The 54,750-nt window shown below is 59.6% G+C and carries 67 protein-coding genes (1 of these 67 only partly in view); 29 read left to right on the top strand and 38 right to left on the bottom strand.

Going from position 1 to position 54,750, the window contains the following annotated elements:
- The coding region (locus GS612_RS20450) for a hypothetical protein (protein WP_216597966.1) at positions 1 to 190 on the top strand (190 nt) is incomplete at its 5' end.
- Here GS612_RS20450 and GS612_RS18050 read toward each other — a convergent pair.
- A complete protein-coding gene (locus tag GS612_RS18050) occupies positions 171 to 761 on the bottom strand; it encodes a hypothetical protein (protein WP_171642218.1) in 591 nt (196 codons plus the stop codon). The two genes, GS612_RS20450 and GS612_RS18050, sit on opposite strands and share 20 nt — an antisense overlap.
- 96 nt (positions 762 to 857) lie before the next feature.
- The gene (gene parC, locus GS612_RS18055) at positions 858 to 3,206 is read right to left on the bottom strand and encodes a DNA topoisomerase IV subunit A (RefSeq protein ID WP_171642220.1); all 2,349 of its coding nucleotides are present in this window, start codon (positions 3,204 to 3,206) and stop codon (positions 858 to 860) included.
- A 203-nt stretch (positions 3,207 to 3,409) separates the two neighbouring features.
- Between parC and GS612_RS18060 the strand changes: the two genes are divergently transcribed.
- The 6 genes from GS612_RS18060 (at position 3,410) to GS612_RS18085 (ending at position 7,670) form a co-directional block, all read left to right on the top strand.
- Entirely contained in the window at positions 3,410 to 4,039 is a 630-nt protein-coding gene (locus GS612_RS18060; RefSeq protein ID WP_253285116.1) for an SH3 domain-containing protein, read from the top strand.
- Positions 4,040 to 4,108: 69 nt separating this feature from the next.
- Positions 4,109 to 4,936, top strand: coding sequence for an SDR family NAD(P)-dependent oxidoreductase (locus tag GS612_RS18065; protein WP_171642222.1), 828 nt, complete (start codon positions 4,109 to 4,111; stop codon positions 4,934 to 4,936).
- A 78-nt stretch (positions 4,937 to 5,014) separates the two neighbouring features.
- Positions 5,015 to 5,218: a twin transmembrane helix small protein gene (locus tag GS612_RS18070; RefSeq protein ID WP_152457110.1), complete on the top strand. Its 204-nt coding sequence runs from the start codon at positions 5,015 to 5,017 to the stop codon at positions 5,216 to 5,218.
- Positions 5,219 to 5,791, top strand: a complete 573-nt coding sequence (locus GS612_RS18075) for a cob(I)yrinic acid a,c-diamide adenosyltransferase (protein ID WP_171120232.1) — start codon at positions 5,219 to 5,221, stop codon at positions 5,789 to 5,791.
- A 191-nt stretch (positions 5,792 to 5,982) separates the two neighbouring features.
- Complete coding sequence (locus GS612_RS18080; protein ID WP_152457108.1) at positions 5,983 to 6,741, top strand: electron transfer flavoprotein subunit beta/FixA family protein; 759 nt, start codon at positions 5,983 to 5,985, stop codon at positions 6,739 to 6,741.
- Entirely contained in the window at positions 6,741 to 7,670 is a 930-nt protein-coding gene (locus GS612_RS18085) for an electron transfer flavoprotein subunit alpha/FixB family protein (RefSeq protein ID WP_171329992.1), read from the top strand. Before GS612_RS18080 ends, GS612_RS18085 begins: the two co-directional genes overlap by 1 nt.
- Before the next feature lie 50 nt (positions 7,671 to 7,720).
- On the opposite strand, the gene GS612_RS18090 is transcribed toward GS612_RS18085, so the two are convergent.
- On the bottom strand, positions 7,721 to 8,524 hold the full coding sequence (locus GS612_RS18090; RefSeq protein WP_253286218.1) for a DUF6473 family protein: 804 nt from the start codon (positions 8,522 to 8,524) through the stop codon (positions 7,721 to 7,723).
- A gap of 162 nt (positions 8,525 to 8,686) precedes the next feature.
- On the opposite strand from GS612_RS18090, the gene GS612_RS18095 reads away from it, so the two are divergent.
- Positions 8,687 to 9,562 carry a 3-hydroxybutyryl-CoA dehydrogenase gene (locus GS612_RS18095; protein WP_171642224.1) on the top strand — a complete coding sequence of 292 codons (876 nt, stop codon included), beginning with the start codon at positions 8,687 to 8,689 and terminating at the stop codon, positions 9,560 to 9,562.
- A gap of 74 nt (positions 9,563 to 9,636) precedes the next feature.
- On the opposite strand, the gene GS612_RS18100 is transcribed toward GS612_RS18095, so the two are convergent.
- Genes GS612_RS18100 through GS612_RS18135 form a run of 8 tightly spaced genes read right to left on the bottom strand, consistent with a single transcriptional unit; the run spans position 9,637 to position 15,347 of the window.
- Positions 9,637 to 10,536, bottom strand: a complete 900-nt coding sequence (locus GS612_RS18100) for a lysophospholipid acyltransferase family protein (RefSeq protein WP_171642226.1) — start codon at positions 10,534 to 10,536, stop codon at positions 9,637 to 9,639.
- 39 nt (positions 10,537 to 10,575) lie between these two features.
- On the bottom strand, positions 10,576 to 10,845 hold the full coding sequence (locus tag GS612_RS18105) for an HPr family phosphocarrier protein (protein WP_152457104.1): 270 nt from the start codon (positions 10,843 to 10,845) through the stop codon (positions 10,576 to 10,578).
- Positions 10,846 to 10,861: 16 nt separating this feature from the next.
- Positions 10,862 to 11,254, bottom strand: coding sequence for a PTS sugar transporter subunit IIA (locus tag GS612_RS18110; RefSeq protein ID WP_152457103.1), 393 nt, complete (start codon positions 11,252 to 11,254; stop codon positions 10,862 to 10,864).
- A complete protein-coding gene (gene rapZ / locus GS612_RS18115; RefSeq protein ID WP_171120239.1) occupies positions 11,251 to 12,132 on the bottom strand; it encodes an RNase adapter RapZ in 882 nt (293 codons plus the stop codon). The genes GS612_RS18110 and rapZ overlap by 4 nt, the downstream gene beginning before the upstream one ends.
- Positions 12,129 to 12,599, bottom strand: coding sequence for an HPr kinase/phosphorylase (locus tag GS612_RS18120; RefSeq protein WP_171642228.1), 471 nt, complete (start codon positions 12,597 to 12,599; stop codon positions 12,129 to 12,131). Before GS612_RS18120 ends, rapZ begins: the two co-directional genes overlap by 4 nt.
- A gap of 4 nt (positions 12,600 to 12,603) precedes the next feature.
- Complete coding sequence (locus GS612_RS18125) at positions 12,604 to 14,322, bottom strand: ATP-binding protein (RefSeq protein WP_171642231.1); 1,719 nt, start codon at positions 14,320 to 14,322, stop codon at positions 12,604 to 12,606.
- Positions 14,323 to 14,354: 32 nt separating this feature from the next.
- The gene (locus GS612_RS18130) at positions 14,355 to 15,059 is read right to left on the bottom strand and encodes a response regulator transcription factor (RefSeq protein WP_171642233.1); all 705 of its coding nucleotides are present in this window, start codon (positions 15,057 to 15,059) and stop codon (positions 14,355 to 14,357) included.
- Positions 15,060 to 15,080: 21 nt separating this feature from the next.
- Entirely contained in the window at positions 15,081 to 15,347 is a 267-nt protein-coding gene (locus GS612_RS18135; protein WP_216603643.1) for a hypothetical protein, read from the bottom strand.
- Positions 15,348 to 15,402: 55 nt separating this feature from the next.
- Here GS612_RS18135 and GS612_RS18140 point away from each other — a divergent pair, with 55 nt between their 5' ends.
- The 3 genes from GS612_RS18140 to GS612_RS18150 all read left to right on the top strand — a co-directional run bounded on the left by GS612_RS18140 (position 15,403) and on the right by GS612_RS18150 (position 18,229).
- Complete coding sequence (locus tag GS612_RS18140; RefSeq protein WP_171642237.1) at positions 15,403 to 17,001, top strand: phosphoenolpyruvate carboxykinase; 1,599 nt, start codon at positions 15,403 to 15,405, stop codon at positions 16,999 to 17,001.
- A 358-nt stretch (positions 17,002 to 17,359) separates the two neighbouring features.
- Positions 17,360 to 17,650, top strand: coding sequence for a hypothetical protein (locus GS612_RS18145; protein ID WP_152457096.1), 291 nt, complete (start codon positions 17,360 to 17,362; stop codon positions 17,648 to 17,650).
- Positions 17,651 to 17,674: 24 nt separating this feature from the next.
- Complete coding sequence (locus tag GS612_RS18150) at positions 17,675 to 18,229, top strand: hypothetical protein (RefSeq protein WP_254705346.1); 555 nt, start codon at positions 17,675 to 17,677, stop codon at positions 18,227 to 18,229.
- Between the two features lie 4 nt (positions 18,230 to 18,233).
- On the opposite strand, the gene GS612_RS18155 is transcribed toward GS612_RS18150, so the two are convergent.
- Positions 18,234 to 18,998, bottom strand: coding sequence for a sulfite exporter TauE/SafE family protein (locus GS612_RS18155; protein WP_171120243.1), 765 nt, complete (start codon positions 18,996 to 18,998; stop codon positions 18,234 to 18,236).
- A 144-nt stretch (positions 18,999 to 19,142) separates the two neighbouring features.
- On the opposite strand from GS612_RS18155, the gene GS612_RS18160 reads away from it, so the two are divergent.
- The 3 genes from GS612_RS18160 to GS612_RS18170 all read left to right on the top strand — a co-directional run bounded on the left by GS612_RS18160 (position 19,143) and on the right by GS612_RS18170 (position 22,073).
- Positions 19,143 to 20,834, top strand: coding sequence for an acyl-CoA dehydrogenase family protein (locus GS612_RS18160; RefSeq protein ID WP_171642239.1), 1,692 nt, complete (start codon positions 19,143 to 19,145; stop codon positions 20,832 to 20,834).
- Between the two features lie 251 nt (positions 20,835 to 21,085).
- A complete protein-coding gene (locus GS612_RS18165; protein WP_171642241.1) occupies positions 21,086 to 21,640 on the top strand; it encodes a hypothetical protein in 555 nt (184 codons plus the stop codon).
- Positions 21,641 to 21,680: 40 nt separating this feature from the next.
- A complete protein-coding gene (locus GS612_RS18170) occupies positions 21,681 to 22,073 on the top strand; it encodes an META domain-containing protein (protein WP_171642243.1) in 393 nt (130 codons plus the stop codon).
- Here GS612_RS18170 and recO read toward each other — a convergent pair.
- On the bottom strand, positions 22,057 to 22,782 hold the full coding sequence (recO, locus tag GS612_RS18175; protein WP_171642356.1) for a DNA repair protein RecO: 726 nt from the start codon (positions 22,780 to 22,782) through the stop codon (positions 22,057 to 22,059). The two genes, GS612_RS18170 and recO, sit on opposite strands and share 17 nt — an antisense overlap.
- Positions 22,783 to 22,976: 194 nt before the next feature.
- On the opposite strand from recO, the gene GS612_RS18180 reads away from it, so the two are divergent.
- Complete coding sequence (locus tag GS612_RS18180; protein ID WP_152457090.1) at positions 22,977 to 23,228, top strand: hypothetical protein; 252 nt, start codon at positions 22,977 to 22,979, stop codon at positions 23,226 to 23,228.
- A 290-nt stretch (positions 23,229 to 23,518) separates the two neighbouring features.
- Positions 23,519 to 23,908 (top strand): VOC family protein, encoded by a 390-nt coding sequence (locus tag GS612_RS18185; RefSeq protein WP_152457089.1) that lies wholly within the window; start codon positions 23,519 to 23,521, stop codon positions 23,906 to 23,908.
- Positions 23,909 to 23,964: 56 nt separating this feature from the next.
- Here the strand turns inward: GS612_RS18185 and GS612_RS18190 are convergent, their stop codons facing one another.
- The 3 genes from GS612_RS18190 to era all read right to left on the bottom strand — a co-directional run bounded on the left by GS612_RS18190 (position 23,965) and on the right by era (position 25,633).
- Positions 23,965 to 24,288, bottom strand: a complete 324-nt coding sequence (locus tag GS612_RS18190) for a SemiSWEET transporter (RefSeq protein ID WP_152457088.1) — start codon at positions 24,286 to 24,288, stop codon at positions 23,965 to 23,967.
- Between the two features lie 110 nt (positions 24,289 to 24,398).
- Positions 24,399 to 24,728, bottom strand: coding sequence for a DUF1491 family protein (locus tag GS612_RS18195; protein ID WP_152457087.1), 330 nt, complete (start codon positions 24,726 to 24,728; stop codon positions 24,399 to 24,401).
- Positions 24,725 to 25,633 carry a GTPase Era gene (era, locus tag GS612_RS18200; protein WP_171642245.1) on the bottom strand — a complete coding sequence of 303 codons (909 nt, stop codon included), beginning with the start codon at positions 25,631 to 25,633 and terminating at the stop codon, positions 24,725 to 24,727. Before era ends, GS612_RS18195 begins: the two co-directional genes overlap by 4 nt.
- Positions 25,634 to 25,792: 159 nt before the next feature.
- Between era and GS612_RS18205 the strand changes: the two genes are divergently transcribed.
- Positions 25,793 to 27,175: a multicopper oxidase family protein gene (locus GS612_RS18205; protein ID WP_171642247.1), complete on the top strand. Its 1,383-nt coding sequence runs from the start codon at positions 25,793 to 25,795 to the stop codon at positions 27,173 to 27,175.
- 2 nt (positions 27,176 to 27,177) lie between these two features.
- Here the strand turns inward: GS612_RS18205 and GS612_RS18210 are convergent, their stop codons facing one another.
- The 10 genes from GS612_RS18210 to folK form a co-directional block, all read right to left on the bottom strand.
- Positions 27,178 to 27,696, bottom strand: coding sequence for a GNAT family N-acetyltransferase (locus tag GS612_RS18210; protein WP_171232680.1), 519 nt, complete (start codon positions 27,694 to 27,696; stop codon positions 27,178 to 27,180).
- A gap of 4 nt (positions 27,697 to 27,700) precedes the next feature.
- Positions 27,701 to 28,393, bottom strand: coding sequence for a ribonuclease III (rnc, locus tag GS612_RS18215; RefSeq protein ID WP_152457083.1), 693 nt, complete (start codon positions 28,391 to 28,393; stop codon positions 27,701 to 27,703).
- A complete protein-coding gene (gene lepB, locus GS612_RS18220; RefSeq protein WP_152457082.1) occupies positions 28,390 to 29,229 on the bottom strand; it encodes a signal peptidase I in 840 nt (279 codons plus the stop codon). The genes rnc and lepB overlap by 4 nt, the downstream gene beginning before the upstream one ends.
- A gap of 60 nt (positions 29,230 to 29,289) precedes the next feature.
- On the bottom strand, positions 29,290 to 29,709 hold the full coding sequence (gene acpS, locus GS612_RS18225) for a holo-ACP synthase (RefSeq protein WP_171642249.1): 420 nt from the start codon (positions 29,707 to 29,709) through the stop codon (positions 29,290 to 29,292).
- Entirely contained in the window at positions 29,706 to 30,329 is a 624-nt protein-coding gene (locus GS612_RS18230; RefSeq protein WP_171642251.1) for a LysE family transporter, read from the bottom strand. The genes acpS and GS612_RS18230 overlap by 4 nt, the downstream gene beginning before the upstream one ends.
- Positions 30,326 to 31,072, bottom strand: coding sequence for a pyridoxine 5'-phosphate synthase (locus GS612_RS18235; RefSeq protein ID WP_171120263.1), 747 nt, complete (start codon positions 31,070 to 31,072; stop codon positions 30,326 to 30,328). Before GS612_RS18235 ends, GS612_RS18230 begins: the two co-directional genes overlap by 4 nt.
- Positions 31,065 to 31,763 carry a DUF2062 domain-containing protein gene (locus GS612_RS18240; RefSeq protein ID WP_171205740.1) on the bottom strand — a complete coding sequence of 233 codons (699 nt, stop codon included), beginning with the start codon at positions 31,761 to 31,763 and terminating at the stop codon, positions 31,065 to 31,067. Before GS612_RS18240 ends, GS612_RS18235 begins: the two co-directional genes overlap by 8 nt.
- 16 nt (positions 31,764 to 31,779) lie before the next feature.
- A complete protein-coding gene (locus GS612_RS18245; protein ID WP_170344831.1) occupies positions 31,780 to 33,912 on the bottom strand; it encodes a bifunctional (p)ppGpp synthetase/guanosine-3',5'-bis(diphosphate) 3'-pyrophosphohydrolase in 2,133 nt (710 codons plus the stop codon).
- A gap of 26 nt (positions 33,913 to 33,938) precedes the next feature.
- Complete coding sequence (gene rpoZ, locus GS612_RS18250; RefSeq protein ID WP_117869873.1) at positions 33,939 to 34,292, bottom strand: DNA-directed RNA polymerase subunit omega; 354 nt, start codon at positions 34,290 to 34,292, stop codon at positions 33,939 to 33,941.
- 94 nt (positions 34,293 to 34,386) lie between these two features.
- Positions 34,387 to 34,956, bottom strand: coding sequence for a 2-amino-4-hydroxy-6-hydroxymethyldihydropteridine diphosphokinase (folK, locus tag GS612_RS18255; protein WP_171642253.1), 570 nt, complete (start codon positions 34,954 to 34,956; stop codon positions 34,387 to 34,389).
- Positions 34,957 to 35,097: 141 nt separating this feature from the next.
- Here folK and GS612_RS18260 point away from each other — a divergent pair, with 141 nt between their 5' ends.
- The 7 genes from GS612_RS18260 (at position 35,098) to GS612_RS18290 (ending at position 39,595) form a co-directional block, all read left to right on the top strand.
- On the top strand, positions 35,098 to 35,673 hold the full coding sequence (locus GS612_RS18260; RefSeq protein WP_117869875.1) for an NYN domain-containing protein: 576 nt from the start codon (positions 35,098 to 35,100) through the stop codon (positions 35,671 to 35,673).
- Between the two features lie 190 nt (positions 35,674 to 35,863).
- Positions 35,864 to 36,814: a 4-hydroxy-3-methylbut-2-enyl diphosphate reductase gene (ispH, locus tag GS612_RS18265; RefSeq protein WP_171642255.1), complete on the top strand. Its 951-nt coding sequence runs from the start codon at positions 35,864 to 35,866 to the stop codon at positions 36,812 to 36,814.
- Positions 36,811 to 37,263: a DUF3429 domain-containing protein gene (locus GS612_RS18270; RefSeq protein WP_171642257.1), complete on the top strand. Its 453-nt coding sequence runs from the start codon at positions 36,811 to 36,813 to the stop codon at positions 37,261 to 37,263. The genes ispH and GS612_RS18270 overlap by 4 nt, the downstream gene beginning before the upstream one ends.
- Positions 37,260 to 37,847, top strand: a complete 588-nt coding sequence (locus GS612_RS18275; protein WP_171642259.1) for a methyltransferase domain-containing protein — start codon at positions 37,260 to 37,262, stop codon at positions 37,845 to 37,847. Before GS612_RS18270 ends, GS612_RS18275 begins: the two co-directional genes overlap by 4 nt.
- On the top strand, positions 37,840 to 38,307 hold the full coding sequence (gene rnhA / locus GS612_RS18280) for a ribonuclease HI (RefSeq protein ID WP_171232686.1): 468 nt from the start codon (positions 37,840 to 37,842) through the stop codon (positions 38,305 to 38,307). The genes GS612_RS18275 and rnhA overlap by 8 nt, the downstream gene beginning before the upstream one ends.
- A complete protein-coding gene (locus tag GS612_RS18285; protein ID WP_171642261.1) occupies positions 38,304 to 38,927 on the top strand; it encodes a TRIC cation channel family protein in 624 nt (207 codons plus the stop codon). Before rnhA ends, GS612_RS18285 begins: the two co-directional genes overlap by 4 nt.
- Positions 38,928 to 38,992: 65 nt before the next feature.
- Positions 38,993 to 39,595, top strand: a complete 603-nt coding sequence (locus tag GS612_RS18290) for an alpha/beta hydrolase (protein WP_171642263.1) — start codon at positions 38,993 to 38,995, stop codon at positions 39,593 to 39,595.
- A 1-nt stretch (position 39,596) separates the two neighbouring features.
- On the opposite strand, the gene speB is transcribed toward GS612_RS18290, so the two are convergent.
- From speB to def (GS612_RS18320), 6 genes are read right to left on the bottom strand one after another with little or no spacing between them, the layout of a single operon-like run.
- Positions 39,597 to 40,418, bottom strand: coding sequence for an agmatinase (gene speB / locus GS612_RS18295; protein WP_152457068.1), 822 nt, complete (start codon positions 40,416 to 40,418; stop codon positions 39,597 to 39,599).
- Between the two features lie 60 nt (positions 40,419 to 40,478).
- The gene (locus GS612_RS18300) at positions 40,479 to 40,715 is read right to left on the bottom strand and encodes a GlsB/YeaQ/YmgE family stress response membrane protein (RefSeq protein ID WP_171120279.1); all 237 of its coding nucleotides are present in this window, start codon (positions 40,713 to 40,715) and stop codon (positions 40,479 to 40,481) included.
- A 1-nt stretch (position 40,716) separates the two neighbouring features.
- Positions 40,717 to 40,953: a hypothetical protein gene (locus tag GS612_RS18305; RefSeq protein ID WP_170344822.1), complete on the bottom strand. Its 237-nt coding sequence runs from the start codon at positions 40,951 to 40,953 to the stop codon at positions 40,717 to 40,719.
- Positions 40,954 to 40,959: 6 nt separating this feature from the next.
- Positions 40,960 to 41,874, bottom strand: a complete 915-nt coding sequence (gene fmt / locus GS612_RS18310; protein ID WP_171642265.1) for a methionyl-tRNA formyltransferase — start codon at positions 41,872 to 41,874, stop codon at positions 40,960 to 40,962.
- 2 nt (positions 41,875 to 41,876) lie between these two features.
- Positions 41,877 to 42,371, bottom strand: coding sequence for a peptide deformylase (gene def / locus GS612_RS18315; RefSeq protein WP_171120283.1), 495 nt, complete (start codon positions 42,369 to 42,371; stop codon positions 41,877 to 41,879).
- A complete protein-coding gene (def, locus tag GS612_RS18320) occupies positions 42,368 to 42,886 on the bottom strand; it encodes a peptide deformylase (protein ID WP_171120285.1) in 519 nt (172 codons plus the stop codon). Before def (GS612_RS18320) ends, def (GS612_RS18315) begins: the two co-directional genes overlap by 4 nt.
- A gap of 94 nt (positions 42,887 to 42,980) precedes the next feature.
- Here def (GS612_RS18320) and GS612_RS18325 point away from each other — a divergent pair, with 94 nt between their 5' ends.
- Entirely contained in the window at positions 42,981 to 44,153 is a 1,173-nt protein-coding gene (locus GS612_RS18325; protein WP_171120287.1) for a MalY/PatB family protein, read from the top strand.
- A 165-nt stretch (positions 44,154 to 44,318) separates the two neighbouring features.
- On the opposite strand, the gene GS612_RS18330 is transcribed toward GS612_RS18325, so the two are convergent.
- The gene (locus GS612_RS18330) at positions 44,319 to 44,672 is read right to left on the bottom strand and encodes a hypothetical protein (RefSeq protein WP_170344817.1); all 354 of its coding nucleotides are present in this window, start codon (positions 44,670 to 44,672) and stop codon (positions 44,319 to 44,321) included.
- A gap of 213 nt (positions 44,673 to 44,885) precedes the next feature.
- Between GS612_RS18330 and GS612_RS18335 the strand changes: the two genes are divergently transcribed.
- Positions 44,886 to 45,875 (top strand): glutathione S-transferase family protein, encoded by a 990-nt coding sequence (locus tag GS612_RS18335; protein WP_171642267.1) that lies wholly within the window; start codon positions 44,886 to 44,888, stop codon positions 45,873 to 45,875.
- Here the strand turns inward: GS612_RS18335 and GS612_RS18340 are convergent.
- Positions 45,857 to 46,219, bottom strand: coding sequence for a response regulator transcription factor (locus GS612_RS18340; RefSeq protein WP_171205733.1), 363 nt, complete (start codon positions 46,217 to 46,219; stop codon positions 45,857 to 45,859). The genes GS612_RS18335 and GS612_RS18340 overlap by 19 nt on opposite strands.
- Positions 46,220 to 46,404: 185 nt before the next feature.
- Here GS612_RS18340 and cobD point away from each other — a divergent pair, with 185 nt between their 5' ends.
- From cobD to GS612_RS18355, 3 genes are read left to right on the top strand one after another with little or no spacing between them, the layout of a single operon-like run.
- Entirely contained in the window at positions 46,405 to 47,370 is a 966-nt protein-coding gene (gene cobD, locus GS612_RS18345; RefSeq protein WP_171642269.1) for a threonine-phosphate decarboxylase CobD, read from the top strand.
- Positions 47,367 to 48,287 (top strand): adenosylcobinamide-phosphate synthase CbiB, encoded by a 921-nt coding sequence (gene cbiB / locus GS612_RS18350; RefSeq protein WP_171642271.1) that lies wholly within the window; start codon positions 47,367 to 47,369, stop codon positions 48,285 to 48,287. The genes cobD and cbiB overlap by 4 nt, the downstream gene beginning before the upstream one ends.
- A 12-nt stretch (positions 48,288 to 48,299) precedes the next feature.
- Positions 48,300 to 49,463, top strand: a complete 1,164-nt coding sequence (locus tag GS612_RS18355; protein ID WP_171642273.1) for a lytic murein transglycosylase — start codon at positions 48,300 to 48,302, stop codon at positions 49,461 to 49,463.
- 13 nt (positions 49,464 to 49,476) lie between these two features.
- Here GS612_RS18355 and GS612_RS18360 read toward each other — a convergent pair whose 3' ends face one another.
- From GS612_RS18360 to GS612_RS18375, 4 genes are all read right to left on the bottom strand, one after another.
- On the bottom strand, positions 49,477 to 50,274 hold the full coding sequence (locus GS612_RS18360) for a class II glutamine amidotransferase (protein ID WP_171642275.1): 798 nt from the start codon (positions 50,272 to 50,274) through the stop codon (positions 49,477 to 49,479).
- Positions 50,275 to 50,409: 135 nt separating this feature from the next.
- Complete coding sequence (locus tag GS612_RS18365) at positions 50,410 to 50,760, bottom strand: hypothetical protein (RefSeq protein WP_152457055.1); 351 nt, start codon at positions 50,758 to 50,760, stop codon at positions 50,410 to 50,412.
- Positions 50,761 to 50,813: 53 nt separating this feature from the next.
- Complete coding sequence (locus tag GS612_RS18370; RefSeq protein ID WP_171642277.1) at positions 50,814 to 54,269, bottom strand: chromosome segregation SMC family protein; 3,456 nt, start codon at positions 54,267 to 54,269, stop codon at positions 50,814 to 50,816.
- Between the two features lie 140 nt (positions 54,270 to 54,409).
- On the bottom strand, positions 54,410 to 54,750 hold the 3' portion of the coding sequence (locus tag GS612_RS18375; RefSeq protein ID WP_171642279.1) for a hypothetical protein. Its footprint extends 67 nt past the window's final position; the window shows 341 of its 408 coding nt (coding positions 68-408); its start codon lies beyond the right edge, outside the window; the stop codon is at positions 54,410 to 54,412.

Here is a 54,750-nt window from a genome sequence, read left to right on the forward strand (position 1 = left end):
CAATCGTGCCGATGTTGACGTGCGGTTTTGTACGCTCAAACTTTTCCTTTGCCATTCCTCAGGCGCCCTTTTGCGATTTGGGGGACCCTTGGTCCCGTGGTTACATCTGCGCGCGCGAGATATTTGGTTCAAAGGGGAAAATCAAGCACATCCTGAGGGAAATGCGCCGATCACGTTGGATTTTGCGTGACCTCGACGGATTCCAGAGGCTGGATCAGGTCCGGCCTTTTGTCGAACCAGCCGTTTTCCTTGTGCTCTTCAGCCAGCCATTCCTCGACCCGGTCGGCTATTTTGAGGGCCAGACCGCTCATCTGTTCCTCTTTTGTGCGCTCATGCCCCGATCCTTTGAGGGCACTTCCGCCGGTGGTGTCTTCCAGCACCTGGAATTGCTTACCCTTGGCCAGAAACTCTTTTTTCTTCACGTCATAGACGTTGACCAACACAATCGCAGTGCTTTTGGGGTTGTAGATCACAGGGATCCCCGGCGGGGCCAGCATGTAACCTTCGAGGCTGATGCCAAGGTCATATTCCTGTGTACCTTCGTAACGCCCCAGACGAATATCAACCGCGTTCTGGATCGCCTTCGTCCATTCGTTAGGTGTGGCGTCCCGCGATACAGGTCCCTGAACGGCCTTGTCCGCAAAGGCATAATTCACACGAAGCTTGAATTCTCCTAGGGATTCAGGCGGCTCATACACCTGTGTCTGTGTGCAAGCGGCCATAAGGGCCAGTCCGGTGATCAGCGTCAGAATGCGCAACATGTCTCGTCTCGATAGGCCTGTTTTTTGTTGATCTAGCGCACCGATACAGGTTGTGCAAAGCCGTATCGGCGGAAATTCACCCGCGCAGCAACGCGATCACGAAAACTTATAGTCGCGCGGGAAGCCATAGGGCGGTTTTTTCCCGACACTGGCCCGTTTTGCCAGCCATTGCGTCATATCCGCCTCATGTCGGGTCTTGTCGCCGCCCATGGACCATTTCAGGCCCTCTTCCCAGTTGAAGGTCGTTACATCCGACAATCCGCCATCCAGCTCGAGCGTTCCCTGCCGGCCGCGTGCCATATTGTACTTTTGCAAACGCACGCCTTTTCCGCGCGTCATCTCGGGCAGTTCCTGGGTTGGGAAAACCAGGAACTTGCCGTTTTGCGACACCACGGCGACGTGGTCTCCGTCAACCGGCTTGCAGATCATCGCGGTCTCGTCACCCTTGACGTTCAGCACCTGTTTGCCGTTGCGCGTCTGCGCAAGCACGTCATCTTCCGGCACCACAAAGCCGTTGCCCGCGTCTGACGCCACCAGCAGCTTGCGCCCCGGCTTGTGGATCAGAATGTCGATGATCTGCGCCTCGTTGGGCAGATCCATCATCAGGCGCAAAGGCTCGCCCATGCCGCGCCCGCCGGGCAGGTTGGCTGCGCTGACGGTATAGAATCGGCCATTCGAGGCAAAGACCAGCAACCGGTCGGTCGTTTCCGCGTGAAAGATGAAACGCGGGCCGTCGCCGTCCTTGAACTTCAACTCGCGCTTCAGGTCGATATGGCCGGTCATGGCGCGAATCCAGCCCATCTGCGAGCAGACAACCGTGATCGGTTCCTTGTCGATCATCGCCTCAAGCGGCACTTCTTCGACCTGCCCCGCTTCGGCAAACCGGGTGCGGCGTGCACCACCTTCGTAGTCTTTGCCAAAGGTCTTCTTCGTCTCTTTCAACTGCTCGGCAATCTTGGCCCATTGCAGGGCAGGATCAGCCAGCAGATCTTCGAGATTGGCGCGCTCTTCCATCAGCGCGTCACGTTCGCGAACCAGCTCCATCTCTTCCAGACGACGCAAGGAGCGCAGGCGCATATTGAGGATGGCGTCGACCTGAACTTCTGACAGCTCGCCCTCGCCCGGCTTGGGTGTGACGTAGTCAGATTCATCGGTGGCGCGAACGTGGTCGATGCCCCAGTCCTCGCGCATCAGCGCGGCCTTGGGGTCGTCGTCATAACGGATGATGTCGATTACACGGTCGAGGTTCAGGAAGGCGACGATAAAGCCTTCGAGCACTTCCAACCGGTGGTCGATCTTGGCCATGCGGTGACGCGAGCGGCGCAGCAGCACCTCTTGCCGGTGATCGAGGAAGGCGCGCAACACTTCCTTCATCGAACAGACCTTGGGTGTCACCCCATCGATCAATACGTTCATGTTCAGGCTGAACCGCACCTCGAGGTCCGAGTTGCGGTATAACATGCCCATCAGCACCTCGGGGTCCACGTTTTTCGAACGCGGTTCAAGGATCAGACGGATATCGTCGGCGGATTCGTCGCGCACATCTGCGAGGATCGGGATTTTCTTGGTCTGGATCAGTTCCGCGATCTTTTCGATCAGCTTGGATTTCTGAACCTGATAGGGAATCTCGGTGACCACGATCTGCCACTGGCCGCGCCCCAGATCCTCGACCTCGAACTTGCAGCGCAGCCGGAACGAGCCGCGCCCGGTGCGATAAGCCTGCGCGATGTTCTCGGGCGGTTCGACGATCACGCCACCGGTCGGAAAATCCGGGCCGGGGACATATTTCAGCAACGTGTCGTCCCGCGCGTCCGGTGTTTTGATCAGGTGCAGGCAGGCGTCACAAAGCTCCGAGATGTTGTGCGGCGGGATGTTCGTGGCCATGCCGACGGCGATACCGCTGGCGCCGTTGGCCAAAAGATTCGGAAACTGCGCAGGCAGCACCACCGGTTCAGTCAGCGTGCCATCATAGTTGTCGCGGAAATCCACGGCGTCTTCGTTCAGACCTTCCAGCAGCGCCTCGGCCACGATGGTCATCCGCGCCTCGGTATATCGCGAGGCCGCCGGATTGTCGCCGTCGATATTCCCGAAATTCCCCTGCCCGTCGACCAGCGGGTAACGCACGTTGAAGTCCTGCGCCAGGCGCGCCATTGCGTCGTAAATCGCGGCGTCGCCATGCGGGTGGTAATTGCCCATCACGTCGCCGGAAATCTTGGCGGACTTGCGAAAACCTCCGGTTGCGCTGAGTCGCAGCTCTCTCATCGCATAGAGGATTCGCCGGTGCACCGGCTTCAATCCGTCCCGCGCGTCCGGCAGGGCGCGGTGCATGATGGTGGACAGCGCATAGGTCAGGTAACGCTCGCCTATCGCGCGGCGCAGCGGTTCTGCAACCTCACCCCCGTGGTCGGGGGCCTCCATGTTGGGGTCGTCGATCGTATCGTTCATATATGATGTGATACGACGCAAGAACGCCTTGGTAAAGCAAGCAACGCGTATTTTACTGGGGACAAGTCGGGCTTTTTGCAACAGGGGGAGGCAAGTCGGTGTTTTCCCCGAATTTTCGACTCTGCCCTTCTATTATGCTACCATTCCAACAATTGAATGATTGCTGCCTATTTTGTTGTTACGATTGAATTGGGGGATGCGCCATGACGCGCCTTGTACTTGTTACTTTCGCCGCACTCGGCTGGACTTTTTACGTGATGAGCGGAGGTCCTGACTTTGAGCCGCGCGGAGTCCGCACTGCGGAGCCCGAGCGTGTTGCCATTGCCCCGAGACCTTCAAGGCCGGCTATCGAATCCGCGCCCGCCGAAACTCTGGTCGCGCGTGCTGCGGTAAAGCCTCCGGCGCCAGTCGCACCGGTCACTGAACCCGTGGCCGAGCTGGACGAAGCAGAAACCAAGGCGCTGTTGTCGCAAGTCGCAGCTGGCCTGAAGGCAAACCCCTCACTGTTCGCTGACGAAAACGTCACTCTGACCCTTGCGTCGCTGGAACAGGGTCTGGCCTCCCTCGAACAGGTCACCACCGACGCCGAGCTGCCAACGGTTGAACTGCCCGCCCCTGTCGAGGCCGCCAAGGATATCCGTGAAATTTCGGGAACCCGCGTGAACCTGCGTGATGGGCCGGGGACGATCTATCCGATCATCGGCAAAGCCAGGATCGGCCAGCAGGTTGAGGTATTCGGGGATTCAGGTACCGGCTGGTTGCGCCTGCGCGTGTTGCCGGGGCAACAGGTTGGGTGGATTTCGGCATCACTCGTCCGGAAAACAACGAACTGACATCGAAGTGTCATTGCCCTGCCGCAAACCCCGCCATAGCTATGGGCGGGGATCAGGCTCGGAAGGCATATGCAGAAATCGATTCTTATCACGGGATGCTCGTCAGGCATCGGTCTGGACGCGGCACACGGTATGCGTGCACGAGGCTGGCGCGTTTTTGCATCCTGCCGCCAGCAACGCGACTGTGATCGCCTACGCGCACAAGGCTTTGAAAGCCCCAGAATCGATTACACCGACACCGAAAGCATCACGTCGGGTTTGTCTTATGTTCTTGAGGCTACAGGCGGCTCGCTGGATGCTCTTTTCAACAATGGCGCACATGGCTTGCCCGGCGCGGTCGAGGATGTTCCGACGGATGGCCTGCGCCATATATTTGAGACCAATGTCTTTGGCTGGCACGAGCTGACCCGACAGGTCATTCCCGTCATGCGGGAACAGGGTCATGGCCGGATTGTGCAGTGTTCCTCGGTTCTGGGGCTTGTCGCCTTCCCGTGGCGCGGCGCGTATGTCGCCACAAAATACGCGATCGAAGGGCTGACCGACACGCTGCGGCTGGAACTTCGGGATACCGACATTCACATCGTCTTGATCGAGCCCGGCCCCATCACCTCAAAACTCCGGGAAAAGGCGATCCCATTGTTCGAGAAATACATCGACTGGGAAAACTCGGCCATTCGGGAGAAGTATGAAGGCTCACTGCTGAAGCGCCTTTATGAAAGCAGTGGGCCAGACCGATTTGAACTGCCCGCCTCTGCCGTCACGGACAAGCTGGCCCATGCGGTCGAGGCCCGACGCCCCAAACCACGTTACTATGTGACCACTCCGACATATATCGCCGGGATACTGCGCCGCATTCTGCCTACAAACGCCTCTGATCGAATCCTTTCGGATATCTGAGACGATATTTCCCGTTCGCTTTTCGACGCCCTGACGCTAGATGAGTGGTAATCGAAAAAAACCGGACGGTGACTTCAAATGGACCTTGTGATGGTCATTCTGCTTCTGGCTATGGCGGCAGTTGTCGTAGTGCTGGCCTTAGGCATCGCGAACTTTGGCAAAGGCGGCATGGAAGCGGCCAAGAAAAGCAACAAGATGATGCGCCTGCGCATTCTATTTCAGTTCATCGCCGTGTTGCTGATCGTGCTTTTCGTGTATCTGCGCGGACAGGGAGTTCAATAAATGGTCGTACTCAACAAAATCTACACACGCACTGGCGATGACGGGAAAACCGCCCTGGGCAACGGAGAGCGCGTGGCAAAATATTCGGGCCGCGTCGCAGCCTATGGCACCGTGGACGAACTGAACGCTTTTGTCGGCGTGGCACGGACCGAGGCTGAAGGTGATGTCGAAACCGCGCTGTCGCGCATTCAAAATGACCTGTTCGATCTGGGTGCCGACTTCTGTCGCCCCGACATGGAAAAAGACGCCGAGGCCGATTATCCCCCCCTGCGTATCGTGCCTGCCCAGATCGACCGGCTGGAAGCCGAGATCGACGCAATGAACGTGACGCTGGAACCTCTGCGCAGCTTCATCCTGCCCGGTGGCTCGCGTCTGGCAGCACATCTGCACGTTTGCCGGACCGTTTCACGTCGGGCGGAACGGCTTGCGGTCGAGCTGACGAATATGGAGCCCGTCAACGACGTGGCGGTCAAATACCTCAACCGTCTCAGCGACTGGTTCTTTGTTGCAGCACGCTGCGCAAACGCAAACGGCAAAGACGACGTGTTGTGGGTTCCGGGCGCGAACCGCTGATAGCGAAATACAGAGTCGCGGGTAATATTCTTTCGCCACTTGGCAAAAAAATTGCAAAACGCGACGTCCCGACGCCATGACGTGACGATTTTGCTCTGTTGTGCCACTGCGGCAGGCGCTATCTAGTCGGTCGAGAGCATTGGTGGAGTCGCCTGCGCGGCTTACCGTTTTTTTGAGGAGAAAGCGCTACAATGAAGGTACTGGTGCCTGTCAAACGCGTGATTGACTACAATGTGAAGGTCCGCGTGAAAGCGGACGGTAGCGGTGTTGATCTCGCCAATGTCAAAATGTCGATGAACCCGTTCGACGAAATTGCAGTAGAGGAAGCGATCCGCCTGAAAGAAGCTGGCAAGGCCGACGAAGTCGTTGCTGTTTCGATCGGCGTGAAGCAGGCGCAGGAAACCTTGCGCACCGCGCTGGCCATGGGTGCGGACCGCGCAATCCTGGTTGTGGCGGCTGACGATGTACACACCGATATCGAGCCTCTGGCCGTTGCCAAGATCCTGGCCAAAGTGGTCGAGGAAGAGCAGCCCGGCATTGTTCTGGCAGGCAAGCAGGCGATCGACAACGACATGAACGCCACCGGCCAGATGCTGTCGGCGCTGTTGGGCTGGTCCCAGGGCACCTTTGCCTCGGAACTGGACATCGAAGGCGACACCGCCAAGGTCACCCGCGAGGTCGATGGCGGGTTGCAGACCATCAGCGTCAAGATGCCCGCCATCATCACCGTGGACCTGCGCCTGAACGAGCCGCGCTATGCCTCGTTGCCCAACATCATGAAGGCGAAGAAAAAGCCGCTGGATGAGAAAACCGCCGCCGATTATGGCGTCGACGTCACCCCGCGTCTGGAAATCGTCAAGACCGAAGAGCCGCCGGCACGCGCGGCAGGCATCATCGTGGGCTCGGTTGACGAGCTGGTCGAGAAACTCAAAGAAGCGGGGGCTGTGTAATGGCTGTACTTCTGCTTGCCGAAGTGAACAACGGCGAACTTGCGATGGATGCGACCGCAAAGGCCGTGACCGCCGCGAAAGTGCTGGGTGACGTAACCGTTCTGGCCGCAGGCGGGTCTGCCGCTGCTGCCGGTGAGGCCGCGGCCAAGATCGACGGCGTGTCCAAGGTTCTGGTTGCCGAGGATCCGTCGCTGGGCCACCGCCTGGCGGAATCGACCGCAGCCCTGATCGTGGGCCTGGCCGATGGCTACGAGCACATCGTGGCGCCTGCCACCACCGACGCCAAGAACGTGATGCCCCGCGTTGCAGCCCTGCTGGACGTGATGGTGATCTCGGATGCCTCCGGCGTGGTTGACGGCTCGACCTTCGAGCGTCCGATCTACGCGGGCAACGCGATCCAGACCGTCAAGTCGAACGACGCCAAGAAGGTCGTCACCATCCGGACCGCCAGCTTTGACGCGGCCGGCGAAGGCGGCTCGGCCGCGGTCGAGACCGTGTCGGTCGGCGAAAACCCCGGCCTGTCGGAATGGGTCGAAGACAAGGTGGCCGAAAGCGACCGTCCAGAGCTGACCTCGGCTGGCGTCGTTGTTTCGGGCGGCCGTGGTGTCGGCTCAGAAGAGGACTTCAAACTGATCGAAACGCTGGCCGACAAGCTGGGTGCGGCGGTTGGTGCGTCGCGTGCGGCCGTTGACTCGGGCTATGCGCCGAACGACTGGCAGGTGGGTCAGACCGGCAAGGTTGTTGCCCCGGATCTGTATGTCGCCGTCGGTATTTCGGGCGCGATCCAGCACCTGGCCGGCATGAAGGACTCGAAGGTCATCGTGGCGATCAACAAAGACGAAGAGGCGCCGATCTTTCAGGTCGCCGATTTCGGCCTGGTCGCAGACCTTTTCCAGGCCGTGCCGGAACTGACCGACAAGCTCGGCTGAACCGGATATCCGGATTGATCTGCAAAGGCCCGCCAACAGGCGGGCCTTTTTCAGTTCAGGTTCCGCAAGGCGATCAGCAGGTGTTCAGCAATTTCTCGGTGCGCGGACGGGCCGATCATATGTTCCGCAATTGGCTGCTGAAGCGTCCCGAACATAACATCTTCGAGAGAATCTGATCGAGCGGATACAGGCACCGAAACCTCGACGACATCAGCGCATAGCGGGCGCAGTTGTTCGATCAAGTCGGCATCGGGCACGATATGGTCGACATGCGATCCGGTTTGCCGCTGCACATGCAGCCAAAGCAGAACCACGCCGGGTTCGATCCGTTCTATCAAGTCCCCGGTGGCGCGTATCAAGACCTCTCGCAGTTCCTGTGCTACGAGTTCGAAACGTGCGTCTTTTGCTGCGCTCAGCTGCTCCAACAAATGGCGCACAAAATGGATTTCCGTGAAGTCAACATCCGGGTACAGCCTCAGCAAGTCCGCGGTGGGTTCTAGGAACCGATCGTTGCGACGCGGGTGCACGCGGTAAAACCGGTTCGATTGGCGCAGAGGATCGGGCACCTGCAACACGCATAGGTCTGACTGATTGGCCAGATTCAGCACCCCGGGATCAGTGGACAACGCTTCGATTCCGCAAAACAGGCTTCCGAAGTTGACGCATGGCTTTCCCAATCGCTTCTCAAGCACGGCAGGAAACGGGTAATCGACGAATCTGCCGAAAGTTTCCTCTCCTCCCAGACAGGCCACATAGGGCTGATCCAACGTACCGGGTGGACCCCGGAACCAAAGTTTCGAATTGGCATACTGGCAGGCGGACTCCCTACCGCTGTTTGTCTGATGAAAGCTCATATCAAGCCCCCGTTTTCTCACCCGGTGCCATCTTGTGGTCATAGATATTGAGATTTTCCTAATGCGCGCATTTGAAGCGAAATTGACCGCCTTGATCCTCTTGCCGCCTGCCCCGGTCTGCCGATACTGTCGCGGTATCCTACAGGGTAAAGGCAGCTGAACATGGAAGTTAAATCGGTCGGGGTGATTGGCGCGGGGCAAATGGGCAACGGCATTGCCCATGTTATGGCGTTGGCGGGATACGACGTCTTGCTGAACGATGTCAGCCAGGATGCTCTGGAAAACGCCATTGCCACGATCGAAGGTAACCTGGCGCGGCAGGCGTCGCGTGGCAAAATCACCGACGAGGCGATGAAGGCTGCGCTGAAACGGATTACGACCACTCTTGATCTGCCGAAACTGGGTCAAACCGATCTGGTTATCGAGGCAGCAACCGAGCGGGAAACGATTAAGCAGGCGATTTTCGAGGACCTCCAACCGCACCTGCTGCCGCATACGATTCTGACGTCAAATACATCCTCGATTTCCATCACCCGCCTGGCAAGCCGCACGGATCGGCCCGAACGGTTCATGGGTTTTCATTTCATGAACCCTGTCCCTGTTATGCAATTGGTGGAATTGATCCGCGGCATCGCCACGGATGAAGAAACTTTCAACGCCTGCAAAGCGGTGGTGGATCGGTTGGGCAAAACGGCGGCCAGCGCCGAGGACTTCCCGGCCTTTATCGTGAACCGGATCCTGATGCCCATGATCAACGAGGCGGTCTACACACTCTATGAAGGTGTGGGGAACGTTCAATCCATCGACCAGTCAATGATACTTGGGGCGAATCATCCCATGGGCCCGTTGGAATTGGCGGATTTCATCGGGTTGGATACCTGTCTGGCGATCATGAACGTGCTGCATGACGGGTTGGCCGATACCAAATATCGTCCCTGCCCTCTCCTGACGAAATATGTCGAGGCCGGGTGGCTGGGGCGCAAGACCGAGCGCGGTTTTTATGATTACCGAGGCGAAGTTCCGGTGCCGACACGCTGAAGGGGGCCAGCCCCCTCGCCCGGACTTTGTCCGGGCTCACCCCCGGGATATTTTTGGCCAGATGAAGACGCGGATCAGGTCTGTTCCGACTTGCCCAAAGACATGGTGTGGTTTCTAAGCCAGGCCATGAAACCGCGCGGGTCGCGCTCCAGCAGCTCCATATCGTGGTCCGAAATCGGTTCGCCGATCACCGGCGACTGGGGTTTGTTGCAGGATCGGACGATCTCATGCAGCAACAGTCCCTGCCGTAGAATTGCAGAGACACGGTTGGCGATCTGATACCAGCGTGAATTGCAGCCCGGAAAGAAGATCGGGATCACACGCGCGCCGGAACGGCGGATCATCTTGGCAGTGAACACGTTCCATTCCCGCTCGATCGCAGGCCCGAACCAATCATCCGAGGACATCACAACACCGGATGGGAACAGTGCCACAACGCCGCCGTTTTTGAGATGCTCCATAGCTTTGCCGCGCATTTCCAGCATCTTGGCCTGCGCCTCGGGGTCATGGGGAAACGGAACCGGAATCATGAATGACGTGGCCGCTTCGTCCAGACCCGTCAGAACCGAACGGGTCAGGATGCGGTAATCGCTGCGTACCCGGCCGATCAGTTCTGCCAGAATCATGCCATCAACCATTCCGTGCGGGTGGTTGGCGACGACAACAACCGGGCCGGTCTTGGGAATGCGGTCAATCTGCTCCTGCGGTGTGGTCAGGTCGATTCCCATAGTCTTGAGGGCACCACCCCAGAACCGCTGGCCGCGGTAGTATTCGTTCTTTTTTTCGAACTTGTTGACCATGCGCAAAATGGTCAGCTTGCCTGTGCACCATTCGATGGCCCGAATGGCGGTCGCTGTCCAGACATCGTCGAATGAATTCGCATAGGTCAGCGTTCTACGGTCGTAGATCTCACCCTGATCTGCGGTCCCATCCACCACCGGGCTTGTCTTGGTCTCGTGCGTCGTTTCCGCCAATTCCTGGTCTTCCCGTTCTTCCTGTCCCGGCGGGGTGGCTTAGAACCCCTCTCCGAACTTGTCGTTCACAAGCGTTTCCAGAGCTTCTGCCAATGCCTCAGCATCCGGCCCGGACGTCTCGACGTCAATAGTTGTTCCGCGCGATGCTGCCAACATCAAAAGGCCCATGATGCTGTCGCCTGATGCAGAAAGTCCGTCTTTTGACACCTCAGCATGTGCATCGAACCCCTCTACAACCTCGACCAGCTTTGCCGAGGCGCGTGCATGCAGGCCCTTTTCGTTGATAATTTTCAGGCTTCGGCTCGTCATATTCAATAATCCGTTTTCAATCCAATGTCACATTCTGCGCATTGATGTACTTCCGTCCAGCCTCCATTGCCTGACGGACGGCATCACCAATGGGCAAGTGGCGACTTTTGGCCAATTTGATCAGCATCGGCAGGTTTGCCCCATACAGAATACGCCGGTCCTGAGGCGCGCAGGCACGCAGGCTGAGATTCGAGGGGCTTCCGCCAAAGAGGTCGGTGACAACAACGACACCATCGCCGGTGTCCACTTCGTCAGCGGCACGGCAGATTTCGGCCTGTTTTTCGTCCCGGTCATGGTCAGCCTCGATCGCGACCGCCACGAGGCTGGCCTGTGGTCCGACCACGTGTTGTGTGGCGGCCAGGTATTCCTGAGCCAACCCACCATGTGCAACGATCACAATTCCGATCAATCCGACCTCACATTCAACGACCGACGTTCCATCTCGCGATGCCTAATTGCCACCTGCTGCCCATCTTCCGCAAGGGCCTTTGCAACGGCCTCTGCCAGGGCAACTGATCTGTGCTGGCCCCCTGTGCACCCAAACGCTACGGAAAGATGCGCTTTGCCCTCGGCCCGAAAGGCCGGCAGCAACAGGGTCAGCAAGTCCAGCACACGTTCAAAAAACGGTAAGTAGTTAGCGTCTGACTGCACATAGTGCGCAACGTCAGGGTTTCGACCATCCGCTGCGCGAAATTCCGGGCGCCAGTACGGATTCGCCAGAAACCTGCAATCGAACACCATGTCCAATCCGCGCGGCAGACCGCGTTTGTAAGAAAAGGATTCGATGGAAACCGCCAGATGCCGCCCGCCTTGCGGGGCGAACCAGTGCTCGACCTCTTCCCGCAGCTGATGCACGTTCAGAAGGCTGGTGTCGATCAGCGTATCCGCAATCTCTCGTATCGGCGCCAGCAGCTCTTTTTCGCGCTGAACGCCGGTTTCCGGGCTGGCATTCTTGGCGACGGGATGCCGCCTTCGGGTTTCTGAAAACCTGCGCACCAGAACATCATCACTGCAATCCAGATACAGAACCGTCAGATCGACCTGCGCTAAGCGGCCCAGCTTTTCAGCCAATTCTATGAAACCGATCGTCGAGAAATCCCGGTTGCGGGCATCTATACCCAATGCCATCGGACGGTCGCTGTCAGCACTGTCGAGCAAGCGCGACAAAAGACCCATCGGCAGATTGTCGATGGCTTCAAAGCCCAGATCTTCCAGCACATGAATGGCCGTGGATCTTCCTGCCCCGGAGGGCCCCGTGACAAGTACGATCCGCCTTTGCGATGTCATGTTTTCGGCCATTCCGGGTTTACGCGCCCATTTCCTAGAAGCTGCATCATCGCTACAGCCAAGTTGGGCACGCCCGCGCCCCGAAGCAAGGGAACAGTTTGCCTCAGCACGGAAACCGTCAAAGGGTCGGGCAGACGCTCGGGCTCTGGCTGATCCAGATCCACAACGTAACCCAGCGGAACCGGACCACTGGGTTCGGCTTTGACCAGGCCAATTTGGCGCGCCTCGATCAAGCCGCGTATCTGCGACACGGCCGAGGCGATCACCCGATTCTGCCGCATCTCTAGATTGACGCGGTCATCGGCGACCAATTTCGCGCCGAACGCCATCATTTGCAACGCCAGCCCGGACTTCCCTGTGCCGGACGCACCGATGATCAAAAGCCCGCGTCCGGCAACCGAAACGCAGGAGGCATGAACACAGGCGCTGTCCTGATCTTTCGCGAGTGACAACGAATCAATATGCATGGATTTAGACGGGCAACCCCACGACAAAGCGGGCACCCAGCGGATCCGATGTGATATCGGCCTCTGTCGGGCGGATGTTCTCAGCCCAGATCACCCCGCCATGGGCTTCGACAATCTGCTTGGAGATCGCCAAGCCGAGGCCCGAGTTATTGCCGAAATGTTCCGCCGGACGCTGCGAGTAGAAACGCTTGAACACTTTGGTAAGCGCCTGTTCGGGAATCCCCGGGCCGGTGTCTTCGACAACCACCAGCACGCGGTTGTCCCGCTGCCGGACCCAGACGCGAATTGCGTCATTTTCCTCGCAGAACGAAATCGCGTTGGTGATCAGATTGACAAAGACCTGCGCAAGACGCGCTTCCAGCCCGTTGATCACAATTGGCTCAGAGGGCAGATCCGTAATGTAATCGATGCCCTTGGAGCGTGCATCTTCACCCAGATACTGGCCGAGATTGCCCAGCAGCTTGAGCAGGTCAAAGGGCTGCTCTTCTTCCTTGACCAGTTCCGCATCCAGACGCGACGCATTTGATATGTCGCTGACCAGCCGGTCCAGACGCCGTACGTCATGCTCGATCACGTCCAGCAGCTTGTCGCGCTGATCCTCGCGCTTGACCATCCGCAGCGTTCCCACGGCGGATTGCAGGCTGGCCAGCGGGTTTTTGATTTCATGGGCGACGTCGGCGGCAAACTGTTCGTTTGCGTCGATCCGGTTGTAGAGCGCGGTCACCATACCCCGCAAAGCGCGGCTGAGGCGTCCGATTTCATCAGGACGGGCGCTGAGATCGGGAATGCGAATGCGCCCGGGATTGACACCCGTGCCCCGGTCTTTGCCCATCTCTGCCGCGGATGCCAGATCGGCCAGCGGGTTGGCAATGGTCGAGGCCAGGACAAGGCTGAGGCCCACGGAAACCAGCAGGGCCACGACAAACATCTGAAGAATGCGCTCCTGCTCGCGGCGGGCAAGCGCGTCGATTTCACCAGCCGGGCCGGTAATCGCCACCGCGCCGGCGGGTACATTCTGATAAAGAATTGGTGCCGCAGCCACGATGACCGTCTCACCCGCGCCATCCTGTACCGCCTGCACCTGACTTTGACCCGCAATCGCTTGTGGAATAATGGTCTGAACACGCTGCGCCAACGTCGGTGCCTCGGTTTCAGTCGACCAGTTGAGCAGGTTTGACAAACCCGTCCAAACGGCATTCAGCGTGTCGCTGATCACGGTACTGCCGGTCTGCATCTCGGCCTCGGATTGCAGAAGAACCGGCATGTCAGAGGCTTGCGGGGCACCACGTGTCCAGCCGATCAGCGTGCCACTGGCGTCATAAACAAAAACCTCGCCCCCTTCGGGCAAGGTGAGGCCAGACAGGGTATCCTTGACGTCCAGGTTCCCGGCATTCTGCCCGGTTTGCTGTACGCCCTGACGCAACTGGGTTTCAAAAACGTTGCTGACAAGTTGCGCATCGCCCAGCAGATTGCGGGCGGTCTGCTGAACCTTCTCTTTTCGCGAGTCGTCCAGATACAACAACCCGGTGACCAGGATCACCAGAGCGATCAGGTTGAACGTGATGATTTTGCGCGCCAGGGGCGAACCACGCAGCGAAAACAGGTTTCTCCGCGATCGCTTTTCCCTCAGCTCCGCTGACTCGGGGTCCTGGGGAATGACCCAGTCATCCCCAAGAACGACGTCACCGTCGCGCAATTCGCTGGCTTGTTCGGTGTCGCGCACGAGACCCCATTACCTCTTGCAGGCGGCCGCGCCTATTCTTCGTTGTACCGGTAACCGATACCATACAAGGTCTCAATCGCCGAGAACTCGGGATCAGCCGCGCGCATCTTTTTTCGCAGACGCTTTATGTGGCTGTCGATCGTCCGATCATCCACATAGACCTGGTCATCATAGGCGACATCCATCAACTGGTCGCGGCTTTTGACGAATCCCGGACGTTGGGCCAGGGCCTGAAGCAGCAGGAACTCGGTCACGGTCAGGGACACATCATTGCCTTTCCAGCTGACCGCATGGCGCAGCGGATCCATCCTCAGGTCGCCGCGTTCCATGACTTTGGTGTCATTGTTGCTGGATGCGACCGCATCGCCGCTTGTCGCCTCTTGGCGGCGCAGCAAGGCCCGAATGCGTTCGACCAGCAAACGCTGCGAAAAAGGCTTCTTTACATAGTCATCCGCGCCCATGCGCAGGCCCAGTACCTCGTCGATCTCATCGTCTTTCGAGGTCAGGAAGATCACCGGCATCTGCGTCTTCTGACGCAGCCGTTGCAACAGATCCATGCCGTCCATCCGCGGCATCTTAATATCCAGAACAGCCATGTCCGGCAGTTTCTTGTTGAACGCATCCAACGCGGCCTGGCCATCATTATATGTTTCAACCTCGAAACCTTCGGCTTCGAGGGTCATGGATACAGACGTAAGAATGTTTCTATCGTCATCCACAAGTGCAATCTTTGACATCGGGCTCACCCCTATTCCTGCTCACTCGCGCAATAATTCGCTTATTTGTAAGGCATTGTTGGCGGTTTTAAGACGCCGAATCAATCCGTAACTGCGAATCATGCCTTTGTTGCGGCAGGTCTGCGGCAAATTTGCCTTGATGCCCGCAAAAATCTGCCCGCTTTTCCGACATTGAATTTCTGATGGCGCTAAACCCGAACTTGGTTGCGCTAACTGCGTCAAAGCCGCCTGTTCATGCCATGAACGACCGTGATAAGACGCGCTCAGCCGCCGGTTTTCCCGGCTCACTGCCCCAAAGGCGCAACGGCCAACGACCTTCGCGCCGCCACAGGAGAAGACACACATGACATCTGGACGGGTTAACCCGCAATTCCGCCTCGAAGATCAGGGCATCGAGGGTCTGGGCAATGTCTATTACAACTTCATGGAACCGGCGCTGATCGAAGAGGCGCTAAAGCGCGGCGAAGGCACACTTGGCAATGGTGGAGCGTTCCTAGTTACCACAGGAAAGTTCACCGGCCGGTCGCCCAAGGACAAACACGTGGTCAAGACCGACAGCGTTGCCGAAACCATCTGGTGGGAAAACAATGCCGAAATGAGCACGGAGGGCTTTGACGCACTGTACGAAGACATGCTGGCCCACATGAAGGGCCGCGATTATTTTGTGCAGGACCTCGTCGGTGGCGCGGACCCGGCTTACGCAATCAATGTACGAATGATTACCGAACTGGCATGGCACAACTTGTTCATCCGCCACCTGCTGCGTCGCCCGGACCGCGAAGACCTGGATGAGTTCACGGCCGATTTCACCGTCATCAACTGCCCCAGCTTTCAGGCCGACCCGGCAAAGCACGGTTGCCGCAGCGAGACCGTGATTGCAATGAATTTCGACCGCAAACTGATCCTGATCGGCGGCACTGAATATGCCGGTGAAAACAAGAAGTCCGTTTTCACCCTGCTGAACTACATGCTTCCTGAAAAAGGCGTGATGCCGATGCATTGTTCGGCCAACCATGCTGTTGGCAACCCGGTCGATACGGCCGTGTTCTTTGGCCTGTCCGGCACCGGAAAGACCACCTTGTCCGCCGATCCTTCGCGCATACTGATCGGGGATGACGAGCACGGCTGGTCCGATCGCGGCACCTTCAACTTCGAAGGCGGTTGCTATGCCAAGACCATCAACCTGAATGCCGAGGCAGAGCCGGAAATCTATGCCACCACTTCGAAGTTCGGAACCGTGATCGAAAACATGGTCTTCGACCCCGAAACCAAGGAACTGGATTTCGACGATGACTCTCTGACCGCCAACATGCGCTGCGCCTATCCGCTCGAGTATATCTCGAACGCATCCAAAAGCGCATTGGGTGGTCACCCGAAGAATATCATCATGCTGACCTGCGATGCATTTGGCGTTCTGCCACCGATCGCGCGGCTGACGCCGGCCCAGGCCATGTATCACTTCCTGTCGGGTTTCACGTCAAAAGTGGCCGGGACCGAACGCGGCATCACCGAGCCGCAGCCGACATTCTCGACCTGTTTCGGCGCGCCGTTCATGCCCCGTCGCCCTGAGGAATACGGCAACCTGTTGCGGGACAAGATCGCCCAGCACGGCGCGACCTGCTGGCTTGTGAACACCGGCTGGACCGGCGGCGCCTATGGCGTGGGCAGCCGGATGCCGATCCGCGCGACACGCGCCTTGCTGACCGCCGCTCTGGAAGGGTCTCTGCGCGACGCCGAGTTCCGCAAGGATGCAAATTTCGGCTTTGACGTTCCGGTCTCGGTGCCGGGGGTTGCCGAAGTTCTGCTGGACCCGCGCCGTACCTGGGACGATCAGGCAGCCTTCGACAAACAGGCCGAAAAACTGGTGCAGATGTTTGCCGAGAACTTTGAACAATATCTGCCCTTCATCGACGACGACATCAAAGCCGTCGCAATTGGATAAGACAGGAAGAGGGGCCACAGCGCCCCTTTTTTATTTAGCCCACTGTACTTCTTGCTAAGGTTGTTTGTCGCAAAAAGCACATACAATTGCGTTGTTTCAAAATGCAATTTGCGCTAGCCCTGATAGTCGCTGAGACGAAAAAACCCGGCACTTTTGCGCCGGGCACTGACTGAAATTAGATTGGGAGTCGCTCATGTGCGCACACTCACAACGCTGGATTGAGCAACCTAATCAGTCACCTAGTCTAAGCGAGAGGGGATGAGTGTCAATACGAGACTTGCTGACTTGCGCGTCATTCAGCATGGCTCAAACAGTCGCAATTAGGCGGCAAATGGCACGGCAAACGATAGGTAACATTATGACTGAGATCTCGAAACTCACCGAACTGCGCAAGCTGATGCAAAGCATGGAGCGTACGTTAGGCTTGGAGAAACTATCTCCGGTTGAACGCGACATCTACTATGCCGCCGAAGAGCTTTCCAAGTCCGATCAGGAAGTGCGCACATTCGGTTTGATCGAGCACACGTTGGTTCAAAGTGTTTCGCGCCCAACATTCTTTCGCGCGCTGAAATCGCTGGTCGAAAAAGGCTATCTTTCTCAAAGCGGCAGCGCCAACCGGGGACGGTACATCGTTCATGCACCCAAATGATGCGATCCACCCGCGCAAGAAGCCGTGATAACTTTGCGCGGGTGGGCTACTGAAACGCTTTTGGCCTCTTTGGCCTATGTGCTGGCGTCGTTCCTTACATTCGCCGTCCTGATGCCGTTGCAGAACGTGTTTTTCCCGGAATACCCAAGCCGCGCGAGCCTGTTGTTTCTGCCGCATGGCGTGCGGGTTCTGACAGCCTGGCTGTTGGGGTGGCGCGCCGTTTTCGCATTATTGCCCGGCGTGTTCATCGTTTTTGCCTATTTGGGTGGAACGGATGTGTTCCTGCCCAGCCGCCTGATGGCCATGGCGATTGCGGTTCTGACGGTCCCGACCGTGTTTTATCTTCTGAAGGCAATCGGGTGGGATCTGTTTCCCCGTCCGGATCGCAAACCCTGTTGGATATGTGTGATGGGCGTCGGAATCGTAACGTCCTTCCTTGTCTCCGGGTTGACCAACCTGGCTTTTGGCAGCGCGACGGTGGAATATATCGCATTCCTGATCGGCGATATCTCGGGTCTGTTCTTCCTAATGATGGGCCTGTATTTTGCTTTCCGGTTTGCCGACAAGCGCTCGGGCTGACGCGTTACCCCACCAAACCGCGTCGAAGCAGGTTCAGGCCCGCAATCAGCAAAACGAACAAGGTCGCTTTGCGAAAACTTGCCTGATCAATACGGTCCTGCAGCTTCATGCCTATCCACATCCCGGCCAGGGCCGGAACGATCAGGGCTGCCGAAAATTCAAGTGTTTCTGCATACAGAATGCCTGATCCAATATGTGCGACCAGCAACAAAACCGCCCCCAAACCGTAGATTACGCCCTGAATTCGAATCTGTTCGGTCTTGGGGGTGTTCAGCGCCGTTAGATAGGCAACTGTCGGAGGCCCCCAAACTCCTGACATGCCGCCAACAAACCCCGCCACGCCACCTACCACAGCCTCGACTACGGTCGAGGGTTGGTTCAACGCCATTCTGAACCCCAGAACCTGTAACAGCGCAAAAACTGACACAAAGCCGCCCATCAGAACCAGAAAGACAGACCCCGGGATCAATGCGACCAACTGTGCGCTGAGCAGCAGAAGAAGACCGCCAACAACAAGGAAAACCCGAAAGCGCCGAATCGAGGCGACCGCGGCGACACGACCACCGCGTAGGGCCTGCAGCCCATTGGTCACCAGCGTCGGCAGAATAAGTCCCGCCAGGGTCAGATCCGGCGGCAGAAATGAATTCAACCCCGACACCAAAATCATGGGCATCGCGAAACCAACCATGCCTTTGACCCATCCAGAGGCAAACGCGATTGCCATGGCCATCAGCAGTTCCTGCGGGGAAAGAATGGAAAACAGGGTCATGTCCCCTAGATATCATCTGGTTTTTCTTCTGCATTGCAAAAATGCTGGGGTAATATTTGAACTTTTTCGCATCGTAATAAGTATTTTTGTTGCGCTGCACGTGCAGCATGATATGACCAGACGACCGAGGAAAGGACGCGATTCATGGCCCACGACGGACAGGATATGACCGAGATGACAATTGCTGCAGTTTTGCCCGATCTTCTGAACTTGACCCGGGCTGCCGTACCCGCGGTAGCAGCCGTTTTTGAAAAAGCCCGCGAATCCGTGCGCGGCATGGTCTCGGCGGATGGCCGTATCTCTGGTGCTTTGATCGAGGCAAACCAGACCGCCGCGCATGGACTGGCATGGCTGGCCACGTACAACCAGTCGCTGCAACAGATGCAGCGCTGGGCCGAAGCACTTCAGGCCGAAGGCAAGTTCGGCGAACTCGCGCAGTTGCTTCACCAGATAGCCTTTGGCGAGTACCTGCATCAGGTCGCTGGTGGCATCCCGATGAACCAGGGCGAAGTCGTGCGCCTTCAGGATATGGGCCTCGGCTGGGATGCGCTGTCGGACTTTCAGTCGTCCGAAGTACAGACCTTGATGGCGCAGGCGAATTCACAAGCCGCACGCAGCCGTTTGGTCGAGCTGATGCAGGATCAGGCCGGCGCCACCATGTTCGGCGCGTCGGGCCTGGACGAAGAACTGGAAATGATCCGCGACCAGTTCCGCCGCTATGCGCAGGAAAAGGTCGAACCGTATGCCCATGAATGGCACCTCAAGGATGAGCTGATCCCGCTGGAAATCATCGAAGAACTGGCGGAAATGGGCGTTTTCGGGCTGACCATCCCGGAAGAGTTTGGCGGTTTCGGACTGTCCAAAGCATCCATGTGCGTCGTTTCCGAAGAACTGTCGCGTGGCTATATCGGCGTCGGCTCGCTGGGCACCCGTTCGGAAATCGCGGCCGAGTTGATCATCGCCGGCGGCACGGAAGAGCAAAAGGCCAACTGGCTGCCAAAACTGGCCAGCGCCGAAATTCTGCCGACCGCTGTCTTCACTGAACCCAACACCGGTTCGGATCTTGGCAGCCTGCGTACCCGTGCCGTGAAGGACGAGAACGGTGATTACCGGATCACCGGCAACAAGACCTGGATCACCCACGCCGCGCGGACCCATGTCATGACCTTGCTGGCGCGGACCGATCCCGACAGCACCGATCACCGCGGCCTGTCCATGTTCCTGGCGGAAAAGACCCCCGGCACGGACGACAATCCCTTCCCCACCCCCGGCATGACCGGTGGTGAGATCGAGGTTCTGGGCTATCGCGGCATGAAGGAATACGAGCTGGGCTTTGACGGCTTCCACGTCAAGGGTGAAAACCTGCTGGGCGGTGAAGAAGGCAAGGGTTTCAAACAGCTGATGGAAACCTTTGAAAGTGCCCGCATCCAGACCGCCGCGCGCGCCATCGGCGTGGCGCAAAGCGCGCTGGATATCGCCATGCAATATGCCATCGACCGCAAGCAATTCGGCAAATCGCTGATCAACTTCCCGCGTGTCTCGGGCAAGCTGGCAATGATGGCGGTCGAGATCATGATCGCGCGCCAGCTGACCTATTTCAGCGCGTGGGAAAAAGACCACGGCCAACGCTGTGATCTTGAGGCGGGCATGGCCAAGCTGCTGGGTGCCCGTGTGGCCTGGGCAGCCGCCGATAACGGGCTGCAAATCCACGGCGGGAACGGCTTTGCACTGGAATACAAGATCAGCCGCGTTCTGTGCGACGCGCGCATTCTCAACATTTTCGAAGGGGCGGCCGAGATTCAGGCACAGGTCATCGCACGACGTCTGCTCGGGTGACCGGAACCGGCGCCCGTTTCCCCAACTGACCCGGCCGTTGCGCCGGGTCTTTTTCTTGATTTTTTAGGTTTTGTACGCCTCCTACCCGCGGACCTTCCGTTTTGTACGGACCATTTTTTGCATCTCTGACCGGCAGGGCAACGACGAACCGTGTCCGCACTAATCCAAACTTCCCCCTTTGATCCCAGCCCATTCGCAGTTAGAGCGTCAGATTGACCCGACCGAAACCCGATCAGCACCTGGTACACCGCATGACCCGATCCTTCTTTGCACTTTGCGCCGCTCTGGCGGTGCTCGTTCTTGCGGGCTGCACCGCCCCTGCGCCAACGGCCGATCAGAGCGATGTCGAAGCGCTTGCCCAGTCGATCCGAATGCTCGGGCCGGATGTCGATCCGGCCGAGGCTCAGAGAGCGGCCACCATCGCCTATTCCTACTCGCAGCAGTTGGCGCGGGATTGGAATGTCACCGACCCCGCCATCATCCACAACGCCAAGGTCATCAACGGGTTCCGCGAAAAGGGGCTGTGCAACGATTGGGCAGAAGCCATGACCAAGCGGCTGCGGCAGGAAAACTTCCGAACATTGGATCTGCACTGGGCCACGTCGCCACCGACGTCTTTTCGCATCATCCACCATTCGGCATTGATCAGCGCCAAGGGGGGTTCGATGTATGACGGCATCATCCTTGATCCCTGGCGCAACAGTGGCGCGTTGTTCTGGGCGCCGGTGCGTGAAGATACGCGCTATAACTGGAAACCCCGGCAGGAAGTGCGTGCGCAACTGCTGAACGGGTCTCTTCCCTACTGATCCGGTTCCAACGACATCCCCTATGCGCTAAGACCCAGCCATGACTCGCCTGATCCTGACCCTGCCCTTGTTGGCACTGTTCCAATGCGACAAAGACGAAACCGTCGCCGCCTATGGTGCGGCGGACCAGACCTGGGTTCTGAGGGAGATCGATGGTCAGCCCTATGAGGCGAGCGCTCTGCTGCGGTTTCCCGAAGAAGGCGGGATTGCCGGAAACGCTCCGTGCAACAGCTATGACGGAACACTCAACGCGCCCTACCCGTGGTTTGAGGTTCAGAACCTCAACGCGACGCGCGCCGCCTGCGCGGGGCTCGAAGCGGAAGGGTTCTACTTTGCCGCCCTCATGGCCATGACCCAATCCGAGGTGTCAGGCAATGTGCTGATCCTGCGCAATGAGGACGGGCACGAGATGGTGTTCACAGCCGCCGAATGACCTGATCCACAAACCGAGCCCGCGCTTCGGGCAGCGGATTATGCCCTAAAGACGGAGCAACGCGGTGCTCCAGAAAATATCCGGTCGTGCGCAGGGCCTCTGCGACCTCGACATCGGGCGCAGTGCCTTCACCTCGCAGACAAGGCGGCAGGGGCAACAGCTTGTCCGCCCATTCCCCGGCGCCATTGGCGCTGACGGAACGGCCTGTTTTGGGGGATACATAGATCAATCCTTCGGTCACACCGGTCACGGCGCAGGCTGTCAGATCAAGGCCAAAGCCAAGTTCGTCAAGCAACGCGAGCTCCCATCGCAGATAGGCCAGAGGCCAGACTTCATCCTGCCCCAACAGATCCATCAACTGTTCCGTCCGGGAATAAAGCGCGGGGTGTGGTTCCCGTTCGGGCAGACAGAAGGACAACAGCGAAACGACCGCGTTCAGCCCGGACAGTGCCAGCCGCCCTGAAAACGCGGCTGCCGCGCGGGACCGCAGGGGTTCGACCTGAAAGGTGCCGATATGTTCTTCCAGCCGCGCGCGCCACAGCACGTCCAGTTGCGCCCCAGGTTGCAGGATCGGCGCGATCTTGCGGCTGGTCCCGCCACGCACCACACCGGCGTGGCGCCCGTGGCCTTCGGTAAAGACCTCGATGATCGCCGCTGTTTCACCATGGCGGCGTAATGTCAGGAGTATTCCGTGATCGCGCCAGTCCAAAACCTGACCCTGTTGCTGGTTTGGTTGGTTCGCAGAAAATCCCAAGCGACGTTGGCACGCAAGACCGGAAGTGCTTCAATCCCTTTTCAGCGCGTGTTCTTTTCCGAAGCCGCCATAGTTTTGTGACTTCGCGCCACCCGGCTTGTACGCGTTTTTACGACCCCCAACTGCGCGTCAACAGAAGGGGCTGCACCATGATCGATGACGAACCGAAACCCGCCACATATTACGACGAACGCGAAATCTGGACACCGGACCCAACGGCGGCCGACATGCAGGTCTATGAGACGTTTGCGTCGACCGTTGTCGAACTTGTGCAGGTGCTGGATGACAACAAGCCGATGTTGTCGAGGGATGTCTACGCACGCTTTTCTGCGTCTCTGCTGCACCTGTCCAGGGTGTTGGGCGAGTACGAAGACGGGTGGAACGGCGGACATGGCGCGTGATCCCAAGACATGCAAAGACTGAAGAGCAGAGCATCGGCTTTTCATTGCAACGGTCCGGCACGATATAGCGACCAGACCTGACCACGGTGGATTCCGTTGTGCCTCAACATGAACCCGCCGCCATTCTTCAGATCACCAATGTGCCCCGGCAGAACGCGCCTGCTGCCCCTTGGCCGATGGAAACCCCGTCTGTCGTCCGGGGTATCGCCAGATGCGTACAAAAGAATGCGTTGCTTTAATCCCGTTCAGGCCATAATGTTCTACTTATGTTCTAAAATAGGGTTCCCAAAATGTCTCTTAATTACGTCATGATCGGTTCCAACGACGTTGCCAAGGCACGCAGCTATTACGACGCGGTTATGCCCCGGATCGGCGGAAAGGTCGTCGCCGAGTATATGCCGCATGCTGTATGCTATGAGCTGCGCGGCGGCGGATGCATATGGGTCGCGACACCGTTCGACAAAAAAGACGCGACAATCGGCAACGGAAACATGGTTGGCCTGTTGTGCCAAAGCACAGAGGAAGTGCGTGATGCGCACGCGGCCGCGCTTGCAAATGGCGGAACAAACGAAGGTGATCCGGGGGACCGCCCCCAATATGGCCCAAACTTTTTTGGTGCCTACGCACGCGACCCTGACGGGAACAAGATGAGCTTTGTCTATTTTGGCGACGCGGATTGATGGACCCGAGCATCGTCTGCGACCGCGAACAAGAAAGACCCAAGCCAGCGTGAAGTTCAGAACGTCACACCCGCATGAACCAGAATTCCTATGACCATCAGCAGGTTCAGCACCATCGAGATACCGTTGCCCACATAGATGGGCAACTTGCCCACCACCAGACCATACGCAAACCACAGGAAGGACAGCCCGGCATAAAGCGACCAGGACAGAAGCGACTGACCAGTAGCGTGTTCTGAATGGGTAAAGTAGAGCTTGACCAGTTGCGGAAGCGTGGCAAAAGGACCAACAACCCCGACAAAGACCATGAAGCTTTCGAACCGCTGCATCCAGTGGCCGAGTTCCGATTTTTCCAGTTTCTCAGCAAGCGTTTCAGCCACGAAAGCACCTCTTGGTTGCGCCTGTCCAAAGGGCAAGCCAGCCCTGCCAGTGTAATTGCCGGGGTAAAATAGTCATTTTGGTCTCTGCGTCAAAGACCCTTCAGTACTGGTCACTCAAGCCCTTCTTCGCCCAGCAGGTGCCGCCCCTGACGGTCTTCTACCTCGATCACCCAGAGGTCGGGGTCAAAGCTGCGTTGGCGCTGGATGGCCTGGTCCACGTCACCTTCAAGGCCGGACGAGAGTTCGACCCATTTCCGTTCGCCACTCATCAGATCAAAGCTGCGTTGGAAGGCAACGGCCTGCCCGTCCAGTGTGTTCAGCTTGACCAGAACTGCGCCTGCGGTGTCATCGCCATGGGCCACCACATAGGCCGGGATATCCTGAAATCGCAGCCGCGCCAGATAGGCGTGAACCCAGAATTCCGCCGTCAGCCGCGTCATGCGTTTCCGTCTTTGAAATCCAGCCCCATTTCCGAATACCGCTCGGATTCTTCCAGCCAATTGGGCCGGACCTTCACTTGCAGGAAAAGGTGGATCCTGCGGTCGAGGAACTCTTCCAGCTCGGCGCGCGCGGCCTGGCTGACGGCTTTGATCGTCTCACCCTTTTTGCCCAGCACGATGCCTTTGTGGCCGTCGCGCATGACATAGATGACCTGATCGATCTTGGCAGAGCCGTCTTTACGCTCTTCCCAGTTTTCGGTCTCGACGGTCAGTTGATAGGGCAATTCCTGATGCAGGCGCAGGGTCAGCTTCTCGCGCGTCATTTCGGCGGCGATCATGCGCAGTGGCAGATCGGCGATCTGGTCTTCGGGATAGAGCCAGGGGCCCTCAGGCAATTCAGAGGCCAGCCATTTGCGCAGGTCCTCGACGCCGTGTCCCTTTTCAGCAGAGATCATGAAGGTTTCGGCAAACGGGTAGCGTGCGTTCAGGTCACTGGTCAGCGCCAGCAGCTTCTCGGACGGCACCTTGTCGATCTTGTTGATGGCCAACGCGATGGTGCGGCCCTGTCCGATTTCTTCCAGACCTTCGAGGATGCGCTCGACGCCTTCAGTAATGCCACGATGCGCCTCGACCATAAGCACAACGATGTCGGCATCCGCGGCCCCGCCCCATGCGGCGGCGATCATTGCGCGATCCAGGCGGCGGCGGGGTTTGAACAAGCCGGGCGTGTCGACGAAAACCAGCTGCGCGTCGCCCTCCATCGCCACGCCACGGATACGCGCGCGGGTGGTCTGCACCTTATGCGTCACGATCGACACCTTGGCCCCGACCATGTGGTTCAGCAGGGTGGACTTGCCCGCATTGGGCTCTCCGATCAGGGCAATAAATCCGGCGCGTGTGGTCATGAGTCTGGCGATCCTGTTTGCAGGTGCGCACCCCTATAGCAGAAAGGTCCGGCGGACCAGAGGGATTTGTCGCATTGCAGCCTTGCGCTTGAGGTGTCAGATGGACGCGGACGCCCAGCCAATCCCAGCCCGGCATCAGATCCGTTCAGTGAGGTTCTCATGAAACGTCGCGAGTTTCTTCTTGGAAGCAGCGCCGCCGCCGGTGCTTTGGGTTTGGGAGGGTTGTCTCTGGCGGCCAGCGATCCCGTTCGGGAACTGGTGGTGCAACCTGCCAGCTATCGGTTGCGCGGTCAGCGGACCACGGGGATGGTCAGCCTGTCACCGGATGCGCCGCCGCCGGTTCTTTACGGGCGCCAGGGCGAAACATTGCGCCTGACGGTGCGCAATACCCTGCCCGATTATACTGCGATGCATTGGCACGGGCTGCGCATCCGCAACGAAATGGACGGTGTGCCCTATCTGACCCAGATGCCCATCGGCGAGAACGAGAGCTTTACCTATGAACTCACGCCGCCGGATGCGGGCACGTATTGGTATCATCCGCATTGCATGACGATGGACCAGATGGCCCGAGGGCTGACCGGTGTGATGGTGATTGCCGAACCGGAAGACCCGGGATTCGACAGCGAACAGGTGATCAATCTGCGGGATTTCCGGCTGGACGAAGACGACGCGTTTCTGCCGGCCTATACCGCCCGCGGCGCGGCGCGGGCCGGCACGTTCGGCAACGTGCAGACCGCCAATTGGCAGAGCGAGGCAGTTTATGACCACGCCGCGGGCAGCCTGGTGCGCGTACGGGTGGTCAACACGGACACGACCCGTATCTACAACTTGCATCCCGAAGGGGCCCAGACCCGTATCATCGCATGGGACGGACATCCGGTAGAAACAGACGTGACACGGCCCACAGCAGCCCAGCCGCTCTTGCTGGCCCCGGGTCAACGGGTGGATTTGGCCGTTCGGATGCCGGACGACGAAGGGCAATCAGCCCTGCTGATGGCAAAGTTTCCCGGGCAGAAGCACCGCGCCATGGTCCGGTTGCGGGCCACGGGACACTCCATCGCGCGTGATCTGCGAGAGCTGCGCCCATTGCAGGCAAACCCTGTCGCACGCCCTGATCTTGATCAGGCCGAGTTGCATGAGTTCGTGTTCGGCTGGACCCCGGAAGGCGGCGCCCCGAATGACGGGTTCTGCGGGTCTTTGGGCTATAGTTTCTGGTCGATCAACCGCACGCCCTGGCCGGGCGATGCGGCGCAGGGAACCGGGCCGCTGGCTGTACTGCAACGGGGCAAGAGCTATGTTCTGCGACTGCGCAATGAATCGCCCAATCTGCACCCGATCCACCTGCACGGGCTGGCCTTCGTTCCGCTGACGTCGAACCTGCGCAAACTGCCACCGTTGCTGTCCGATACCATGCTTTTGTTGAAAGACGAGACCGTCGACATCGCGCTGGTCGCGGACAATCCCGGCGACTGGGCGTTTCATTGCCACGTGATCGAACACCAGAAAACCGGACTGGCCGGGTTCATCCGGGTGATTTGACACTAGCCCAGTGGTGGCAGGTTCAACGCCAGAACGTGGTTCGGATAGGTTTGGTCCGCGATACGGAAATCCGTGACGCCGACCTGACGGAAGCCTTTGGACAGGTAGAAATCGATGGCCGGAGCGTTTTCGGAATTGGTCGTCAGCCAAATTTCGGTGCGGCCTTTGTTGCGGCAATGGTCAATGGCCACCTGCAACAAAGCTGACCCGATGCCCTTTCCGTGGTGACGCGGCTGCACGTAAAAGGTCACGATCTCAAGATCGGACAGCCCGTCGATCGGGGCGGGACGGCCCTCTGCCAACCGAATGTACCCATCTATGCCATCGCGGTTTTCCGAAACAATCAGAAGGTCCTTGCCTTCTTCAAGCAGCGCTTCGAACCGTGCAGTGGTGAACTCGGACAGTGCAAACTCGGCGAAGAAGGCGCTCACGCCATGGCGCAGATAGGTGCTGATCCAGACTTCGATCGACAGCGCCGCCAGGCTGGCGGCGTCCGATTCCCGGGCTGGTCTGAGCCGCATGTACCTAGGAAGACCCGGCCGGGCTGAGCTGTTCCAACAGAGCTTTTGCCGCAGCCTGTTCGGCCTGACGTTTGGATCCTGCGGTGGCTTGCGCCTCGGTGCCGTCCTGAAGACGGGCCGCGATGGTGAAGATCGGGGCGTGGTCCGGGCCACTGCGTTTAACTTCGACGTATGAGGGCGGCTTTTGCCCACGCGCTTGCGCCCATTCCTGCAAAGAGGTCTTGGCGTCACGCGCATCTGCCTCGACCTTGTGGATGCGGTCCCCCCAAAGCGCCAGGATGACATCGCGGGCAGCCTCGAACCCGGCATCCCGATAGATGGCGGCGATCACGGCCTCCATCGCGTCGCCCAGCAGCGCTTGCTTGCGACGGCCACCGGACAGCATCTCGGACCGGCCGAGTTTCAACACCGCGCCCAGATCAATCTGACGGGCTACATCAGCGCAAGCCTCTTTGCGGACCAGTGCATTGAACCGTGGGGCCAACTGACCCTCGGACGCCTTTTTGTCGGCTTCAAGCAGCGCAGTGGCCATGACCAGGCCCAGAACGCGGTCTCCCAGAAACTCCAGCCGCTGATTGTCGGGTCGGGTGGACGAAGACACCGAGCCATGGGTCAGCGCGCGCACCAGCAGTTCGGGGTTTTTGAACTCATACCCCAATCGCCGCTGGAACGCCTTTATTTCAGCCGAGAGCTTCAATTGACCGCCTTGAAGAACCGATCACTGCGCCATGTCCAGAAGAACAGCATCGAACGACCTGCGGACGAGAACATGATCCGGTCGGCACGACCGATCAGGTTTTCGTAAGGCACGTATCCGACACCACCGGCAGATTGCGGCAGACGGCTGTCGCTGGAATTGTCACGGTTGTCACCCATGAAGAAATAATGGCCCTCGGGCACGGTATAGATGCCGGTATTGTCCGATGCCTGGTTGCCGATGTTCAACACGTCATAAGACACACCGTTGGGCAGGGTTTCGATCAGGCGCGACTTTTCACAGGTGCCGCCTATTCCAACAGGGCCGTTTTCACAGCGGGGGCGCAGGCGCTGCGGGCCTTGCGGTTCGGCAATTTCGGTAAACACGCCGTCGGGCTGCTGAGGAACCGGAGTGCCATTGAGGATGATCTGGCCATTGCGGACCTGGATCCGGTCGCCCGGCAACCCAATCAGGCGCTTGATATAGTCACGTCCGGTGACCGGATGGCGAAAGACGATGACATCGCCACGTTCGGGATCACCGCCCCAGATACGGGTATTGTCTTCGCCCTGCATCCAGCCACAGATATCTTCGGCATCCACGTTCAGGCCGACGCTTGGGATGATCAGGCTGGGGCAGGATGCGTAGGAATAGCCATAGGCCATCTTGTTGACGAAGAGGAAATCGCCGATCAGCAGCGTCTGCTTCATCGAGCCCGAGGGGATCCAGAACGGTTGAAAGAAGAGGGTGCGGAACACGCCGGCAATCAGCAGCGCGTAGACGATGGTCTTGATCGTCTCCCAGACGGGATTTCCGGTTTTGGCGTCCTCGGCCATTCTGCTCGCTCCAGTTCTTTGCTTGGCTTCGCTGCTACATGCGGGGGGGATGGGGGCAAGTCAAGGCTGCGCGGCCTGATCTTGAACCGGACGCGCCTCGATCACCACAAAAGCCTGCGCCCAGGGGTGATCATCGGTCAGGGTGACGTGGATGATCGCCTCGTGCCCGTCGGGGGTCATTTCCTTGAGGCGCTCGGCGGCCCAGCCGGTCACGTGCATCACCGGTTGGCCGGTGCGCAGATTGGTGACGGCCATGTCCTTCCACGCGATGCCCATGCGCAGACCGGTGCCCAGCGCCTTGGAACAGGCCTCTTTCGCGGCCCAGCGTTTGGCGTAGGTTCCGGCGGTATCAACACGGCGTTCGGCCTTGCGCTGTTCGGTGTCGGTGAAGACACGATTGCGGAAGCGGTCGCCGAACCGGTCGAGCGTGCCCTGGATGCGGTCGATGTTTGCGAGGTCTGTGCCGATGCCGAGGATCATGACAACCGCACTGTCAAAATCTTGTAACTCGCCACCCCGAAGAACCCGGCAAAGGCGAAATCGAACCAGCGGCGGGCGCGGCGGTAGGTTCGGACCATGCGCTCGGAGGAAAACAGGAAGGCATAGCCGATGAAGATCATCAACGATCCAGCATAGAGCATGGCGAAATAGCCCAGCAGCATCGACAGGCTGGCATCATTGGGCGCGACGATGGCATAGATCGAGCCCCAGCTGAGGATCGCCTTGGGGTTCGTCAGGTGGATGGCGGCACCTTTGGCGAAGATCGTCGGCAGCGAACCTGTGACCGGTTTGCCCAAAGCGACCTCATCCGCGGTCATCGCGCGGCGCAGGGCCTTGAGGGCCAGCCAACCCAGATAGGCCACGCCGACATATCGGATCACCTCGAATACCCAGACATTGGCCAGCATGATCGCCGACAAGCCAAGTGCTGCGGCAATGCCCCAGGCGGCGGACCCGGCACAGATGCCCAGCGCAAAGACCAGACCGGCGCGGCGGCCTTCGTTCATGGCGGTTCCGGCAATGCCCATCGTAGCAGGCCCCGGAGAGCCGCCAGCCATCAGCCAGGCCAGCCAGATGGCGACAAAGCCGGGCGTGATCACGCGCGCGCCTCGTCCATCAGGCGACGCATTTCCTGAATGGCCGGCGTCAGGCCCAAAAAAATCGCCTCGCCAATCAGGAAATGACCGATATTCAGCTCTTTGACTTCTGGGAAGGCGGCAACCGGTTTTACGGTGTCATAGGTCAGGCCATGGCCCGCATGAACCTCGAGCCCCAGCGAATGGGCGAAGGTGGACATCTGGCGCAGCGACTCAAGCTCGCGTTCGGCATCTTCCATGCGACCTTCGGCATGGGCGTCGCAATAGGCGCCGGTGTGCAGCTCGATCACTTCGGCACCGATGCGATGCGCGGCTTCGATCTGACGCTGATCGGCGGCAATGAAGATCGACACGCGGCAGCCGGCCTCACGCAGCGGCGCGATGAAATGCGCCAGCTTGTTTTCCTCGCGCGCGACTTCAAGCCCGCCTTCGGTGGTGCGCTCTTCGCGCTTTTCGGGCACGATGCAGACCGCGTGAGGCTTGTGGCGCAGGGCGATCTTCTGCATCTCGGGCGTTGCGGCCATCTCAAAATTCAGCGGCACCGACAGAACCTCCATCAGCCCGTCGATATCGACGTCCGATATATGGCGCCGATCTTCGCGCAGGTGCGCGGTGATGCCATCCGCCCCCGCTTCTTCCGCCAGTTTGGCAGCGCGCAGCGGATCTGGATAATCCCCACCCCGCGCATTGCGCACGGTGGCCACGTGATCGATGTTCACACCCAGACGCAGATGGTTCTCAGACATCACTCGATTCCTTTTGCATGTTCTTGCCCGAGCCTAGAGGCTCTGCCGAGGAAACGGCAGCCGAATCTTCGGCCAAACGCTTGATTTCCTCGAACTTCGCCTTGATCTTGGCGCGGCGGCGCTGCTGATACGTCAAGATCAGCGGCAGGCTGAGGTAATAGCAGATCACCCCCGCAACGACGCCCGGAATGATCCCACCGATCATGTAGGGATAGAAGACGTCATCGTAGAACTGCGACAGCCCGTGCCAGTCGGCCACGCGATCCGTAAACAACGCCAGAAAATTGTTCTTGAGATCCCCTATGGCGCTGGCGAATTTGCCCATCAGCCCTTGTGTGTCGCCTTCTTCGTATTCGGTACCCAGCAGGAAATGCCCGGTCTGAAGGCAGATCACCCCGATCGGAACATAAGTGAGCGGGTTGCCGAAAAACGTGCCGCTGAGCGCGGCCAGAATGTTTCCCTTGATCAGCCGGGCACCGATGGCGGCGACAAGAAAATGCAACCCGTAAAACGGCGTAAAGGCCGCGAAGACGCCCGCCCCTATACCGCGCGCGATCCGGTCAGGGGTATCCGGCAAGCGCCGGACGCGGTGTTTCACGTAATGGAAGGCGCGGGTCCATCCACCACGCGGATAGACGAAATCCGATGCGATCTGGACTGGAGAGCGTCGGTCTCGGCGCTTGAATACCACCCGTGATCACCCCTTCTCAGCCAGCCGCAACCGAAGTTTTGACCTGATCCCGATACCGTTCGACCGCAGCAACATCGCTTTCCGCCTCCAGCATCAGCATGAGTGAATGAAGCTGTTCAAGGTCGCGCAGTTCGACATTGATCAGAAGGCGGTAAAAATCCGGTTTGCGATCGACAAACTCGAGGTTCGAGATATTGGCCTTTTTCTCGCCGATCAATGTGCAAATACGCCCCAGAACCCCGGCATCGTTGCCAATGGTCAGATCCAGCGTCGCGCCATAGACGGCCGGGTGCGTGCCCGAGTGCCAGTGCAGATCGACCCACCGGTCAGGTTCGCCTTCGAACTCGCTAAGCCGGTCGCAATCGATGGCATGCACGACCACGCCCTTGCCCCGATAGGTGATGCCGACGATACGTTCCCCCGGCAGCGGCTGACAGCAGGGGGCCCGGTCGAACTTCTGCCCCGGCTCCAGGCCAATCACCGCACGGCGCAGCGGGATGGCGTCGCCGTCGTCCTTGGCAAGTTCGGGATAGACGGCCTGAACCACCTCGTGCGCAGTCAGTTCGGCGCTGCCGAGGCGGGCCAGCAGCTCGTGCCGATCTTTCAGGCGTAGGTGTTTTGCCGCGGTATCGAGTGCTTTGTCGGTCGCCTTTCGGCCCACATGCTCGAACCCGGAACGGGCCAGTTCTTTGCCCAGCTTGATGAATCGTTCCCGATCCACCTCGCGCAGGGCGCGGCGAATGGCGGTACGGGCCTTGCCGGTGACTGCAATCTCCAGCCACGTGACCTGTGGCGTCTGACCATCGGCGGTGATGATGTCCACGGACTGGCCATTTTTGAGCCGCGTCCAGAGCGGAACGCGGATACCATCAACCTTGGCCCCGACACAGGCATGACCGATCCGGGTGTGAATGGCATAGGCAAAATCGATCGGCGTCGCGCCACGCGGCAGCTTCACCACGTCGCCCTTGGGGGTGAAACAGAACACCTGGTCCGAATACATCTCGAGCTTGACGGCCTCGAGGAAGTCTTCGTGATCTTCCTCGTTGTCGAACTGCTCGGTCAGATTGGAAATCCATTTGGCCGGGTCGACGGCGAACGGGTTCTCGGTGCGCACACCGTCGCGATAGGACCAATGCGCCGCGACCCCGGTTTCGGCCACGTCGTGCATCTGGCGGGTGCGGATCTGGACCTCGACCCGTTTACCGTCCCGGCCCGACACCGTGGTGTGGATCGAGCGGTAACCGTTCGATTTGGGCTGGCTGATATAGTCCTTGAAGCGCCCCGGTACCGCGCGCCAGCGCTGGTGGATGGCCCCCAGGGTTCGATAGCAGTCTTCCTCGGTCTGTGTGATGATGCGGAACCCGTAGATGTCGGACAGGCGCGAGAAGCCCTGATCCTTTTCCTGCATCTTGCGCCAGATCGAATAGGGTTTCTTGGCGCGGCCGAACACTTCGGCTTCGATGCCCACTTTCTCCAGCTCGTGCCGCATGTCGCCGGTGATACGATGGATCACGTCGCCGGTTTCGCGCTGCAAGGTGATAAAGCGGCGGATGATCGACTGGCGGCCTTCGGGATTGAGGACACGGAACGCCAGGTCTTCCAGTTCCTCGCGCATCCATTGCATACCCATCCGGCCCGCAAGCGGTGCGTAGATATCCATCGTCTCGCGGGCTTTGACGATCTGTTTTTCGGGACGCATCGCCTTGATCGTCCGCATGTTGTGCAAACGGTCGGCCAGCTTGACCAGAATCACGCGCAGGTCCTTGGACATGGCCATGAACAGCTTGCGGAAGTTCTCGGCCTGCTTGGTCTCGCGGCTGGACAGTTGCAGATTGGTCAGCTTGGTGACGCCGTCGACCAGTTTGGCGACTTCATCCCCGAAAAGTTCAGCCACCTTGCCATAGTTGGCCTTGGTGTCTTCGATCGTGTCGTGAAGCAGCGCCGTGATGATGGTCGCATCATCCAGACGCTGTTCAGTCAGGATGGCGGCAACGGCAACGGGATGGGTGAAATAGGGCTCGCCGGAATGGCGGAACTGCCCCTCGTGCATCTGCTGGCCAAATTCATAGGCCAGCGCAATGCGGTCAGCATTCGTCTTGGGATTGTAGTTGCGGACCAGCGCAATCAGATCGTCAGCAGAAATCATCCGGTCCGCACCTTCGTCTTCAGGGCTTACCCCTGCCCTTGTGCCTCCATCAGAGCGCGCAGGAGCTTCTCTTCGGACATGTCGTCCATGGCGGGTTTGTCCGTTTCGGCGCCCATCAGCAGCGCCATCTGATCTTCTTCGGGCTCGTCAACCTCGATCTGGGTCTGGTTGGCCTCGATCAGGCGCTCGCGCAGTTCGTCCGCGCTTTGGGTTTCGTCGGCGATCTCACGCAGAGACACGACAGGGTTCTTGTCGTTGTCGCGGTCAACGGTAATCGCTGCACCGGCGGAAATCTCACGCGCCCGATGGGCGGCGAGCATCACCAGCTCGAACCGGTTTGGAACCTTGTCTACGCAATCTTCAACCGTCACGCGGGCCATTGGGCGCTCTCCGTTTCTGAATCCATGTCAGGAAGGGGTTTATCTAAGCGCGAATCCGCGCCTTGACAAGCAGGAAATGCTGCATTTGCACGGATCACAGCGCCGTGACCGCCGCAACCTCTGCCGCGGGAAGGGTCTGGATCATCTCGCCGACCGTGCGACCCAGAACCGGATGACGCCAGTCGGGCACGATATCGGCCATCGGCACCAGGACAAAGGCGCGATCCTGAAGGCGCGGATGCGGCAAGATCAACTGATCCGGTGCCTCTTGCCTTTGCGCGTCGGTCGGCAGGGTCAGCCAGCGATCAAACGTGGCGCGATCCGGCAGGACCTGATCCTGGAAACAGACCAGATCCAGATCCAGCGTCCGCATCCCCCAGCGCTGCGCCCGTTCGCGCCCGAATTCCTGCTCCACCTCGTGCAGCACCTGCAACAGCTGCGACGGAGACTTGTCGGCTGCAATCAGCGCCGCGGCATTCACATAGTCCGGGCCGGCCCCGGCGGGAAAGCACGGCGTGGCAAAAAAACGACTGACGGAGCGAATCACCACATCGTGACGCGACAACGCGTCAAGCGCGCTCTGAAGTGTTACAGCGGGACTATTTCCTCTCAAATCGAGATTTGCGCCCAGTGCAACGACGGCATTTGGCATGGATTTGCTCATGTGATACCCTACATTCGACCCATTGCATACTTGCGATAATCGACAGAAGTTCTAATTATAGGCGTACCAGCGCGCGTCATTTTATCACTCACTCACTCACGTAACGCGGCACGCACTGGATTATACCGGAAGGGAACATTTATGTTTTATAAAGACGAACGGCTAGCGCTGTTCATCGACGGCTCGAATCTTTATGCCGCGGCAAAAGCACTCGGTTTCGACATTGACTACAAACTTCTGCGGCAGGAATTCATGCGCCGCGGCAAGCTTCTTCGGGCCTTCTACTATACAGCGCTGCTGGAAAACGACGAGTATTCGCCGATCCGTCCATTGGTTGACTGGCTGCATTACAACGGCTTCACCATGGTCACCAAACCGGCCAAGGAATACACCGACAGCATGGGGCGTCGGAAAGTCAAAGGAAATATGGATATCGAGCTTACCGTCGATGCCATGGAACTGGCGCCGCGCGTCGATCATATCGTGCTGTTTTCGGGTGATGGGGATTTCCGCCCGCTGATCGCCAGCCTGCAACGGCAGGGCGTGCGCGTATCGGTGGTTTCGACCATCCGCAGCCAACCTCCGATGATCTCGGACGAACTGCGCCGCCAGGCCGACAATTTCATCGAACTGGAAGATCTGCGCGATGTCATCGGTCGCCCGCCGCGTGAAATGCCGACGGAGCATCGCAGCGTCGCTGTTGCCAGCAACAGCTGACAGGACGACAGGCCTGTCATGATGGGGAAAAATCGCGCGGTCAGGACATCGGTCCTGGCCGCGCTTCTTTAACAAGGTACAGGTGCTTAAACATCACCCGAGTAGCAACGATTCGTGTCAGATGAATGACAATGTCCTGTCTGGACCAAGGCCGGGAAAAGACTTACCTGTGCCTCAAGGAGACAGCCTGATGAAAAAGCCGCCACTGACACTTTACCTTGCCGCCCCACGCGGGTTCTGCGCCGGTGTGGACCGTGCCATCAAAATCGTTGAGATGGCTTTGCAGAAATGGGGCCCACCGGTCTATGTGCGCCACGAGATCGTGCACAACAAATTCGTGGTCGATGGCCTTCGCGCCAAAGGGGCCGTTTTCGTCGAGGAATTGCAGGAATGCCCCGATGACCGCCCGGTGATCTTTTCCGCCCACGGGGTGCCGAAATCCGTTCCCGCCGAGGCTGCCCAGCGCGAGATGATCTATGTGGACGCCACCTGTCCCCTTGTTTCCAAGGTGCATGTCGAGGCGCAGCGCCACGCGGATGCCGGGTTGCAGATGATCATGATCGGCCACAAGGGCCACCCCGAAACCGTGGGCACCATGGGGCAGCTGCCCGAGGGCGATGTGCTGCTGGTCGAGACCGTGGACGACGTGGCCACGGTGCAGGTGCGCGACCCGCACAAGCTGGCCTTTGTCACCCAAACCACCCTTTCGGTCGATGACACCAAGGATATCATCGCCGCCCTTCAGGCCCGGTTCCCGGCCATTGTCGGACCGCACAAGGAAGACATCTGTTACGCTACCACCAACCGGCAGGAAGCGGTGAAGGCCGTGGCCCCCAAGGCGGATGCCTTGCTGGTTGTGGGCGCGCCGAACTCATCGAACTCGCGCCGCCTTGTCGAGGTTGCCTCGCGCGAGGGGTGCCAGTACGCGCAGCTGGTCCAGCGCGCCACCGAGATTGACTGGCGCGCGCTCGAGGGGATCTCGACCGTGGCTGTCACCGCAGGCGCGTCGGCCCCGGAGGTTCTGGTAAACGAGGTGATCGAAGCGTTCAGCGCGCATTATGAAGTCACCGTCGAGCCGGTCAAAACCGCCGTTGAAAACGTCGAGTTCAAAGTCCCCCGCGTGTTGAGGCAACCGGCGTGAACGGAGTGCCGAAAGCACCGCTCTGCCTGGGGCTGGCAGGACTTATCCCGTTTGTCTGGGGCGCCCTGACCTATCTGAACGGCGACCTGAATGCCTGGGGCGCGCAAACCTTTGGCCCGCGTTTCGTGGGGCCTTATGTGCAACTGTTCTATGGATCGGTCATCCTCAGCTTCATGTCCGGTGTTCTGTGGGGTTTTGCCACCAAGACGTCGGGCAGCAAGGCGGCCCTGTGTTATCTGTTGTCGGTTCTGCCCGCGCTTTGGGCCTTTGCCATGACAGGCGGCGGGCCGGTCAATGCGGGTACCAATCTGATGTATGGTTTCGCTGGCTTGTTGTTGCTGGATGCCCTGTTTTCCTACTGGCGCCTGACACCGGTCTGGTGGATGCGGTTGCGCATCCTGCTGACCGCGGTCGTATTGGCCAGTCTTGCAGTCGGAGTGTATCTGTGACCGATGAACGCACAATCAACGCCTATACAAACAAGGTGGCCGAATATCTGAAAATCCCCCTGCCGCCCGAACAGCTTGAGGCCCGTCAGGCTTTTGCCGATGCGGTCGGCGCAGGCGGCTATGTACTGGATTTGGGGTCCGGGCCGGGGTCGGACAGCGGGTTCCTGATGCGTCAGGGGCTGAAGGTTCGCGCGCTGGATGCCACGCCAGCCTTTGTCGAACATGCGCGGGAAAACGGTGTGGATGCTTATCTGGGTACGTTCGATGACGTCACCGAGACGGCCGAATTTGACGGTGTTTACGCCAGCTTTTCCCTGCTGCACGCGCCGCGCGCTGATTTCCAGCGGCATCTGACTGCGATCCACAGGGCTCTGAAACCCGGTGGACAGCTGTTTCTGGGGATGAAGCTGGGTACTGGTGAACACCGGGATGATCTGGATCGTTATTATTCTTATTACACCGAGGCCGAGATCGAGGACGCCTTGAACAAGGCAGGGTTCACGATTGACCGCGCAGTCCATGGCATGGGCGAAGGCCTGGCCGGATCGTATGACGGATATATTCTGGTGTTCGCCCATGCCTGAATTGTTTGCGTATACGGATGGTGCCTGTTCCGGAAACCCCGGCCCCGGAGGCTGGGGCGTGCTGCTGCGCGCGATGGACGGGGACAGGGTTCTGAAAGAGCGTGAGCTGAACGGGGGCGAGGCCGAGACGACCAATAACCGGATGGAATTGCTGGCCGCCATCAGCGCCCTTGAAGCGCTAGAGCGACCGTCGAAGATAACCGTCGTCACCGACAGCGCCTATGTGAAGAACGGCGTCACCGGCTGGATTTTCGGTTGGAAACGCAACGGCTGGAAAACCTCGAACAAGAAACCGGTCAAGAATGTCGATCTTTGGCAGCGTCTGGATGAGGCGCAGGAACGGCATGATGTGACATGGGAATGGGTCAAGGGCCACGCAGGCCACCCCGAGAATGAAAAAGCTGATGAGCTGGCCCGGGCCGGAATGGCGCCGTTCAAACCGAAAAAGGCACAGGCGTGACCGCGCTGACGCTGCTGGACTATGCCTCGGTTCTGATCTTCGCGTTGACGGGGGCACTGGTGGCCAGCCGTGCCCAGCTGGATCTGGTGGGATTTGCCTTCATGGCCTGCCTGACTGCCGTCGGGGGCGGCACTGTACGAGACCTTTTGCTGGACCGTCACCCGATCTTTTGGGTCGGGCAGCCGGATTACATCCTGATCGCAGTCGCGGCGTCGGTCCTGGTGTTCTTTACCGCACATCTGGTGGAAAGCCGCTATAACTGGCTGGTCTGGCTGGACAGTTTTGCACTGTCAGTGGCTGTCGCGGCCGGAACCGGCGCGGCGTTGACGCTGGATCAGTCCGGGGTCATTGTCGTTTTGATGGGTGTGACGACCGGATGCCTGGGCGGGTTGATGCGCGATGTGGTCTGCAACGAAGTGCCGCTGGTGCTGAAACAAGGTGAGCTCTATGTGTCCTGCGCCTTTACAGGCGCCCTGACGGCAGTTCTGGCTGCCAGATTGGGGGCAGAGCCTGCGTTTTCTCTGGCTCTCTGCGCCTTGGTGTGCTGGGCGTTGCGCGCCGGGTCGTTGATGTTTGGCTGGCAATTGCCGGTCTACAAAAGCCGGCCGCCGCGCAACTGAGCCCGACAGTGGACGCCAAAGCGGCATGCTGTTACCCCTTTTGAAAGCACAGCCCGGAGGCCAACGTGACACTTAGACTTGCATCCATCACAGCCTGCCTGGCCCTGCTCGCCTCATGCGGCGCGTATTACACCCCTGTCAGTTTTGTTGCGCAGGGCGACCAGATCATCGCCTCAGGCACGATTGACGAGACAACGCTGTCTGCCTTTGAGGAAGTGACAGCCCAAAACCCCGAAGCCCGCACTTTGGTTCTGCAATACATTGAAGGATCGGTTGATGATGACGCCAATGTCATCTTCGCCCGCGAAGTGCACAGGGCCGGGTTCGATACCGTTGTTCCATCGAACGGGCTGGTGGCCAGCGGTGGCACCGACCTGTTCCTGGCCGGAAACCGCCGCGTGCTGCAACCGGGGGCCTGTGTCGGTGTCCACAGCTGGGCCGGGTCGGGTCTGGTGGCGACCGACTTGCCCGAGGACGATCCAGAACATGACCGATACCTGGACTATTTCAAGGATATCGGCGTGGACGAGGAGTTTTACTGGTACACCCTGTTCGCGGCCCCGGCCGACAGCATGCACTGGATGACCGCTGCCGAAGCGAACCGGTTCGATTTGACCACCAGGGGTGCTCCGGCACTTGGGTCTGCGATGGTTTGCGACGAACGGTAAGTCAGCCGTTCAGCAAGCGCGCGCCGATTTCCTTGACGAATTTCGCGGCCACCATCGCCGTCATGCCATAGGGGTCGCGATGCGGGTTGAGCTCGACGATATCCGCCCCGACCAGCTGACCTTTGAACCGGTGGATCAGGTCGATAACCTCGCGCGTGCTCAGCCCACCGGGTTCATGGTGCGAGACGCCCGGCGCAAAGGCCGGGTCCAGCGCATCCAGATCAAGTGACAGGTAGACCGGGCCATCGAATGAAATCTGCAAGTCGGGGCGCCAGTTGCGCATGTCGATCACCTCGACCCCGAACTTGTCGGCCTGTTCGCGCTGATGGGCGTTCATGGTGCGGATGCCGACCTGCACGAGACGCTTGACCGGGCAGGTCTCCATCACCCGCGCAAAGGGGCAGCCATGGCCGAGCGGTCCGATATCCTGCGTGTCGTACAGATCAGGGTGGCTGTCGATATGCAGGATGTTCAGGCCTTCGTACCGATCCGCATGGGCCTTGATCAGCGGATAGGCCACCGAATGGTCGCCGCCCAGAGACAACAGGCGCGCGCCGGTTGCGATCCGTTTCGCCGCTTCGGCCTCGATCCGGTCAATCGGTTCCTGCCCGCGCATTTCGAACACATCCAGATCGCCGGTATCCCTGAATTTGGCGCTTGCACCCAGGTCGGTACCATCTTCGGCGGTCAGGTTGGCGGCACCGGAATGCAGCGCCTCGCGGATGCGTCCGGGGGCGAAGGCCGGCCCTTGCAGGAACGAGGAATGCAGATCCAAAGGAACGCCCATCAGAGCGACATCACCCGGCTTCAAATCATGCGGCATCATCATTCCCCTTTTTCGTTGAAGGCGATCTGGACGGAGGAAAGACGCCGGGTCAAGGGGTCAACGGCGCAGGTAGGTCTGCCAGATCCAAATCACCAGCAACGCACCCAGAACTGCCCCGACAAAACCAGACAGCCACCCCATAACGGTTACAAGAAACCGCAGCAGCATCCCTCCGATCAGGGCGCCTGCGATACCGATCAGCATGGTCGTCGGGATATCCGCCTCGATCCGCATCAGGCGGGTGGCCAGAAACCCTGCCGCTGCACCGATGATGATCAGGGCGACGATTGGCATGTCATTTCCTCCAGTGGGTCGGCACGATGATCAGGGCACCAACGGAGGAAATCACCGCATCCAGCCCCGGAGGACCAAAGCTGATACCGAACATGATACGGACGAAATAGAACAGGAACGCCCCGCCCACACAGATGATGATGGATTGCAAATAGCCGTTATGGGTGAAACCGGTCTGTTCGGACAGATACCCGACGATCCCGGCAATCACGACAGTGCCCATCATCACCATGAACATATGGCTTTACTCCGAAGACATCCGGGTGCCGATCGGGATTGGCCAGCCCCGCAGGAACGTTTCCTTATCCTGCGCGCCTTTGCCCGCCCTTTGCAAGCGCAGCAGTTCTATGGCGCCCTGCCCGCAAGCCACATACAGATCGCCATTCAGAACCTCCCCCGGTGCGCCCTTCCCTTGCGCCAGACGCGAAGCGAGGAGCTTTACCCTGTTGCCTTCGATCTCGGTCCAGGCCCCGGGAAAGGGCGACAGGCCGCGGATCTGCCGATCGACCTCGACCGCGGGGCGCGACCAGTCCACGCGGGCCTCGGACTTGTCGATCTTGGCGGCATAGGTGACACCAATCTCGGGCTGCGGATCAGGGGTCAGGCCGGGCAGCTTTGCCAACGCCTCGACAATCAAAGCCGCGCCCATCGCCGAGAGCCGGTCATGCAGTTCCGCAGTGGTTTCCTCGGGCCCGATATCGGTGGCCTGTCGCAACAGAACGGGGCCGGTATCAAGGCCCGCCTCCATTTGCATGATACAGACGCCGGTTTGCGCATCGCCCGCCATGATCGCGCGGTGGATCGGAGCCGCCCCGCGCCAGCGCGGCAACAGGCTGGCATGAATGTTCAGGCAGCCATGAGCCGGCGCATCGAGGATGGGCCGGGGCAGGATCAGCCCATAAGCCACAACCACCGCCACATCCGCGTTCAGTGCCGCAAAACTGTCCTGTTCCTCGGCCGGTTTCAGCGAGGTTGGGTGACGCACGTCCAGACCCAGCGCCTGGGCCCGCGCGTGAACCGGTGTCGGGCGATCCTTCTTGCCCCGCCCCGCTGGGCGCGGGGGCTGGCAATAGACGGCGGCAATCTCATGCCCGGCCTCGACCAGCGCATCCAGAACCGGCACCGAGAAGTCTGGGGTTCCCATGAAAACAACGCGCATCTTTACCCCTGTTTCTTGGCTTTGCGCAGCAGCATGTCGCGTTTGACCTTGCTGAGCCGGTCAAAATACATCCGGCCATTCAGATGGTCGATCTGGTGCTGGACACTGGTGGCCTCGATGCCGACAAAATCGCGACGGTCCACCACGCCCTGCTCGTTCAGGAATTTGACAGTCACCGCGCGTGGGCGTTTTACCTTGGCCGACACGCCCGGCAGGTTCGGACTGGCCTCTTCATGTTCACGCAGTTCGATCGAGCTGTGCAGGATTTCCGGGTTCGCCAGACGCACGGCCTTGCCCCGCTCGGCCGACCCATCGACCACGGCCAGACGCAACATCACTCCGATCTGCGGCGCGGCCAGACCGACACCGGGCATGGCCTCCATCGTGTCGATCATGTCCTGCCAAATCCGGCGAATGTCATCGGTGATTTCAGTCACCTCATCCGCCTTTGTGCGCAAGCGTTTGTCAGGCCAGGGCAGACAGGTGCGGACGGTCATGCGCGCGCCCGTTCACGTTTAAGCTTTTGCATCTTGCGGGTAATCATCTGCCGTTTCAGCGGTTTTAGGTAATCAATGAACAGCTTGCCGTTCAGATGGTCGATTTCATGCTGCACGCAAGTGGCCCAAAGCCCGTCGAACGTCTCCTGTCGCAGGTTTCCCTTCTCGTCCATCCAGGTGACATCGACCACCTTGGGGCGGGTCACTTCGGCATATTGATCCGGGATCGACAGGCATCCTTCCTCGTATACATTGGTTTCCTCGGAAGAGGCGATGACCTGAGGGTTGAACATGATCAGCGGGCGCGGTGTTTCGCCTTCTTCCTTGATGCAATCCAGCACGATCAACCGTTCCAGCACACCGATCTGCGGCGCGGCAAGGCCAATCCCGGGCGCGTCATACATGGTTTCCAGCATGTCGTCAGCCAGCGTGCGCAGCTCGTCCGTCAGGTCGGATACGGGCGCGCAGACCTTTTTCAGGCGGGGATCGGGATGGATCAGGATAGTGCGTTTCATGAGGCTGATTTAGGCCATCCCGCCCCGCGCCGCAACGCCCCCCTTGCACCTGCCCGATTTGCGGTTAGCTTTCGGTCGAGAAAATGGAGCAGACATGACTTTCAACGACCTGATCGACCGCCGGGGCACCAACAGTTCAAAATGGGACAAGATGGAGATGCTGTATGGCGTCTCGCCCGAGGACGGTCTGGCCATGTGGACGGCCGATTCCGATTACCAGACGGCACCCTGCGTGATCGAGGCCGTGCGCAAGGCCGCAGATCACGGCGTGTTCGGCTATTCATGGATGCACCCGGACTATCTGGCCTCGGTTCAATGGTGGATGAAAACCCGCCATGATTGGGAAATCGACACGGATTGGATTCTGACGACCCAGGGCTTGGGCAATGCAATCGCCCTGTCGCTGGATGTCTGGACCGATCCCGGTGATGGCATCGTGATCTTCACCCCCGTTTACCATGAGTTTGCCCACAAGGTGAACAAATCGGGCCGCCGGGTCGTGGAATGCCCTTTGGTTCGGGACGGGGAAAGTTACGGCCTGGATCTGGACGACGCCCAGTCCCGGTTGGACGGGTCCGAGAAGATGCTACTGTGGTGTTCGCCGCAAAACCCGTCGGGTCGTGTCTGGACGCCCGACGAGTTGCAGGCCGTGGCTGCGTTTGCCGAACGGAACGGTTTAATACTGGTATCGGACGAGATTCACCACGATCTGGTCTATCCCGGCGCCAAATTTGTACCGATGGACGTGGCGGCCCCGGATGCACGTCCGTGGACCGTGACGCTGACTGCGGCGTCTAAGACCTTCAACATCGCCGGGCAGCGGACCGGCAACATGATCATTCCCGATCCCAAACTGCGCGCAGCCATGAAGCAACGGCTGCAAACATTGGATTACGATCCCGGCGCGTTGGGCGTGGCGATGATCACCGCCGCGTACAGCCCCGAAGGGGCCGAATGGGTAGATGCTCAGATCGCGCATCTGGAGGGAAACCGGCGTCTGTTCGATCAGACCATCACCGAGATTCCGGGGCTCTGGTCGATGCCCTTGCAGGCGACTTATCTGGCCTGGGTCGATTTCTCGGGCACCGGCATGGATCACGCTGAATTTGTCCGCCGGTTGCGCGAGGACGCGCGGATCGCGACATCGTCAGGCCCGGGCTTTGGCACTGGAGGGGAAACGTTTGAACGGTTCAACCTCGCCACGCAACGGGCACGGGTCGAGGATGCTTGCCTGCGGCTGAAACGAGCCTTCGGGGATCTGCAATAAGTTCGTGCCGGCCGGGGCTTGCAAACCCTGCCCTGTTTCCACAGGTGCCGGTTGCCTTGGTTGAGGCCGCTTTGGGCCGCGCGTGCCTGTCTTTAGGCTGGCACCGCTGGCCTTTGGCATCGACCAAACCCTCGGCCAAATCGAAATACCGGTTGAAATTCGCCCCTAGTCGTCATGCCCCAGAAGGGCGATCGGCGCATCGGGCGCGCGGTAAAAGTCAAGCGGCGCGCTGTCATGGGCGGCCGTGCTGCGTTTGAACTCATACCGCATCTCGCCGCCTTCATCCTCATCCGCGACGATGAGGCATTGATAGAGGTGGTTGGCCCCGTCAAAGATATCAACAAGCCCGCGCAGGCGCGGCGTGGTTTCCGCCTCAACCGTAAAACCGTCTTTCCACAATTTGAGTATTTTGTAGGTATTGTCGCCCATCTCCACCCGTAAACGGCTGGCTTTTTTCAATGTGGCGATTCGGGCCGCGTCCAACTCGGCGCGTATTTCCTTTGAAACATAGGTACTCATTAATCCGTTCCCCCGTGAATGACTTCTATTGTGCGGGATAAGTTGTAAAAATCCAATGAACCACGTTACAGAAACACGATCCAGCCGAGGTTTGTTGCACAGAAATCCCGAACTCGACTGTGCACGGATGCAGAGCATTTGCGCGGGCGCTCGCATAGGAAGATGCAAGCCCTGGCCCTATGTTTTTCGAAACGCACATGCGGAGGAAAAGACATGGGCCTGCTGGTCGACGGAAAATGGCAAGATACCTGGTATGATACCGAATCCACGGGCGGTGCATTCAAGCGCAGCGCCGCGCAGTTTCGCAATTGGTTGACAGCTGACGGCGAGGCGGGACCATCAGGCAAAGGCGGGTTCAAAGCAGAACCCGGGCGCTATCACCTGTACGTCAGCTATGCCTGCCCCTGGGCCCATCGCACGCTGATTTTTCGCGAGTTGAAAGGGCTGAGCGATCTGATCTCAGTCTCGGTCGTGCATCCGGACATGCTGGACCAGGGTTGGACCTTTGAGACAGACGGCCATGGCGCGACGGGCGACGATCTCTATGGGCTGAGCTTTGCGCACCAGATCTATACCAAAGCCGATCCAGCCTATTCAGGCCGCGTGACCGTGCCGATCCTGTGGGACAAGCGGCAGGAAACCATCGTGTCGAACGAAAGCTCGGAAATCATCCGCATGTTCAATTCGGCCTTCGACGGGATCACCGGCAATACCGATGATTACTGGCCCGAAGCGATGCGCGATGAAATCGAAGAGGTCAACGCGCGCATCTATTCAGACGTCAACAACGGCGTCTACAAGTCCGGCTTTGCCACCTCGCAAGCGGCCTACGACGCCGCCGTGGGCCCGTTGTTCGACACGCTGGACTGGCTGGAAGATCGTCTGACCCGGAACCGTTACCTGATGGGGGGTCGGATCACCGAGGCTGACTGGCGGCTGTTTACGACGCTGATCCGCTTTGATCCGGTCTATCACCTGCACTTCAAATGCAACAAGCGGCGACTGATCGATTACCCGAACCTATGGTCCTATACGCGTGAACTGTACCAGTGGCCCGGCGTGGCCCCCACCGTGAACATGACACATATCGTGCGCCACTATCACTACAGCCATGACAGCATCAATCCATACCGGATCATTCCGGTGAACCCGGTGCTGGATTATGCAGAACCGCACCGCCGCGATCAGCGCCCCGCTGCGTAATGCTCGACCATCGCCGCCAGATCCTCTGGCGGCGTTTCGCTTTGCACATAAGCACAGGCATTCGGACTGTGGGCAAATATCGATCCATCCGAAAAGAAGGTGGTGTTGGTGACAAAGATCACCCGCGCCTGGGGGCGGCGATAGCTGGCAAAATCGGCCACGGCCAGAGCACTTCCGGTTTCCAGAACCAGATCCAGCACGATGATTTCGAAATCCGTGCCGTACAGCGCCAGAATGGCGGCTTCCTGCGTCTCGACCAGCGTGACGTCGGCGCCCTGCCGTTCCAGATGCCTTTTCCATACCCGACCAAGGTCGGGATTACTCTCAACAATCAGAACTTTCATTTGCAACAACCTCGGCACTTGATATGGTGAGTGGTGCCGACCCCCGTGGTCCGTGATCTCGTTATTTCCTTAACAAAGTGTTAACAGCGGCCCTACAGGTCCGTGAACAGGCGGATTTGCTTGTATTAGAGGCGAAAATCCGCTTGAAGCAGGCCAAAAGCGGTATTTTCTCGCAGAGAGAGCAGATGAACACACCGGATCAAGACTTGGATCCACGCACGGTTCGCGACCACGGCGGTGGGCTGGACAGGGCGATTGCACAATATGGTGGACAACGCACCGACTGGATCGATCTGTCCACCGGCATCAATCCTCATGCCTACCCCGTGTCCGGCCTGACGGCCGGGGATTGGGCTGAATTGCCGGATCACGGGGCGTTTGAACGGCTCAGCGGTGCCGCGCGCGGGTTCTGGAACGTGCCGCAGCGTGCAGCGATCCTGCCCGCGCCCGGAGCGTCGGCGATCATCGCGCGCCTTCCCGCGCTAACCGCGGCGGGTACGGTACAGATCACGCCGCCCACCTATAACGAACACGCCGCCGCCTTTTCGGCGCAGGGATGGAAGGTACGGCAAGACGGTCCGTGTGACGCCCGCGTCATCGTCCATCCGAACAACCCGGACGGGCGTATCTGGCAGGAAGGCGACGTATCGGCACCACTTACCGTGATTGACGAAAGCTTTTGCGACGTCATGCCGGACCAGTCCTTGATCCACCTGGCAGACCGCCCCGGCGTGATCGTGCTGAAGAGTTTTGGCAAATTCTGGGGGCTGGCCGGGGTAAGACTGGGGTTCGCCATCGGACGACCGGATATGATCAGCCGGTTGAACGATCTGACTGGCCCTTGGTCTGTATCAGGCCCTGCCTTGCGGATCGGCACACGGGCCCTTGCAGATACGGATTGGGCAAGCGCCACGCGTAAGCGACTGGCAGACGAGGCCGCTCGGCTGGATGTTCTGTTGACGGCCAGGGGGGCCAAGGTCGCTGGCGGCACAAGCCTGTTCCGATTGTACAAGGTCGATGATGCCTCCCGCTGGCAGGAACAGCTGGCACAGAACCATATCTGGAGCCGCATCTTCCCCTATTCCGACACCTATCTGCGCCTTGGGTTGCCACCTGCGAACGGGTGGAACCGGCTGGAGGCCGCGCTGTGAGCCTTGGCCTGATGCTGGTCTGTGCCATGTGTCTGGACGCAGCGCTGGGAGAGCCCGACTGGCTCTGGTCGCGTATCAAGCATCCGGCGGTAATGATCGGAAACCTGATTGGCTGGCTGGATAAACGTCTGAATCACGGGGCCGCACGACGGGCAAAAGGGGTGGGTGTGCTTGTCCTGCTGGTTTGCGGCGCATGGGGGCTTGGGTGGGCTTTGTCCCTGCTGGGGCCAGTTGTCGAAATCCTGGTCTGCGCGATCCTGCTGGCGCAACAATCGTTGGTCGCCCATGTTCGCGCCGTGGGCGAAGGGCTGATGGCCTCACTGGCAGAGGGACGGGCACAAGTGGCCATGATCGTCTCGCGCGATACACGGGACATGACCGAGGCGCAGGTGGCACGCTCGGCCATCGAAAGCGCCGCAGAGAACCTCAGCGACGGTGTCATCGCGCCTGCGTTCTGGTTTCTGGTCGCGGGGTTGCCGGGGCTGCTGGTCTACAAGGCGGTAAATACCGCCGACAGCATGATCGGGTATCGCAATGAAAAGTACCGCGCGTTTGGCTGGGCCTCGGCCCGGTTCGATGACCTGCTGAACCTGATCCCGGCCCGCCTGACCTGCGTGATGATCGTGGCGCTGTCGGGCCAGTGGTCGCGCTGGCGCGAAATCGTGGCAGACGCGCACCGTCATATCTCGCCCAATGCAGGCTGGCCCGAGGCCGCCATGGCCCGCGCGCTGAACGTCGCCCTGGCCGGACCGCGCAGCTATGACGGTAAGGTACGGGATCTGGCATGGGTCAATGGCGATGCCCCGCGCGAGATCGGGGCGTCAGACGTTTTCCGCGCATGTCGCATGTTGTGGCGTGTTTGGGGGCTTGCGCTTGGGCTCGTGTCGGTGTCGGTTGGAATCGACCTGATTTACTGACGGACACTTGTCATGCGTTTTCTTTTCGGCCTGATCGCCGCTGCCCTGTTTGCCCAACCTGCCCTGGCCCAATGTGGCGGTGGCTTCAATTCTTTTGTCAAAGGGCTAAAGGCCGAGGCCGTACAGCAAGGCTTTGACAAATCCACCGTGAACGCGTTTTTCAAAGGCGTGCAGCAGGATGGCGCCGTGCTCAAGGCCGACCGGGCGCAGGGGGTGTTTCAGAAGCCCTTCATCGAGTTTTCCCGACGGCTGATTTCGCAAAACCGGATCGAACGCGGGCAGGCGATGTCGCGCAAATATGACGCGGTGTTTGACCGGATCGAAAAGCAATACGGCATCTCACGCGGGGTGTTGCTGGCCTTCTGGGCGTTCGAGACCGACTACGGATCCATTCAGGGCGACTTCAACACCCGCAATGCGCTGGTGACTTTGGCCCATGACTGCCGTCGCCCCGACCTGTTCCGCCCTCAAATCTTCGCGGCCATCGAACTTTATCAGAATGGTGATTTCGACCCGGCCCGCACAACGGGCGCGTGGGCCGGGGAAATCGGTATGGTCCAGATGCTGCCGCGGGACATTCTGGAAAACGGTGTCGATGGTGACGGCGACGGGCGTGTCCGCCTGAAAACCTCGGCCCCGGATGCGCTGATGTCCGGCGCCAAGATGCTTTCGCATCTGGGCTGGCGCGCAGACGAACCGTGGCTGCAAGAGGTCACGGTGCCCGCGCAGATGGACTGGTCGCTGTCCGGCCCCGGCAAGCCCCGGTCGGTGGCCGATTGGCAGGCCATGGGCGTTCAGGCACGCAGCGGGTCGCTGGCAAACCTGCCTGCCTCGCTGATCCTGCCCCAGGGGCACAAGGGCCCGGCCTTTCTGGCCTATCCAAATTTCGACGTCTATTTCGAATGGAACCAGAGCTTTGTCTATGTATTGACCGCCGCCTATTTCGGGACACGTCTGGAAGGGGCACAGATCTACGATGCCGGCAATCTCGCACAGGGTCTGAACGGTGCACAGATGAAGCAGCTGCAAAGTAAGCTTCAGGCCAAGGGGTATGACGTTGGCAAGGTCGACGGGATCCTGGGCGCTGGCACGCGGGCGGCCGTGCAGGCGGAACAGAAGCGGCTTGGCCTGCCGGCCGATGCATGGCCGACAGTGGATCTGTTAAACCGGCTTTAGGCAGCAACCACGCTTACGCGACCCATTCCCGTTGCTGCGGAACACAAGGCGCAAAGGTGCGCGTCGTCACTGCGGTACCCTCGGTTTCGATTGCCGTGTTGGGCTGTATCTCGAGCCATCCCTCGTTGATGGCATCCAATGGCTCGGACGAAATGATGATACCGTCTTTGCAGGCCTTGTAGTGCAAGCTGGGCGCAAACCGATCCGAGGCATATCGGGCTGCAAAAACCCGTTTGCCGTCCGACCAGCAGGCGGCAAACCGAAGATAGGGTGATGCTCCGCGGCGCCTGGAAAGGGCTTCGACCCGACCGACCGCACGGGCCATTGCACCCACAGGATCGGTGTCCAGCCCCTCGCCATGAGCGATGAGAAAGATCGCCTCGCTCTCGGTTGCGCCCATACGATGCAGGTACAGATGCGCCGGGATCATGGCATCAAGCTCTTGCCGGATTCGTTCATGACCCCCAGCCTGACCGTTATGCATGAAACTCCACCTGCCGACGCCGAAGGGGTGACAGTTGTTGCGCGAGGTCGCCGTACCCGTCGAGGCCCGTACATGGGCCAGAAACAGCCGGGATTTCGTGTGATGCGCCAATTGCTTCAGATTGGCATCGGACCACGCCGGATGGGTGTCCTTGTAAAAACACGGCGTGTCACGATCAGAATACCATGCCAGACCGAACCCATCCGCGTTTATCGGAGTTTTTCCGATCAATGCATTTCGGCTTTGAATGACAAGCGATTGTTCTTGCTCGAGGACCAGTTCGTCCAGATATCGCTGCTGCCCAACCCAAGCCAAGAATCGGCACATGTGCCTGTCTCCGTCCGTCAGTGAAAATTTTCGGGACGATACCACCTTGGTTGTCAGTTTTTCTCCCATACACCATCCGATTTGTCGGGTTTTCCCTATCAAATGCACGGAAATTGCAAAAATTTCAGATCAATTTCACTTACTACGCACCGGATACCGATCGCCTTTTTCGTCAATCAGGATCAACCTGCCCCCGTTGCGCACATACAAATCGCATCGGCTGAACCCATTGCGGTACGCGATGCACACGCTGCCATCATCGGAAATCGCGTAAGTTCCAAAGGCAGAATCTCCGCTTGCATATGTATAGGAATAGGCGCCCCCGGCCGAGAATTTGGCCTGTCCGTCGTCGTAAAAGGTCAGCGTCTGCCCCGCCAAAGCATCAAGCTCTGCGGCTGTAAGGGGCGTGTCCCCGGTTTTGACAGGCCAGTCGGCTGCAAAAACAGGGCCGGCGGCGATGAGGGCGGGGATCAAAAAGCGCGTCATGCGCTCACGTTAGCGCGATAAAGCCGCAACCGTCATAAACTTCCAGTGAGCGGTCAGGCGACCATCTGTTCGGCCTTCTTCAGATCGACCGAAACCAGCTGGCTGACGCCCTGTTCCTGCATCGTGACACCGAACAGGCGATCCATGCGCGCCATGGTCACCGCGTGGTGGGTGATGATCAGGAAACGGGTGTCAGTCTGGCGGCACATCTCGTCCAGCAGGTCGCAGAAACGGGTGACGTTGGCGTCATCCAGCGGCGCGTCGACCTCGTCCAGCACACAGATCGGCGCGGGGTTGGCGAGGAAGACGCCAAAGATCAGCGCCGTTGCGGTCAGGGTCTGTTCCCCTCCGGACAACAGGCTGAGGGTCGACAGTTTCTTGCCCGGCGGCTGGCACATGATCTCGAGCCCCGCATCCAGCGGATCGTCACTTTCGACCATGACCAGATTGGCCTCGCCACCGCCAAAGAGGTGCTTGAACAGCATGGCGAAGTTCGAGTTGACCTGTTCGAACGCGGTCAGCAGACGCTCGCGCCCTTCCCGGTTGAGGCTGGCGATGCCGCTGCGTAGCGCCTTGATTGCCTCTTCCAGATCGGCTTTTTCACCGCTGAGCGTGTCGAACTCTTCTTGAACCTCCTTGCTGTCCTCTTCGGCGCGCAGGTTCACCGCCCCCATTGCGTCGCGTTGGCGTTTGTGGCGGTTCACTTCGGATTCCAGAACGTCCGCAGCTGGCATCTGGTCGGGGTTCACGTCCAACTGGTTCAGCAATTGGTTCGGGGTCAGTTGCTGATCCTCGGCGATCCGTTCGGCCGCCGCGACAACACTTTCCTTGGCCGCGTCACAGCGCGCCTCGGCCGCGGCACGGCTTTCGCGCGCTTCTGATGCCAGACGCTCGGCCTCCCGTTCGGCCAGAACGATTTCACGGTGCATAGCCTCGGCTTCGGCCAATTTGTCGGCGGCTTCGGCGCGCCGTGCTTCGGCGGCTTCGATCTGTTCGTTCAGCTCCTCACGCGCCTCGGCGATTTCGCCGGGCACGGCCATGGCCTCCGTCAGCTCTTCTTCCGAGCTTTCCTTGCGCTCGGCAAGTTCGGAAATCCGCTTTTCAGCCGTTTCCAAACGGTGGCGCCACCCGCTGAGATCTTTCGCGACCTCCTGGCTGCGACGCGTGCGAGCGTCCCCCTCACGGCGCAGCTCGTCATGGGTCGAACGGTGGGTCAGCATGGTGATCCGCGCCGCCTCGACCGTCTGCTTGATGTCTTCGACCTGTGCGCGGGCACTGTCGAGATCACCCAGACCGGCCAAAGCCGCTTCGGCGTCGCGCAGTTGCGCGCGGGCGGCGATGGCGTCGTCCTTGTGGCGGTCAACGGCGAGGGTCAGAGTTTCCAGCTTGCCCTGGGCCAGATTGCGGTCGGCCTCGGCCCGCGATAGTGCGCGCGCGGTTTCGGCCATGCGCTGATCAGCAGCACGGCGGGCCTCACGCGCGCGCCGGTCGGCCTCGGTCACGTCCGCCAATTGCTGAGACAGCGCCTCATGCGCGGCACGGGCGCCGTCAGCCTGTGCTTCGGCACGGGCAAGGTCCTGTTTCAGTGCTTCCAGCCTGTTGAGCTGCTCCAACCGCAGAGCAGCAGCACTTGGCGCGTCTTCGGCCCAGGCACGGAACCCGTCCCAGCGCCAAAGGTCGCCCGAGCGGGACACCAGACGCTGGCCGGGTTTCAGCGATGCCTGCAACCGTGCGCCCTGATCCGCATCCACCAACCCGATTTGCGCAATGCGTCGGCTGAGACGATCGGGGCCCGATACATGAAGCGCCAGAGGCTCGGCCCCTTCAGGCAATGGCTGGTCGCTGTCATATCCAGCCACCTGCACCCAGCCGGATGGCCCGTCACCCTCGACCAGCGGCGCGCGAAGATCGTCGGCCAGAGCAGCACCCAAAGCCTTTTCATAACCGGGTTCGACGCGCAGCAGGTCCAGCACCTGGCCGCCTTCCGCCGTGTCGCGCTCCACCAGCTTGGCCAGCGCCGTGGTTTCGGCCCGGATCGCGCCCAGCTCGCCTTCTGCCTCGGACCGTCTTGCCCGGGCCTCGGCTTCGCGCGCTTGCGTTTCGTTGCGCAGTTCATCCGCCGCGGCAAGCGCCTCTTCGGCGGCTTCCACCGCTTCACGGGCTTCTTCTTCGCCCGATTGGGCGTCTTCAAACGCCTCGCTGGCGCGGATCAGGGCCGTCTTGGCCTCGTCCACGGCTTTCCGGGCTTCTTCCTCTTCACTCTCGGATCGGGCCAGTGTCTTGCGACTGTCTTCGACCAGACGCTGGGCGGACTGGTGCCGGGCGACAAGACGGGCCATATCTTCGGTTTGCTGCGACAGGTGGTCTTCGCGCTCCTGTAGGATCGACGCTGCATCGCGGGCGATTTCCGCCGCTTCGGCCACTTTCTCATCGTGACCTTCTGCCGCCTTGGCCAGTTCGCGCGCTTCCCATTCCAGCCGTTCAATCATTTGCCCCGCATCGCGGTTCAATCCGGCTTCGCGTTCGATATCGTTGGACAGCTGCTGGATTCGGTTGGTCAGCGTCTCGATCGTTTGACGGGCGCGGGTTTCCTGATCGGACAATTGATCGCGCTGCACCTGCTGGCGTTGCAGCACGGCGGCGGCGATGGCCTCCTCCTCGCGCAGCGGCGGCAGGGTTTCCTCGATCTCGGCACGTTTTGCGGCAGCAGCGCGGGCTTCAGCCTCGGCACGGGAGGCTTCGGTGATCCGCTCACGCAGTTTTTCTTCGGCCTGCTGGCGGGCCATGTCGGCCTCTTTCCAGCGTCGATAAAGCAGCATCCCCTCGGCCTGACGCAGCTGTTCGCCAATTTCGCGATAGCGGGCCGCCTGACGGGCCTGACGCGCAAGCTGGGCCAGTTGTCCGCCCAACTGCTCCAGCACGTCATCGACGCGGGTCAGGTTGGCTTCGGTGCCTTTCAGCTTGAGCTCGGCCTCATGGCGACGCTGATACAGGCCCGAGATCCCGGCGGCCTCTTCCAGAATGCGGCGACGGGCACGCGGCTTGGCGTTGATCAACTCGGCAATGCGGTTCTGTCCGACCAACGCGGGCGAATGCGCACCGGTCGAAGCATCGGCAAACAGCATCTGCACGTCGCGCGCACGAACGTCCTTGCCGTTCGCCTTGTAGGCGCTGCCCACATCGCGGGTGATGCGGCGAACGATTTCCAGTTGATCGCTGTCGTTGAACCCCGACGGCGCCAGACGTTCCGAGTTGTCCATGGTCAGGACAACTTCGGCAAAATTGCGCGCGGGTCGCGTGGCGGCCCCGGCAAAGATCACGTCTTCCATCGCGCCACCGCGCATGGATTTGGGGCGGTTTTCGCCCATCACCCAACGCAAAGCTTCCAGAAGGTTGGATTTGCCGCAACCATTCGGGCCCACCACACCGGTCAACCCGTCCGCGATGATCAAATCGGTCGGATCAACAAAGCTTTTGAAGCCGGTCAGTTTGAGCTTGCTGAAACGCAATGGCTGCGTGTCCCATGATTCCTGTGCATTGGAAGTCTGCGCAAGGGATGGGGTCTGAGTCAACGGAGTTGCGCAGGATATGGGATATCACCCCAAGTTATCCACAACATCTTGCCGAAATACGCAAGAACGCGCGCATCTCAATACGGCGTGCATTCAAAGACCTGATACCCGTTTTCCCCACCGACGTTTTCATAAAGACCAAAGTCGATGCATTCGTAATTGGGGGTCGAGACGGCCGTCAGCAAAAGCCGCTCACCCGCATCGCGGTCACACCCCAAAACCCCAATGGTCACGGCTGCATCCCCCAGCACGTCCAGAATGGGACATCCCGAAACCTGTGCCATCGCCAAAGCGGCGCGATCCCGGACCGGGCCCAGCCGAGGGGCGTATTGCGCGTTGATCCGCACAGCCTCGGCCAGGTCGCCGCGCACACGTACATCGAAGACACTGCCATTCACAGCCACGCGCGTGGCGGGAA

The sequence above is a fragment of the Ruegeria sp. HKCCD6157 genome (assembly GCF_013110685.1).
Lineage (GTDB): Bacteria > Pseudomonadota > Alphaproteobacteria > Rhodobacterales > Rhodobacteraceae > Ruegeria.

Bases quoted from the DNA above. Each gene is read 5' to 3' on its own strand.
- def (WP_171120283.1), bottom strand. From the start codon at position 42,371: ATGACCGTCCGCACCTGTCTGCCCTGGCCTGACAAACGCTTGCGCACA.
- GS612_RS18335 (WP_171642267.1), top strand. From the start codon at position 44,886: ATGGGCCTGCTGGTCGACGGAAAATGGCAAGATACCTGGTATGATACC.
- GS612_RS18145 (WP_152457096.1), top strand. From the start codon at position 17,360: ATGACTGAGATCTCGAAACTCACCGAACTGCGCAAGCTGATGCAAAGC.
- GS612_RS18050 (WP_171642218.1), bottom strand. From the start codon at position 761: ATGTTGCGCATTCTGACGCTGATCACCGGACTGGCCCTTATGGCCGCT.
- GS612_RS18160 (WP_171642239.1), top strand. From the start codon at position 19,143: ATGGCCCACGACGGACAGGATATGACCGAGATGACAATTGCTGCAGTT.
- GS612_RS18205 (WP_171642247.1), top strand. From the start codon at position 25,793: ATGAAACGTCGCGAGTTTCTTCTTGGAAGCAGCGCCGCCGCCGGTGCT.
- GS612_RS18090 (WP_253286218.1), bottom strand. From the start codon at position 8,524: ATGAGCTTTCATCAGACAAACAGCGGTAGGGAGTCCGCCTGCCAGTAT.
- GS612_RS18085 (WP_171329992.1), top strand. From the start codon at position 6,741: ATGGCTGTACTTCTGCTTGCCGAAGTGAACAACGGCGAACTTGCGATG.
- GS612_RS18355 (WP_171642273.1), top strand. From the start codon at position 48,300: ATGCGTTTTCTTTTCGGCCTGATCGCCGCTGCCCTGTTTGCCCAACCT.
- GS612_RS18165 (WP_171642241.1), top strand. From the start codon at position 21,086: ATGACCCGATCCTTCTTTGCACTTTGCGCCGCTCTGGCGGTGCTCGTT.
- GS612_RS18210 (WP_171232680.1), bottom strand. From the start codon at position 27,696: ATGCGGCTCAGACCAGCCCGGGAATCGGACGCCGCCAGCCTGGCGGCG.
- GS612_RS18365 (WP_152457055.1), bottom strand. From the start codon at position 50,760: ATGACGCGCTTTTTGATCCCCGCCCTCATCGCCGCCGGCCCTGTTTTT.
- GS612_RS18120 (WP_171642228.1), bottom strand. From the start codon at position 12,599: ATGCATATTGATTCGTTGTCACTCGCGAAAGATCAGGACAGCGCCTGT.
- rpoZ (WP_117869873.1), bottom strand. From the start codon at position 34,292: ATGGCCCGCGTGACGGTTGAAGATTGCGTAGACAAGGTTCCAAACCGG.
- def (WP_171120285.1), bottom strand. From the start codon at position 42,886: ATGAAACGCACTATCCTGATCCATCCCGATCCCCGCCTGAAAAAGGTC.
- rnhA (WP_171232686.1), top strand. From the start codon at position 37,840: ATGCCTGAATTGTTTGCGTATACGGATGGTGCCTGTTCCGGAAACCCC.
- GS612_RS18305 (WP_170344822.1), bottom strand. From the start codon at position 40,953: ATGTTCATGGTGATGATGGGCACTGTCGTGATTGCCGGGATCGTCGGG.
- GS612_RS18245 (WP_170344831.1), bottom strand. From the start codon at position 33,912: ATGATTTCTGCTGACGATCTGATTGCGCTGGTCCGCAACTACAATCCC.
- GS612_RS18180 (WP_152457090.1), top strand. From the start codon at position 22,977: ATGATCGATGACGAACCGAAACCCGCCACATATTACGACGAACGCGAA.
- GS612_RS18300 (WP_171120279.1), bottom strand. From the start codon at position 40,715: ATGCCAATCGTCGCCCTGATCATCATCGGTGCAGCGGCAGGGTTTCTG.
- GS612_RS18130 (WP_171642233.1), bottom strand. From the start codon at position 15,059: ATGTCAAAGATTGCACTTGTGGATGACGATAGAAACATTCTTACGTCT.
- GS612_RS18235 (WP_171120263.1), bottom strand. From the start codon at position 31,072: ATGTCTGAGAACCATCTGCGTCTGGGTGTGAACATCGATCACGTGGCC.
- era (WP_171642245.1), bottom strand. From the start codon at position 25,633: ATGACCACACGCGCCGGATTTATTGCCCTGATCGGAGAGCCCAATGCG.
- parC (WP_171642220.1), bottom strand. From the start codon at position 3,206: ATGAACGATACGATCGACGACCCCAACATGGAGGCCCCCGACCACGGG.
- cobD (WP_171642269.1), top strand. From the start codon at position 46,405: ATGAACACACCGGATCAAGACTTGGATCCACGCACGGTTCGCGACCAC.
- folK (WP_171642253.1), bottom strand. From the start codon at position 34,956: ATGAGCAAATCCATGCCAAATGCCGTCGTTGCACTGGGCGCAAATCTC.
- GS612_RS18325 (WP_171120287.1), top strand. From the start codon at position 42,981: ATGACTTTCAACGACCTGATCGACCGCCGGGGCACCAACAGTTCAAAA.
- GS612_RS18065 (WP_171642222.1), top strand. From the start codon at position 4,109: ATGCAGAAATCGATTCTTATCACGGGATGCTCGTCAGGCATCGGTCTG.
- rapZ (WP_171120239.1), bottom strand. From the start codon at position 12,132: ATGACATCGCAAAGGCGGATCGTACTTGTCACGGGGCCCTCCGGGGCA.
- GS612_RS18330 (WP_170344817.1), bottom strand. From the start codon at position 44,672: ATGAGTACCTATGTTTCAAAGGAAATACGCGCCGAGTTGGACGCGGCC.
- GS612_RS18105 (WP_152457104.1), bottom strand. From the start codon at position 10,845: ATGACGAGCCGAAGCCTGAAAATTATCAACGAAAAGGGCCTGCATGCA.
- GS612_RS18140 (WP_171642237.1), top strand. From the start codon at position 15,403: ATGACATCTGGACGGGTTAACCCGCAATTCCGCCTCGAAGATCAGGGC.
- GS612_RS18080 (WP_152457108.1), top strand. From the start codon at position 5,983: ATGAAGGTACTGGTGCCTGTCAAACGCGTGATTGACTACAATGTGAAG.
- GS612_RS18060 (WP_253285116.1), top strand. From the start codon at position 3,410: ATGACGCGCCTTGTACTTGTTACTTTCGCCGCACTCGGCTGGACTTTT.
- GS612_RS18070 (WP_152457110.1), top strand. From the start codon at position 5,015: ATGGACCTTGTGATGGTCATTCTGCTTCTGGCTATGGCGGCAGTTGTC.
- GS612_RS18260 (WP_117869875.1), top strand. From the start codon at position 35,098: ATGTTTTATAAAGACGAACGGCTAGCGCTGTTCATCGACGGCTCGAAT.
- speB (WP_152457068.1), bottom strand. From the start codon at position 40,418: ATGCCGCATGATTTGAAGCCGGGTGATGTCGCTCTGATGGGCGTTCCT.
- GS612_RS18195 (WP_152457087.1), bottom strand. From the start codon at position 24,728: ATGACGCGGCTGACGGCGGAATTCTGGGTTCACGCCTATCTGGCGCGG.
- GS612_RS18075 (WP_171120232.1), top strand. From the start codon at position 5,219: ATGGTCGTACTCAACAAAATCTACACACGCACTGGCGATGACGGGAAA.
- GS612_RS18340 (WP_171205733.1), bottom strand. From the start codon at position 46,219: ATGAAAGTTCTGATTGTTGAGAGTAATCCCGACCTTGGTCGGGTATGG.
- GS612_RS18095 (WP_171642224.1), top strand. From the start codon at position 8,687: ATGGAAGTTAAATCGGTCGGGGTGATTGGCGCGGGGCAAATGGGCAAC.
- ispH (WP_171642255.1), top strand. From the start codon at position 35,864: ATGAAAAAGCCGCCACTGACACTTTACCTTGCCGCCCCACGCGGGTTC.
- GS612_RS18360 (WP_171642275.1), bottom strand. From the start codon at position 50,274: ATGTGCCGATTCTTGGCTTGGGTTGGGCAGCAGCGATATCTGGACGAA.
- GS612_RS18185 (WP_152457089.1), top strand. From the start codon at position 23,519: ATGTCTCTTAATTACGTCATGATCGGTTCCAACGACGTTGCCAAGGCA.
- acpS (WP_171642249.1), bottom strand. From the start codon at position 29,709: ATGATCCTCGGCATCGGCACAGACCTCGCAAACATCGACCGCATCCAG.
- GS612_RS18155 (WP_171120243.1), bottom strand. From the start codon at position 18,998: ATGACCCTGTTTTCCATTCTTTCCCCGCAGGAACTGCTGATGGCCATG.
- lepB (WP_152457082.1), bottom strand. From the start codon at position 29,229: ATGGCCGAGGACGCCAAAACCGGAAATCCCGTCTGGGAGACGATCAAG.
- fmt (WP_171642265.1), bottom strand. From the start codon at position 41,874: ATGCGCGTTGTTTTCATGGGAACCCCAGACTTCTCGGTGCCGGTTCTG.
- GS612_RS18170 (WP_171642243.1), top strand. From the start codon at position 21,681: ATGACTCGCCTGATCCTGACCCTGCCCTTGTTGGCACTGTTCCAATGC.